We start from the raw sequence: 57,671 nt of genomic DNA, 5'->3' as shown, positions 1-57,671 counted from the left end.
GTACTTTGCCATTGTAGTTTTGTAGTGTTTTTTGGGTTTGCTTTTAGGGTGAGATTTTGAAGTTTTTTCGAATTCTTTAATGAAAAATAGCTTCAAATTTTAGAGAATGTTTTCGTGGAAATAAGGTTTTGTGAAGACTCACTTTGCAAGATTGATTATTTTCATTTCAATCTGTTAAATTAGTCAGTTTGAAGACTTTTGTTCGTTCTAAATAACAACTTCAGTTCCAAAGCTAATTTTCACAATGATATAGGTTTTATGGAACTCTGGGTTTTAGTAATTTGTTTTATTTGTTCTTAGGCATTACCATAAATTATGCTATCACAATCACCATCAAACAGGAATTTTGGGAGTTGAGGTTTTCCCTTTCATCTCGTTCGTGCCCCGTTTTTGGCTGTAAGACGAATTTTGATCTTTGATCTCGATTGAGTTTGTTATCGTAAAAAATCTTTGATTATTTATGAACATAACATAAAATATTAGACTTGAATTTCAGAAAAAAGTTTATCGTAGGTTTGATCTTCATCGCAAAAGCGTTTTTTAAGTTTTGATTGGTGATTTTAATGCAATCTTAAAAATTGTAAATAAAATATCTTGATTTTTGCATTGCAAAAAATAAAAAATATTCAATATTGTGTAATTTTGTTGTAAAAACAAATCCCTATTTTGAAGCCAAATGAAAACCTTTTTGGAGGTTAAAAAACTATGAATAAACCAAGAATATTCACGATAACCTTGATTACCCTGTTGATCGGGGTGGTAGGGTTGACCAATTGCCGGCAGAAGAAAGAAGACAATACAGCTCAGAATTTAGCGTTGTTGGCTTTGTTGACACCAACACCAAATGAACTCTCTGGGGAAATCACCTCAGATCGAACCATCTCTGGTGAAATACCTATGAAAGGAATAGTAGAGGTAAAAGAAGGAGCTACTTTGACTATTGAACCAGGAACGGTAATCAAAGCAGAAACGAAATCCCTTCTCGTAGTGCTACCCGGAGCGAAAATCATTGCCAGAGGAACAAAAGAGAATCCCATTGTATTCACCAGTGCAAAAAAAGAAGGGGAAAGAAGACCCTCTGACTGGGGTGGAGTCATCATCATCGGAAAAGCTCCCATTGAGGCTGTTCCCTCTGCACCAGTTACTGAAGGAGAGAGAAGATATTCTTATGGACCACCAGGGACTAATGAACCTAATGATAACTCGGGAGTGTTGGAATACGTTCGCATTGAGTTTGCAGGAGGTATCTTTGATGCATCAGGAAATGACTACAACAGTTTATCAATGTATGCCGTCGGGAAAGGCACAACGGTTCAATATATCCAAACCCACATGGGACGTGATGATGGTGTAGAGATCTTTGGTGGAAGGGTTGAACCAAAATACCTTTTGATTACGGGAATGGCAGATGACGACCTGGATGTCGACACAGGATACTTTGGAACTATAACAAATGTATTGGGATATAAATATCCATCAAAGTATAATGTCTCTTTTTCTGATGATCCAAGAGGAGTAGAATTAGATGGAGTTGATAGTACCCAAAATGCTCGGGCGACATTTGAATCAAGGGGTGGAGGCGTCTATATAGTAGAAAATTTTACTTTTGTAGGTGCTGTGGAAAGTGTGACAGGTGGTATCCGGGTTCCTGTTTCTTCTAATGAGGTAAGAGAAGGAATCATAAGAAATTGTGCAGTGGTTACTTTAAGGTTTGGTCAGTTTTTCGGATATTTGAGAAGATTTGAAAATCCTTCGAACGCATCTGGTCAGAGTTGCCCTGACATCTCAACAGGCCGAACTGAAATTACTCTTCAAGATGTTCAAGTTACCGCGGGTACTCTAGCTCCTGAAACTACAGCTCGAACACACTTTTTCGGAACTGATAATTTAAATAATACTGCTGAACGTAAGATTAATGGAAGTCAATGTATAAATGGTACCGGTACCCCTGTATGCAATGATCAAAATATAACTCAAATCACAAATCCAGCATCAGGAAACTCAACAGGAACGAGACCAACATCTCCACCAGCTAATTCTATTTTTGAACTTGTTCCAAGAGTTTACAACGAGAGCTTACAAAACTACGAACGAGCTGAGTTTAATCTCCAAAAAATTCGAGCCTTTAAAGTTGGCAATCAACAAGTTGACTGGACCAAAGACTGGACCTATTGGAAGCATGAATAAATCTCCTGCCCCATTCGTGGGGCATTCTTTTTTGTTTATGAAAGTCTGGTTTTTTTTGTCTGCGGTTTTAGTTGTATCTTGCTACCAAGACAAGATAGATAAACGGAAAGAATGGGTTCTTCAGTATCGTGGCAAGGTTCAAGAAAGCTTCCGAGGAGAACCTACGATTGAGGATTTGCTGAGAAAATTTTTTACGGAACTACAGACCACAAAAAATATCGAACCCTATCTTGTGTCAGATGATGAGTACTTAAAAGTTTACTGGTCCAACGAGAGTTGGGATAGGATTTTGGATGCAGGTAGTAATTTTGATACCCTTTTGAGATTAAGACAAGTAGGTTTCCACAAGAACGTTCAAGACGTCAAAAGAAATTTTCCTTATACAAAACATCAATTCGCATCGTATGAGATTGAAGATACACAAATCCAAGAAATCAACGAGATTTATTTTTTGCGAAGGGTGCTACTCAAGCACAGAGACGAAATCGTCAGTGTTGGATTTGTGAAAACCATCCTCAAACACAATGGGCAACATAAAATTTTAGGAATAGGCGAATATGATTAAAAATAAAAGAACTTCATTATTGCTTGCTTATATTGTTTATATCTCAACGATTATTTCAAAACTGATCACAAAGGAGTATTTAATGAAGCGACTGATATTTTTGTTTTTGTTGGTATTGGCTCCTGTTTCTCTTTTATCTCAGACTGCCACTATCACAGGTCGAGTCATCGATGCACAGACAGGGCAGCCAATGTTAGGAGTGGCGGTGGTAATACGGGAAATTGGGGCATTCACGCAGACTGACTTTGACGGACGCTATAGTTTAAGCGTTCCTCCCGGAACTTACAACGTGATCTTTCAAATCATCGGATATGATACCAAAACCCAACGAGTTACCGTGTCTGCCGGTCAGAACTTCTCTTTGAACATCACGATGGGGGTTCAAGTTCAGGTCCTCCAAGCTGTGATTGTCGAAGAACGAGCCCTCAACGATACCGAAGCCAGCCTACTGGCATTACAGAAGAAAGCTCCGGTAGTCTCAGACGGAATCAGCCAAGAAGCCATCAAACGAAGCCCCGATTCAACTGCGAGCGATGTAGTCAAACGAGTCACAGGTGTGACCGTAGTGGGAGGTAAATACGTCTTCGTTCGTGGTTTGGGAGAAAGGTATTCCAACACCATGTTGAACGGAAGCATCCTACCATCTCCTGAGCCCGAAAAAAAAGTCGTGCCTTTGGATTTATTCCCAGCTCCTTTGGTAAAAAACATTCGTATCATAAAAAGTTTTGTGCCAGAAGACCCTGCTGAGTTCTCAGGTGGGTTAGTCAAGATTGAAACTGTCGAATATCCCGATGAATTCATTTTCAATGTGGGGGTCGGTATTGAACGAAATTCCATCACAACGGGAAAAGAATTCCAAAAGATCAAGCGAACAGAACCCTATGACTACTTGGGCTTAGGACCCAGTAGTATATTAGGTTTGAACAAAGGATGGGGATTGCCAGGTATTGCCGGAGCTCTGCCTTTGCCAGTGTCGTTGAACCCAGGGCGATTTTTTGTGACGGATTCAATTGCTGACTTAGCATATTTATCTTTTGATCAACGATGGGCACCAGCCAACATAAAGGCACCCGAAAATTACAGCTTTAATTTATCGATTGGAGATTCCGTTTTTAATCGAAAATTTGGTTATCTGTATAGCACCTACTACAAAAAAGAATACGAACAATACAATGCGATTGAATATCGTTGGTATGGAAGTTATCTTTTAGCTGGAACTTGGTTTCCAGAGTTAGCATATATTGAACCAGATTATAACCAGCTTCGACTTGCTAACTACAATTCCGAAAAAGTGATTTGGGGAAACAACATCAACTTGGCATACCGTATTACAAACCAACAACAGATTTACTTGAAGACTTTTTTTTCTACCAATTCTGATAAAAACTTTCGGGATTCTTTCTCGAGGATTGTGGTTCCTGACAATCAACTATTCATAACAGAGACTTCATACTATGTGGCAAGGGAAATTTTCAGTGTGACTCTTGGAGGACGTCATGGAATCCAATACATCCAAGAAATGAGACCCCATATCCTCACATGGCACTATAACATTGCGGGGGCTTCTCGAGATGAACCCGATCGAAAGAACCGAGTTTGGACCAGAAGCTTTGGCACTGATGAACCTTTGAAAGTAGGACAGAACGACGGGTTTGTCTTTTATAGCTTTGCAGTGGATGATGTCACTAACTGGAATGTGAGTTACGAATTAGAATATCCTCAATGGGATGGGTTAAATTCCAAACTCAAATTTGGAATTGATACTTACGAACGCACAAAAAACTTCAAATCCAAGGACTACAAATTAGAGCGATTAAAAGATTTAAATGAATTTGACTTTTATCCTGTCCCAGGAGATTTTACATTTAATATCTTTCGTTTGCTTGAAAATGAGTATCAATTCTATGAACGTTCAGCTTTACAACCCGATGCTTTTGAGTCCATCTTAGAAGTAAATTCCCGTTATATCCAAACGGACTTGCCTGTAGTAGCGAACTTGCGGGTGATTGCGGGGGTTCGCCAAGAAGAAACCTATCAAAAAACATGGACCCGAGAACTCACCAGCACAAATTTGGTTGATTATATCGATCAACAGTGCACACCAGAAGGCTTTCCTACGGATTTTCGATTCATTTTGGTAGATAACAAAATCTGTCCTATTGACGACTATGGAGTAGGAGATTATCGAGCAACAGACACCCTACCGTCTTTGAACGTAGTTTATGAAGTGGTTAAAGATCAAAACATTCGTTTGGCATATTATGAAAGTATCACTCGACCCGATGCAAGAGAATTATCTGAATTTTTATTCACTCCCTACTTTGCAGGAGAAATCTACGCAGGAAACAGCACCCTTAGACGTACTCGATTGAAAAACTACGATGCTCGATGGGAATGGTATATCACTCCCGAAGAATACGTAGGAGTATCTTACTTCATAAAAAACATCACTGATCCAATCGAACTAGTAGGAACACCACGAACAGGTGGAGGAAATAAGATATATACTTTCATCAACTCCGAAAAAGGAGAGATTAAAGGATGGGAATTTGATTTTCGTAAAGATTTCTTGAAGTTCTTTCGATTAGAGTTGAATTTTTATTTCATCGATTCGAATGTTGAAGTGATATCACCAATAACAAGAGAGCTCATTGCTCGTGGTTTCTTCCCATTGTATGATAAGCGAGTTACTTTAGCACCTACAAACCTAAGACGTCCACTACAAGGACAATCAGATAATGTTTATAACCTAAAGTTTTATTACTTCTTTGATGAAGAAAAGAAATTGGGCTACGTAGGACTGTTGTATAATTATTTTAGTGATCGAGTTCTATTCGTTGGAACAGCGGGTGAACCGGATGTCTACGAAAAAGGAAAAGGTTTCTGGGATTTTGTTGCTGCATATAGTCCTATCGAAAATCTTAATGTGAAATTTAGCATCAAAAACATTTATAATCAAGGCTTCGAAACCTATCAAAAATCCAACCTTGGCGGATACAAAGTGCCATACGAATCCTACAAGCGAGGAACCGACTACTCCCTCAGTGCCAGCTATAAGTTTTAATAAAATTCTGTCATAGCACCCCACCGAACCATAAAGGCAAATCGCCTTTGTGGTTTTTTTATTTGAGATAGTAAAAAAAATTTGTAAAACTAATTTACAAATTTTAGTTATGAATTTTTATTAGCCATAAACAATTTGCTATGATCAAAAATCTATCTGGCTTTTGATGAAGTATTGGCGATCTACTTTTCTTGCACCAATCAAATCCTTGTCTTGAAGGAAATTTGGCAAAGCAAATTGATTAACAATCCACTGCGAGAAGTTGTTTTGTGTGTAGCTTCCGATGTTTCGTGCTTGTAGTGGAGTGATTTTGTAAGGATCTCCATTTTTTGTCGTTGATGTTTTTTCAGAACCTCCAATCGCTACTCGAAGTCGAGCATTCGGACTATATTCCAACGCAATCAGAGTCGTAGAAAAGCGGGATTTCCCAAAATCAATTTTTTCTGAACGAACCCATTGAACTAATTTCTCCAAATTAACGTCTCCTATCACTCCATTTTCTTTGTAGTCCTCTAAGAAAAACTGATTGAGAACGGAAATTCTTTCTTGTGGTTGTAATCGCCCAGTATGGTTCCCGTTATCCGTTGTAAGGTAGTATCGAGCTACTAAACTCCATTCTCCAAGTTTCGTGTGAAAGTAAATATAATTTACCCAACCATAAGCATCCGCTGTGAAGAAATAATTTTGGTTTAAGAAATCCAATGGATTGAAACTCTGAGTTGAAATTTTTTTCAATAAAGAAGAATCAATTTTGTATGAAGCTTTTCTTCGATCTTTTTTATAGATTTGTCCCACACCCAATGTAAAACGCAAATTATTTCCTCGAAGGAGGGTATCCAATTCCCAACCAACGCTTTCGTCTCTTTTGGCTTTTGGACTACCTCGTAAAATCTCCCATTCTCCTTTGATGAAGTCAATCTTGTTGAAATATTCATATTCCGTTCGATGAACACCCATCACATTTTCATAAAAAAAAGGGATGTGAAGTAAAATCATCAATGGTTGATTTTCCTCGTCCCCCAATGGCATCAGAGTTCCCCGTCCATAGATGCTATATCCGTAGGAATCCCCAGCTCCTCTTGCTAAATCGGGTAGGGTTTTGTTTCGAATATCTTGAGCATTTCTTTTTCCTACACCTTCTCCATGAGCAAAAAGCAAATATCCCAAAAAGTATTTGCTTATAAACTCCAAACCAGCTCCAATGTCACTCGTTGTAGTAATCCCTACTTGATCCCACATGGAACGTCCTTCTTCATCTAAATAACGAAACCTCCAAATGCTTTCTAAGTTGTATCTACCTCCCGTTGTGGTAGGAGTATTTTGAAGCCCCACAATCATGTTGAGGTTTGCGACGATAGGGAAGCTAAAAAAAGCAAATTTAAAAAACGTCCTTCGAAAGTCATTACTTCCACGGAGGGCATCTCCTTCTAATGTAATATGATACCTCCAGTCTTTGAATCTTCCTTCTTTGACTCTTCCATCAATCCGAACGAAAATACGGCTCAAAGTAAATCCTTGGGTAGGACCTGTGTCAACAACTCCTTTTTGAGAGTCAATGCTATCAAACCCCACCCAAAAATACCCGTGTAATCGAAAGTTTGTGAGTCCCCATTCTCTGTCAAACCAATCCGTTTCCCATCCAAACAAACTGATGGGAAGACTAAAACAAACGAATATGGCAATCAAAAATGTTATGAACTTCTTCATAGAGGAATAGAATTAAACATTTTTTTTTTTCATTGCAACAAGAAATAATGACATTTCGTAATTACAACTTTATGAACAAAAGGGAAAAAATAATAATTTTTTAGGAATTGTTTGATAACTCAAAGATTGAAAATAGAGCTGATTTTTTTGATATTTTAGTGTATGAATTTATGATTGAGTTCCTAAGCATTTAGTCATTAGATGTGAAACAAAATTGATCTCAAGTTTGTTGTTTAAATCAAAGTCAATTTAATGATAAATGAAGTTTCTCAAACTCACACCGAAACTTAAATTCTAAGCTTCATCAAAACGAAATGGATCGAAAACAATGTCTTAATCTTGATTTACGAATTAACACTAAAAAGCGAACATAGAGTTGTTTTTCTCATGATTGGTGCTCAGCTCGGATGTAAACTGTCATAGAAGACAAAAATCACTCGCCTACTCAAACAATCCACCATAAGCCGATTGTCATAATTATGATAGAAGCTTAATTCTGGGGTTGTACGTTCGGTTTCGGTGTATCGTCGTTTTGTCTCAATTATCATCTCGAAGTCCAGAAAGATTATTTTTTCGTTTTATTGTGAAATTTCTTTTGGCAATTCTGTATTCTTACCCTTCTTTGAGTTTGTTAATCAATTTTTCATATTCATGATATACATCATCGGTGAAGGCAACAAAAAACACCTTCTCTGGTAATGCATGTTGTTTCAATTCTTCCAAAACAGTATGGACGGCAATCGGAACCGCTTTCTCAATGGGATATCCGTAAGCCCCTGTGCTTATGGATGGGAAAGCGACTGTTTTACATTGATACTCTCTTGCTAATAACATACTTTTTCTGTAGGCTGATTGGAGTAGTTCTGGTTCTCTGTTGTTTCCTCCACGCCAGATCGGTCCTACCGCATGGATTACGTATTTAGCAGGTAGTCGATAACCTTTGGTGATTTTTGCATCGCCTGTGTCGCAACCTCCAAGTGTTTTACATTCCTCTAAGAGCTCTGGACCAGCAGCTCTATGGATGGCACCATCAACACCTCCACCTCCCAGTAAAGTATTGTTTGCAGCATTCACAATCGCATCGACATGAAGTTTCGTAATATCACCCTTTACAAGTTCAATCCTATCTAAGACTTTCATGATTCTTTGTAAATCTAAACTTTCTTTTCTATCAAGTAATTTTATGTAAACGTTCTTTTTTTTGATTCTTGTTGTTTTGCTGAGTTATTTTGATAAGTAATTTCAGAAAAAGCCCCAAAGAGAGCCTATCATTAGGCATTGGAAACAAGACGTAAGCAATCCCTAAATCTTTATGGGATTTTGTATTTTAGAGATTGTTCGGTTTCCTTTTCGCCATTTTCGCTTAGATATATCAGGTTGTGATTTCTGATGAGGTCTGTTTTTGTTGGTTTTCAATCGTTTCCAAAATCCTGTCAATTTTGTTAAGAAACGTTTTGATTTTCATTTTTTTGGGCTTGATTGCTACAATGAGATAAGCATTCAAGAACTTGCTCGCATATTCTTGGAAGACTTTTTTATTGCTAATACTTTCGTAAATTACGGGGACATCGTCATAGGCTACGACCATTCTATTTGCACTCTCTGGGACCTGTACTGGTTGTTTTCATATCCGACGTAGATTCTGCTATCATCTTCGGTGAGATTTTGTTTTTTTTGTGAGTTCTTCCTCAATCTTCGTCAAAGATGTTGCTGTTTATGATTGTTGATGATCTCAAGCCGTAGTCCATAAGAAAGACCAAAATTCGAATTCATAAAGTTTTGGCTTCTATATTGTATATCTCCATGCCGAACTGCGTCTTGCAAGATATTACTATTTCTCAGAGCTCTTCGGACAATCTCAAACTTCTCCTCGTTGAATGATAGAAATTATTTTCTAATCTTTCTTCGATTTCCCTTAAAGATTGGATAGAATTTCTGATATGGGATCGAAGGCTATTGCTATGTTCAGAGTGGTTTTGATATTCGGCTCACTCCATCGTCTTCTTTCGATACAAAAAGTATCAATTAGACTTTCACTTCTTTGATTAACAATAAAAGAGTGTCTTATCGGTTCTTCCTTTCTCCAAGAAGAATATCACCATCAAGCACGATGATGTTTTGGCTCATATTGTTAATCGCCATGAGTTGTTCAGCACGACCAGTCTCTTTACCAGTCTCTTTAATGGATAAACCCTCACCAGCTTGATTGTCGCTGATCAGGTTGTTAATTTGACGTTCATTATCTAACCAGTAAATTTTAAGGTTATTTTTTAATTTTATTTCATTTAAATTGTTGTTTTCATATCATTGATTAAAGTTAGAAAGAGTTGTTTCATAAAATGAGAAAAATTTTGTATTTTACAAAAATTTTTTTGAAATATGCCTCAGATAAAACTGTTCGTTTCAATGGAGCTAAAAAAATCTGAGAGGCTACGAAATGTATTTATTGTTACTTACATGTCTTGCGTTTTGTGTGTAATATAGAAAGAAGTTTGAGCTTGTATGTATTATTATGTTTTTTTGACTTTGATTTTTTAAATTTGGCTTTGTGAAGAGGGATTAATTCTTAATAAGTTGAAACAATCACTACATTTTTTTGATTTTGAAATTAGCTGAGTTTAGAAAATATTTTCTATTCATATAAAAACTTTATAAATCAAATTTATAAATCAGTTTTATAATATTTCTTACTTTATGTAAGTTCGTTTTCTTATTTTTGTATCAAGTGGTTTTCGGCGAAACTGTAGTAGTTTGTTTCAGAAAAAATCAGGTGGTCCAAAATGGGGATATTTAAAATTTTACTGGCATCCAATAAAGCTTGAGTAGTTTGTATGTCTTCTTCACCTGGAAGAAGATTTCCTGAAGGATGATTGTGAGCAATAATGATTGCATTGGCACGATCTTCAATTGCTAAAGCAAAAACCTCTCGGGGGTGAATCATAGTTCGATTTAAAAGTCCTTTTGTTACCAGATGAACGTTCAAGATTTCGTTTGCGCCATTGAGGGTTACTACGACAAAGCATTCGTGTTTTCGATTAGCCAAATGAGAAATTGCCATGAATACATCTTGAGCGTTCCTAACTTTCCGAGGTAGGGGTTTCCATTTTCTTCGAAAGAATTCCATTGCCGCTATAATCAATAAAGCCTTTGCTTCTCCAATTCCCGGGATTTTGAGGAATTCGTCCATTTCAGGTATGGTTTTGGTTTTGTCAATAATATCAATCACTTGTTCGGAGATTTGTAGGACGTTAAGTCCTTTGATACCCGAACCTAATATGATTGCCATGAGCTCTAAATCCGTCAATGAGGAAATCCCATTTTGCTTGAGTTTTTCCCTTGGTCTTTCCTCAATAGGAAGTTCTTTAATGGAGAGGTTCTGAAACGGAAATTTTGTGTTCACATTAAATAAAATCTATCTTTTTGATGATTTTACAAAGTTTTTTTATGTTTTTTGTGTTTTTTTTGAAGTTTTTGATTTCAATGGTGCACTTTTAGTGGTTTTCTGAATGAAAAATTGATCACAAAATTGAACTAAGGTTTGTATGTTTTCGAAATGAAGAATTAAATTCAGTCTGCCGGGAATATCCAAGATGATGTCTCGTCCTTGACCGAACTTCAGGAGGGTTTCGGGAAAAATCCACTCATCCTGCCATGCCACAATCGGATAAAATTCCTCATATAAAAGAGCATTCATTTTATAAGTTAGCAAATATTCACTTCTCGGAACAATATCTTTAAAAATGGGAAGAAAAGTTAAATATCTATATATCTGAGAACCCCAAAAGGGAGTATCCAACGTGATGATTCTATGGATCTTTTTTCTTGCTTCGTCTGAAAGTGAAAGAGAAATTAAACCACCATTGCCATGTCCGATGAGGGTGATTTTTTTCAAATCTGATTGTGTCAATTTTTGAGATAATCTTTGAGAATGTTTGTATATACTTACAAAAGGATTATAGCAATAATAAAAAAAAACCTGATAATCACTCTTTTTGAAATAATGCCTCATGATAAAATAAAAAAAAGGCGGAGTCAAAATATCTGTAACAATCAAAATTGTTCCCTTTTTTCCTTTCTTGTAGGGCAAGAGAGGAATATAGAGATAAAATGTAAAAAGCTGTAATACCAAAAGAAGAACTTCTATGATCCAAGAAATGATCACTTTTTTCCTTGACGGATGATTCATACTACCATTTTTCAATAGAAAAAATGATTGTGAAGTATTTTTATGGCACTCTTGCTGAATTATCCCTTTTCTCACCTAAACGAAGAAAATGCGTTAAAAATAGCTCACGATATCTTAGAGTTTTACGAAAGTCAAGGGCTTGCCGTAGCTCCAGTGGGGATTTATTTCGAAAACTTAGAATCTATCCATCAAGAAGTATTTTCTTTTTTGAAGGTGTTTTGTGAAGTTTTTCAAATTCAACTTGTTTTTTTTCATTTGCCTGCGGATTTACGTTTGAACTTTCACTTGGAGGGCTTTCCCATTCGTTTTGGTTGTGGAATGATTGGAGAATAGTGATTTATTCTAATGCCATCCGAAGCTTGATTAGGTTTTCTACCAATTTATCAAAAACTTCATCTCTTTTTGCATCATCAGGGAAGGGAAGAACCCGTTTCCCCGAAACTGGATCCATATAAATTTCAATTGTAGAGTTGGGTCCTTTTCGAATGGATCTCGCATGTGCTAAGTTGATGAGTTCTTTTTTTCCTAATTTAAGCCATAACATATTATCCTTTTCTTCGGTGGAAATCCCTCATAAATTCTGCTAATATTTTGCAACCTTCCTCCGGCATTGCATTGTAAATAGAAGCCCTCAAACCTCCCACACTTCTATGACCTTTTAGCTCATAGAGATTATGCTTTTTGGCTTCATTTAAAAATTCGTCCATCAGGCTTTCGTTCTTTAGTCGAAATGTCACATTCATCAAAGAACGATCTTCTTTAACAGAATGACCATAATAAAATCCCTCAGATTCATCAATGGCGTCGTAAATGTATTTTGCTTTCTTTCGGTTGATTTTATCGAGCTCTTCTAATCCTCCCTTCTTTTCAATCCACTTCAAAACCAAATTGAACATATAAATTTGAAAGGTTGGTGGGGTATTATACAAACTTTGGTTTTTCCCAAAGGTGGAATAACGAAACATCGTAGGAAGGTACTCATACTCCCTTTGATAATATTCTTTGTCGATCACTACTACTGTCATTCCTGAAGGTCCGGCATTTTTTTGCAAACCCGCATATACTAAACCAATATGGGTCCAATCAATCGGTCTGGATAGAAAGTCAGAGCTCATATCGATCACAAGTTTAGTATCTTTGGGTTTGGGAAGTTCATGAAATTGTGTTCCGTAAATTGTGTTGTTGGACGTGATGTGGAGGTAATCTAAACCTTCGGGAATTTCGTAGTTTTTGGGTATGTATGAGAAATTTTTATCTTCGGAGGAGGCAACAACCACAATATTTACGTTTTGGATTTTTGCTTGTTCATAGGCTTTTTTCGCCCATTCTCCCGTGAGGATGTAGCCAGCCTTTCCAGATTTCTGATTGAAGCGGTTTCCGGTGAGATTCAAGGGAATTAACGCAAATTGGGTAGAAGCTCCCCCTGTCATGTAGAGAATATCAAAACGATCAGGGATGTTAGCTATTTTTCTTAATAGGTTCATTGATTCAAAGTGGACTTCTTCGAAAATCTTTCCCCGATGGGACATTTCAATAATGGACATTCCTGTATTTTTGTAATTCGTAAATTCTTTCTGAACTTCTTCTAATACTTCCAATGGCAAAGTCGCAGGTCCAGGAGAAAAATTATAAACTCGATTCATAAAATACTTGATTTTTCTTCTAACTCAGTTGTAAAGATAATAATGATTTATTATGGAAAAATTGAACATCAAGTTAAGCATTATTCGGATTTAGTTTTTATTGGTATCAATAATGGTCTCTGTTCTTATCTTAAAGATCGAAATCATAGTTTGTATTTTTTTTACTCGAAGTTATCAGGAAAAAGATACAAGGAACTTTTGGATGAAGGATTTCGAAGAAGTGGGGTTTACGTTTATAAGCCTTATTGTTTGAATTGTTTGGAATGTCAAATTCTGAGGGTTCCCGTGAAAGATTTTCAAATGAGTAAAACCCAAAAAAGAACATGGAGAAAAGTTTATCCCTTTGTGAATTATAAGATTGAAGCTCCAAGTTTTAGTTTTGAGAAACTTTCTCTCTATCTTCGTTACATAAAGGCAGTGCATGATGAGTATTGGAAAAAAATGTATCCTGATATAAACGAACAAGATGTGATCGTAAAAAAACTCCTGACCAAAGAATATTACTTACTAACATCAGAAGAAAAAAGAGCAGTTATTGATCGCTTCCAAGAAGACTACCAAGGATTTCTTGTTGATAGTTGTTTAGATGAAGGTTTGACGAAAGAACTCCAGATTTATTACAATCAAGAATTGATAGGTTTTGGTATCTTCGATATTGTAGACGATGCGTGGTCTAGTGTTTATTTTTGTTATGATCCTGATTATCGAAAATGGAGCATTGGAACCTTCTCGGTTTTATTAGAAATTGAGATAGCAAAAAGCATGGGCTTGAGTTACTACTACATTGGTTATTACATCAAAGACTCAAAAAAGATGAGCTACAAAAATCAATTTCAGCCGTATGAAATCAAAAAGCTCAACGATAAGGACTACCAAAGATCAGCTCAAACCTAATTATGATTTTTCATCAATAAGAACAAAGGATTTCCCCATGAGCTTCATACTAAGTCATAAGAATCTTTGGATCTGGTGGTTTGTAGGTGTTGTTGGTTTTCTTCCTGCGAAGTCACTTTTTTCAGAGAATTCCTTTTTTCGGATTATGATGGGGTATGGACTTTACGGAACAGGAAACATCATCAACGGAGCTGGAGAGGGCTTGAGGTTGATTGAAAGAGGGATTAATTCTGGATTTTTGTTCTCCCCCATCTGGACCCCACTTATCCAGCAAATAGGACCGATTTATCAAAATCAAGATTTTGACTTAACTCAATTTTCATTTGAGCTCCAATGGGGAAAAACGCACAATCGAAATGAATACGGACTAAGTGTTGGTTATTTTGATCTGGGTTTTGATTTGATTCTACCCCAGACGTATTTGAATGTAAGTCGCATCTACCCAGAAAGTCCTTTCTACTTGCCAGTCACGAAAGACTTAAAAGACCGAACTTTGCTGGCGAGTGTGGTTCAATTCGACATTTTTTATCATTACACATTTTTTCGGGTGGAAAGTTTTGATTTCTTTTTTGGTGGTGGTGTCGGTTTGGGGTTTGGGAAGCTTTCGTATTCGGGTCCCTATGTTCAAGAAGCTCATGGGATTTTATCTTTGGGAACTCGATATGAAGTATTTAGAAACCACCAACTCATTCTCATGATAAAAAACTTGGCTTCAACAGTGAAAACAGGAACTTCGAATTTGATTGATCGACGAAAAGTTTTGGTAAATCCGAGACGTGGAGAAATCATAGTCTCAGCAGCTCAAGTTGGATTGAGTTTTGTTTTGACGGAATAGAAAATCGCAATTTCATGGCAGTAATCTTTATGAGGACGAATATAGTTCATATTGGAGCTACAGAATTAAGCTACGAGATCCGGGGGATTGTTTCCGTTGCCGAAAAAATCAAACAAATCACGGGAAGACCCATTATTTGGGAAAACATCGGTGATCCCGTTCAAAAAGGAGAAAAAATCCCACTTTGGATGAAAGAAATCATACATCAAGCCATCAATAAAGATGAAGTTTATGCATATAGCCCGACGAAAGGTTTAAAACGAACTCGAGAGTTTTTAGCAGAAAAAGTAAACAAAGAAGGATATGTCCAAATTGATCCTGAGGATATCATATTTTTTAACGGTTTAGGGGATGCCGTCAGCAAAATCTACGGATTTTTACGAAAAGAAGCAAGAGTGATTGGACCATCTCCCGCTTATCCAACACATTCTTCTGCGGAAGCAGCTCATGCTGGCTCACCCCCCATCACCTACAAATTAGATCCTAATAACAATTGGATGCCCGATCTGGAGGAACTATATAACAAAGTAAAATACAACGAATCCATTGCGGGCATTATGATTATCAATCCTGATAATCCCACTGGTGCTGTCTTCCCAGAAGAGGTCCTGAAAGAAATTGTAAGGATAGCCAAAGAATTCGATTTATTCATCCTTTCGGATGAAATTTACATCAATATGACTTATAATGGCACAGGAGCTATTCCCATTGCAAAAACCATTGAAGATGTTCCTGCTATTTCCATGAAGGGAATATCCAAGGAGCTCCCATGGCCAGGAGGAAGGTGTGGTTGGATTGAAATTTATAATCATCGCAAAAATCCCATGTTTGAACAATACATCAAAAGTATTTTGAATGCAAAGATGTTGGAAGTATCCTCCACAACACTGCCTCAATACGTCATTCCCGACATTCTATCCCATCCAGAATACCCAAATTGGCTAAACCAACGAAATCAGTTCTACAAAAAAAGAAGCGAAATGCTACAAGAAATTTTCTCAAAGGTTCCAGGTATCAAGTTCAATCCTCCAAAGGCAGCTTTTTATGCCAGTATAGTTTTTGAAGAGCCAATAACAAAAGATATGAAGTTAGAAATTCCTGACAAAAAAGTTCGAGAGTTTGTGGAGACTCTGTGTAGTAATCCGTCTTTGTCTAATGATCAACGATTTGTTTATTATCTTCTCGGAGCAAAGCAGATTTGCGTAGTTCCTTTATCCACGTTTGTTACGCCACTACAGGGTTTTCGCTGCACCTTGCTTGAACAAGATGATGACGTTTTTATCCAAACCTACACAACCATTGCTGATGCTATTGTTGAATACTATAATTCAGCAAAAACGAAGGTTTTTGTCTAATTGATTTTCAATTTTTCTATAGCGGCAATTACCATATCAGGTGTGATTTCTCTCATACATCGAAAATGTTTTTCTGGACATTTTTTCCCTCCATGAGTTCCACAAGGTCTACAGTATAATCCTTCAATTTCTACCACCGCGCTATTATCACAAATGGGGGCATATCCCAGTTCCTTGGTTGTCGGACCAAAAATGGCTACAACGGGAATACCAGCCGCACAACCAAAATGAACGGGAGCTGAGTCATTCGAGACTAAAAGTTTGCAACGCTTGAGAAGAGAATACAACGTCGGAAGATCCGTTTTCCCACAAAGATTATGGATTTTATGATAGTAATGATCAGGATAAAGAAGTTTTACAAAGTTTCGTATATGTTCTGAGACTTCATAATCAGCTTTCGAACCAATAAGGATAACTGGAGCTTTCAGTTTGTCTATCACTTTTACAGCAAGTTCGGCGAAACCCCAACTGGTCCATCGTTTGGTGGGCCAAATGGATGATGTGGCAAAGGCTACTGGCTTTGTTGTGAAAAACTTAAGAAGTTCTTTTGCTTTTCGTATGCCATCTTCAGTTTCTTCTAAGATAGGTGTGTTGGTAAAGTCCTTGAACTCAGGCAAAAGGGAATCTTTTAGAAACTTTAATAATCGATGGATTTCGTGCTGATGAGGATTTCGAGAAACATGGTAGTCATAAACAAAGGACCATGAAGCTGTATCATATCCAACTTTGAATTTCCCTCGTGAAAAATATACAATCAAAGAAGTTCGAAAAGATTGATGAGGAGATAATATAATATCAAAATTTTTTTCTTGAATTTTTCTTATGATTTCTATCATTCCAAAATATTTGTGTTCGTTTTGTTTGTCGATAACTATGACCTCATCTATGAATGATAAGTTTTCTAAAATGCTTTTTGCTTCGGGCTTGACCAACACGGATAGTTTTGAATTAGGAAAGTGTTTTTTGAGGATTTTGAGCATGGGGGTTGTGAGAACTACATCTCCAATAAAAGCAGTTTGTATCACTAAGATTTTGATGTGATCATGAGTTTGGATGAAGTTCAATAGTTCAGATTGCTTCATTGCTTCCATAAAAAATATTTGAAGTAGACATAAAACTAAAAAAATCAAAAAGAAACGATGAACCTCCCACGACTTAAAACAATAGATATCTACATTTTAAAAGAGATTCTTACTACGTTTTTTGTGATGTTGCTGTTTTGGACTTTATTTTTTATTGTTTTGATCTTCAAAGATTTGATTGGAGAATTGATCGGTAAAGGAATAGATACTCTCAAAATTCTTGAATACCTCGTTTATCTTATAGGAGAAAAAATCACATTTACGATTCCTATTGCGAGTTTGCTTGCGGGGATTTTAGCAACAGGGAGGCTTTCATCTGACTCAGAAATCACTGCTATGAGAGCTTCGGGTATAAGCTTCAAAAGAATCCATGCGATTTACTTGCTTTTTGGTGTGGTAGTTATGTTCTTCGTTGGAGTATTTTACTTTTATCTTGGACCTCTGAGTAGCAAAGCTCGATATGACTTCGAAGAATGGCTTAAAACCTACTATAGTCTTAGTTTGGTGAAATCGGGAAGATTCATGAATGTTTCTGATACAGAATCCATGGGGGATTATGGACAAGACATTTATGTTCAATATCGAGATGGTTCCCATTTGAAGAATGTTCACATTCGAAGATGGAAAAATTCCTTCGAAGGAGCCGAACAACTTGGATCTAGCATCAAATCAAGAATTGTGCAAATCATTTTTGCTGAGAAAGGAACCATCATGTCAAGGATTAAAGAAAATGGCGAAGTAGAGAACTTCATCCGATTGGAAAAGGGCTACATGATTGAGTCCCATCCCAATTGGACCAAGTTAGAAATTACAGACTTTCGAAATGGTTTCATGGATTATATCCTCCCCAAGCTTTATAAAAAAGTAATAAAGTTAGATGTGAAACCCGAAAATTATACTTTCTGGGAGCTGTGGGAATTTTTATATAAATTGGATCAAGGAGAACATCGAATTGATCTTTTTCACTCTGATGGCGTTGGTGCTGTTAAGCTCGATGACATTTTCACCGGGCAAAAGCTTCCATCTATTGGAGAGATGAAAGGCTACTTAAACCAACAAAAAATCTGGTTGGTTCAAAATTATGGTTCAGTTGGAAAAGAAAATGGACCATCTTTACAAGAATTTAATCAAGTAGCACAGTTAGTATTTCGATTGGAAATTTTCATAAAGGATGTAGAAAAAACGAAACGAAAGTTTGAGTTCGAAATTCAAAGACGTTTATCTATACCGGTATCAGTTCTTTTGTTTTTTTATCTTTCTTTCCCACTGGGATTGGTAGTGAAAAGAGCTGGCAGAGGCATGAGCTTTTCTTTAGCTTTGATTGTGTTTTTTTTGTATTACTCTTTGGTTTCATTAGGAACGAGTAATGCTTTTGATGGACGTTGGAATCCGATTATGAGTGCTTGGCTTCCCAATGTAGTTCTCTTTTTGGTTGGGAATTATTTACTTTCCGTGAAAACGGATGAAATCCGTCCCTTGGGTTTTTTCGTCACCTTGATGGAAACCTTTTACAGAAAGTATTTATACAATCATCCATGGTTTATTTATGGGGAAAAAATTTTTTATAAAGCCATAGAATTTATAAAAAAAATAGTTGCTAAGATTAAAAATACAAATAAAACAATGTAAGGAATGACAGAAATAAAAATTTGGCATTTTTCGAAAAATTTACGATTCCCTCTTAAAATTAAAGTAGATAATTTATCCGAAAAAAACGTAAGGGTTCAAATTATAGAAGAAGATTTAAGCAAGATAAAATCTATTGATTTTAATGAAGACGAAGTGAATATTTTAGTGTTTCAATCTTATGACGACGATTTAACTGAGGTGTTGGAGATTATCAACAAAAATCCTATTATTATACCATATATCAAGGTTGTAATATTACCAGAATCATTATTAGAAGAATTTCATTCAAAATTAGAGGTAAAAAAAAGAACATATGTATTAGATGATCAAACAAAATCGACAACACTAAAAGTTTTGTTAGAATTTTTAGTCAAATCAGAAAGGTACCGAAAAATCATCCAAGAGTTTTCTACTCAAGTCAGGAAATATAGAGATTTTCTTGAGGGGTATATCCAGCTTATTAGAACAGAATTATTAGATGCAAAAAATGAATCAAGAGCCTATCAACATTTATTGGAATTTGAACAAAAATATAGAGTCTTTGAAGAACAGATAAATAAAGCTTTAGAAGAAGCATTCCAATTGAAAGAAAAAGAAATGATTGAACTACATTCAACAATAAAGGCGTTAGAGCGTTTAGGAGAGTTTCGTGATCGGGAATTAATGGAAACAAGAAAATCCTTAGAAGCAACCGAGATTGCATTAGAAATTAGCAGACAAGAAAACATAGAAAGAGAAAAAATCATCGAAGCTTTACAAAGACTGAATATCATTACTGATGCTGAAATCATAGAATTATACAAAGAAAATCAAGAATTGAGAAAAAAACTGGGACTCCCACCAAGAGAAAGTTATTTTCCAAAAGACATAAGTTAACATTCTTTTTTCTTTGTGAATTTTTATACAAACCGATAAGAAAAAAAATGAGAAAACTTTCATTCTTTTTGTTGTTTTTCTTTTTTTTGTCGCTTGTTTTTGCCATTCCACTTGCATATCATCAAATACCTTTATTCGAGAAGGGGCAGAAACGTTCTTACGAATATTTTTTACAAGGTGTGTCGTTATTTAATCAAAATCAATATGAAACCGCAAAATTCTTTTTTCTAAAATCACTCAACGAAAAGCCTGATTTTTATTTTGCTCGTAGATTTTTGGCAGACTCATATTTTCTATCAGGAGAATTAGAAAATTCTTTGCAGGAATATGAAATTTTAAAAGAACAAATACCTCATGATGAAATTACTCAAAACAAAATCCATTCAATTGAGAAAATTCTATTAGGAGATATTATCAGCAATGATGACTTTCATTATATATTTGATCGGGTAGTTACTGCTTCCGACATTCGAGAAACTGAATGGCTTCCTATCAACATTAGAGCTGATGAAAAGTTTTTCTACGTTTTATCTTACAAACCTGGTGGGATTTATGTTTTTGATTATGAAGGAAATTTAGTTTCGAAAACAATAAATCGCATCAATTTCTCCATCGATAAGCCCAAAAGCCTTGTTGTGAATGGTAGTTTCCTCTATGTATCTGATATGGGGAAAGATGAGGTGTTAATTATCAATAAAGCAAATTTAAATTTAGAAAAACGTGTGAGTGTTTCCTATCCAACCAGTATGTTTTTTTTAGATGGCATTTTATACGTATGGAGTCAGAAAGAAAAACAGTTTTATAAACTTCTACCCGATGGTAATATTTTGCAAAATTTATCAATAAAAAATAATAATGTCTCTATTGAAAATCCTAAATTCGAAACAGATGGAAACTCCATTTACATGTTGGATCGGTTTCAGATTCAAAAGATTGATCTTTCTGGTTATTATTTAGAAACGTTAGAAATACCCTACAAAGTGAAAGATTTTTTTGTTTTTAATACCATTATGTTTCTTTTGGATGAAGAAGGAAATGTTTGGTTTTCGTATGCCCCATTTCGGGAATGGAAAAATTTTTTTAGTATCTTAACATTACCACCTGATGGAGGTGTAGAAATTCAAGATTGGAGATTTTTGTCGAGTATCATCTTTGATGAGACTTATTTTGCCATCTCTGACATCACAGGGAAGATTTATAGTTTCAAAAAACAAAGAAAGTTAACAGAAAATATCATAATGCAGATTCTCAATATCGAAGTTCATGACTTTCCCAATATTGCTGTTCAACTTCTGATACTCAATCCCGATGTAAATCCAATGCCCAATTTAGAAAATCGACATTTCGAAATCTACGAAAACCACAAACGAATCTATGTTGTTAATTCAAAGAATTATGAAATCTACAAAAACAAATTAAATCTGCTAATGATTAAAGACCCTGATTTTCGAGTTCCCAAGAATTTCGAAAAGCTGTTTAAACAAAGAATAATGGAATTCTTTAGTTCTTTTCGTATCAACGATGAAGTCTACTTTAGCATTGCAGGGGATAACTTAAAAATCATCAGTAACTCAAAATACAACTTGGAAATTTATGATAATCTCTTGAATGCGACCATCAAAACCAAAAATCAACCGAATGACGTTCAATCTCTTATAGAAGGAATGCAGTGGTTAATCCCCAAAAAGGGAAACAAAGGGATTGTGTATTTTACGAACAGAAATTTGGTTTACGAAAGTGAAGAAAGTTATAAAAAACTCATCAATCTTTCTCTGATTCATCAGGTTCCAATCTTTGTGATTTCTTTTGAACGGCATTTGGAATGGGAAGAATTCTTTAAAAACATACAAGGCAAATATTATAGCTTTTTGCTTGATCAAAACTACAAAAACATCTTTGAAGCTTTACTAAAAAGTTCGAAGACTCATTACCTTTTGACATACAAAACACCCCTTGAATACAAGGAGAATTTGAAAGATATTTATATAAATGTCCGAGTAAAACTAAATTATATGCAATATGGAGGGGTATCTGAAGGTGGCTATACAATTCCATAAAAAAGTGCTTTTTTTGTTGTTTTTCCCCATTTGGCTATGGACCCAGGATTTTGGTTTTCGAACGGTATCTACGAATAAACCCCTAAATCAGATTCCTTCAAATGAGCTATTCAGATTAGCAGAAAAAAACTATCAAGAAGAAAAATATAATAACGTAATTTTATACTTAACCGAATACCTTGAAAGACAACCAGCCAAAATTGAAGCCGAAGTATTGTTGATAAAAAGCTATTTACATTTAAACGATATTTCAAACGCCAAAAATCGAATCCAAAAAAATCTAAAGATATATCCAGATCAAAATATCTTCAAAATACTTCATGGATTTGTCCTTGTAGAGGAAGGAAAACTCAAGGAAGCCGAAAATCTCATCAATGAATTGGATGCAAAAAACCTTCAAAAACAAGAATTTTTTGAACTAAAAGGAAATTATTACTTCAAGCTCAATCAATATGCATTATCTGATTTTTTTTATAAAAAATACTTAGAGTCAAATCCCTTAGATAAGCGTATCTATAGAAAAATAATACAGAATTTATTAGCCCAAAATCAAATCTCAAAAGCAGAAGAATATGCAAGAGAATTTCAAAAACTTTTTTTCGACTCTATTGAAGTTTATAAAATCAATGGAGAAATTCACTACAAAAAAGCATTCATAGAAACCAACAATAAACAAAAAAACCTAAACGAAGCCTATCAAAATCTAAAAACCTATGTAAACTATACTGGCGGAAATCCTGAGCTCCTCAATAAGCTAATGCTAATTGCTTATTTACTCAATAGTAAAGATAAAATCCAGAGTATAAAAAGTGAGTTCGATTTCGAAACAAACGATCTATTGTTGTTAGCCAACAAAAATGACTTTTTAGAATTAGATAATGCAAGCACTTTAAAGGATCTTTGTTCAAGAACAGAATATTTTTTCTCATGTCCAAGGTATGATTTGTTTCTTTTAGAGAAAAGAATTCCATTTGAGTCCCTCAATCGAAACAAATTTTATTACCTAAAAGCAAAAGAATATAAAAAGAAATTAGACAATGAAAACTTTCTCTTTTCGTTAAAATATGCTGAGCTCTTTTATCCAAAAAACATAGAGATAAAAAAAGAGTATTTAGAGTACTATCAAGACAATCACTATTATGAAGACTTTTTTCTAACATTGCATGAGTTGATACGAAGTGAGCCAGAGGAAGTCCGTTGGCGAATTCTTATGCGAAGGTTTTTAGAAGAAATGAAGGATTATCCTTTTTTGAGGCTTACTGGAGCTCATTGGATTAACTTGAAAGATTTCTATCAGCGAGAAAAAGAAACAATTTTGGTTTTCAATCCATATCCTCTGGAGCAAAATGAACTTCACTTTAAAGAGCCAGAGATTTTGAGAAACTATATAAAAAATTTTATAAATTTTATACACTATTTTCAAACTATTAAAGAAGAGGATTGGAGCCATCTAAAAACCATGTTTTTTCGAGAGTCTCGGTATTATCTTTTTTATCAGCCTGAGCTTTTACCTGTTTTAAAGGAGTGGGAAAATGAAAAAAAAGTTTCTGTTCATTTTTTGTTAGAAAGCTTTTATCGAATATCACCTAATCGATTCCAAATCGATTTTGTTTTAAGGTCACGTGATGGCTACATCATCAAAAAAGACAGCTTTATTTCAAACAATCCTAAACAAGAAGAAAAGCTGGGTGTGTTTTTAAAGCAATTCTTGCTTCGTTCTGTCCCATTAAAGGCAAAATACATAGGAAATCACAATGGGAATATAGCAATCAACGTTGGAAAAATTGACCTAATAAAAAAAGATGATATATTCAAAAACCAAAATCAGTATTATCGAGTAAAGGAAGTCTATCCTTACACGTCATTGTTGGAATTAATAAAAGGTGAATCCAAAAAGCTTACTCCACAGGACATATTTTATCGAGAGAATTTAAATTTATGAGTAATTCATCGATAAAGTTAGAGATGCGGATTGGAGTTTTTCTTTTTTTGATGGTCTTTTTTGTTTTTTCTCTTTTTGGTAGGAGCACACGAAATGTTCATGGTAAATACACAATTGATGACATACAAAAACATTTGGTTTTTCAAATCCAAACCGAAAGGAATTTATATCAAGCAAATGAACTGATACCAGTGAGTTTTCAAATTCAAAATCAAGGTTTTTTGAGTTTTCGTTTCTATGTGAATCAAAAGTTTACAGAAAGTTTTTATATAGAAATCCTTGATGCAAATGGCAAGGAAATTCAAGAGCAAGTCGAAGTTTTGAATCATCCTGATTTTGAAATCACGTCCTTACAGAAAAATTTAGTAGAGAACCTAAATGGCAATCCTGTTAAAGAAATACTCCTTCATCCCAACGAAATATTCACTAAAACATTTTATATAAAAAATTTACCTGTAGGAGAATATCGTATCGTTGGATATTTTATTCCCTATTCTTATGATGAGAATTATAAGAGCCAACTGCGATTTGTTAGTAAAAATCGAATCACCCTCACAATAACAGAAGAACAGAGTGTTTTTCGTTTTGTTGATGATCAAGAAATCCCCAAAGAAGCCATTCCTTCACCTGATGAGGTTGTGTATTTATTTTTGATGGCAGAGTATTATAAAAACTGGGATAATTATTTTAAGTATATTGAGCTACAGGATTTTATTTTATCGTATGAACTTTTTGAGAGGGATTATAGAAGAGCTGATATAAAAACAAAACAAAATTTATTAAATGAATTTAAAAATTTTCTCAAAAATCAACCAATTGATCCTATCATTCGTTTTCAAATCAAGGAAGTTCATTATCTTCAGCCACATGTGGCAAAAGTATTTGTAGAAGTATTAAGAGGAAAGCCAGGCTATAAAGTAGAGTATTTATACGAATATGAGTTAAAACGGAAAGAATATTGGAAAATCCATCACGTTATTGTAGCTGTTCAGAAAATAATGAAATAAAAAAGCGATCGAAAGATCGCTTTAGTTGAGAATTCCTGATTCTTCTACGATTTTTATAAGGTTTTTTACAGACTGAGCAGATTTATTGAGGGCGTTTTTTTCTTCTTCTGTGAGCTGTATTTCTATGATTTTTTCGACACCATTTTTTCCTAAAACTACGGGGACACCCATAAAGATTCCATGATGTCCGTATTCACCTTCGCAAAGCACAGCACAAGGGAAAATCCGTTTTTGATCTTTCAAGATGGACTCAGCCATTGTGATAGCACTCATTGCCGGAGCATAGAATGCTGAGCCAGTTTTTAGTAAGTTGACGATTTCTCCACCGCCATTGCGGGTTCTTTCCACCATAGCATCAATTTTTTCTTTGGTGAGTCCGGGAAATTCAGGCAGAGGAATACCAGCAATTGTAGAATAACGTGGAAGGGGAACCATATCATCACCATGTCCACCTAAAACAAAAGCGGTAATATCTTCTACTGATATACCAGTTTCCATAGAAATGAAGGTTCGAAATCTTGCAGAATCCAAAACTCCTGCCATGCCCATCACTCGATTTTTGGGAAAACCTGTGACTTTATACATCACGTAAACCATTGCATCAAGGGGGTTGGTAATGACTATAACAAAAGAATTAGGTGCATATTTTTTGATGTTTTCTGCAACTTCTTTGACAATTTTTGCATTGGTGTGAACAAGATCATCTCTTGACATTCCGGGCTTTCTTGGAAGTCCTGCGGTTACAATACAGATATCTGCGCCTTCTATGTCTTTATAATCATTTGTTCCAATTACTTTAGCATTGTATCCATCGATGGGAGTGGATTCGTATATGTCTAAGCCTTTTCCTTGGGGGACCCCTTCGACAATATCATACAAAACAATATCTCCTAATTCTTTCTGAGCAGCAAGTAATGCCAAGGTGCCACCGATTTGACCAGCACCAATCAAAGCAATCTTCTTTCTTGACATAACTTCACCTTTTTTGTAAGGACTTCAAGCTTGATTTTTGATAACTTTTTGATTAGTCAATTCTTGTTTTGCATTTTTTTTTGGACATCAGACAAAATGAGTTTTTGGCTTCATACTGATTTGAATATGCAGTAATAAAATGATGTCAAAGATACTTTTTTATTAGCTTCTACAATGATAGAAAAAAGATCGTAAAAAAGATAATTTACAAGTGAAAAAAATAAAATTTCTGTAATTAAAAAAGCTTTCATGGAAGCTAAACGAGAGATACAACTACAGAATAAAATCTATGAAGATGAAGAGCTATTCAAAAAAACTCATATTGCACCCCATAGAGGAAAACCTATTTTTTTGATCCGTTTCGAGTTTTTGAAGGGAACTACGTATCATAAATTTGCGGAGATATTACAAAACGAAATCCACTTTTTGGTTAATACGACAAGTATCGATTTTGGATTTTTTCTTAATCAAAAAGAAGAATTTTTGCTTCTTGCAATCTCTCCATTTAGTGGTTGGAGTGAACATGAATTCCCCAATTTGGACAATGCTGTTGGTAAATTTTTAGACTATTACGAAAAACACAAAAAAATTTCATTTCGTTTTGGCATTGGAAGAACTGCTTGTAATTTTATCTCTGAGAGTGATGAAATTTATCAAGAATTATATACAGCTTCAAAAAAAAATTTAGATGATAACCTAACAAGGTGGAAGTGGACATTTTTAAATCGAGCTAATACTTATCTTTCTTCTTCATCCAAAGAAGCTGTTATTCAACCAACAATCTATTTTCATCCTCAGAAAAAAACGTTTTCGGTTGTGGGCGGAGAAGTATTCATTGGGGGAGGATTATATCATAGCTATAAAGATTTGATTAAAGATATTCCTTCAGATCAAAATATCCATCGATTTGAACTTTTGATTTTAGAAAAGCTCATCTTAGCAAGTGAAGGTTGTAAAGGAACCTTGAAGTTTAATATTTCTCCAGAGTCTTTTATAGAAATCTTTAAAGACCTCATTCGTGTGAAGAGATTTCATGGTTTAGTAAAAAGTAGAAACTTAGAACCAAAAAATATTCGCATAGAGCTCATAGAGAAACCTTTTGAAGAAAAAGACATCAAGCTAAAGGAAGTTTGTAAATTTTTCTGGGATTATGGATTCAGTTTTTCTGCAGATGATTTTGGTGTGAGAAGTCAAAGCCATCAGGTAGTTTTGGAATTAGGATTGATGATTAAAGAAATCAAGCTGGATCCCTTGAGCTTTCAATACAAGAAAGATGAAGATCAAATCAAGTTTTTGGATAATTTAGCTTTCATTGACTACTGTCAACACTTGGCAAACAATCGAGATGCCATTATCACCGCTGAAGCGGTAGAAGATATAGAAACCCTACAATTTCTGATCGAAAGAAAAATTTATTATTTCCAAACGAACTTGCTTTGCGGAAAAATGAGTATTCCTGATTACAAAAAGTATTTCGAGATCATGCAAGATTTACCTTTTGAGGTTTTTCAAGAGATTTACTACGAAACTCCGAAAAAAATTTTGAGGAGCGAAAAAAACAATGTTTTTTTACTTTATCACCAAAGAGAACAAAAAAAAGAAAAAACATTGAAGTAAGCTTTTCGCAATTCGTCCTTGCCTTTTTTCGTAATCCAAAAAAAATAAAAGAACCTATGGAGCTACCTAAGGGTTTTTATGCCAATGGATGGTATGCAGGAATCAAAAAAAATACGAACTCAAAAGATTTTGGTTTTATATTCAGTGAAACGTTAGCAAGTGCTTCAGGAGTTTTCACACAAAACAAATTTGTTGGAAACCCAATCATCGTGGGGAGAGAACACATCAAAAATGGAAAATTGCAGTGCATTGTAGTAAACTCAGGAAATTCCAATGTAGCTACCGGAAGAGAAGGTTTGAAGTTAGCTTACGATACTTGTAAGTGGACAGCAAAATCTTTAAAAATCAAACCAGAGGATGTTTTACCCTCGAGCACAGGAGTGATTGGAAAAAAGTTGGATTCAAAAGTCATAGAAAATGCTTGTTCTAAAATCCCTCATTATCTTGATCGAAAGCCTCTTGATTTTGCTGAAGCCATATTGACCACAGATCGATTTCCAAAAACAGGATATTATAGCAATGAAGCATATACAATAGCAGGTTTTGCCAAAGGTGCAGGGATGATTCATCCCAACATGGCAACTATGTTGGCATATATAATTACAGATGTAAAGATTTCTTCTTCTGATTTAAGAAGACTCATTCATTTTGTAGCAAACAAGACATTTAATCGGATTTCTGTGGACTCAGACACATCAACTAGTGATACTTTCGTTATCATGGCGAATGGCAAATCAAAGCAAGCTATTTCATACCCGATTGAAGAATGGAAAAAATTATTTTCTTTTACGAAAAAGCAATTTTTATTATTAATCAATTATTCGAACGAAGAAAATAAAGATTTACTCAAAGAAGTGAAAAGAGAAGTATTTCGAGGAATTCACTTTACAGAAGAATCAAAAGATTTCTTGCTTAATGTTTTGGGGTTAAGTATGCAGTTAGCAAAAAAGATCGTTTCTGATGGTGAGGGTTCAACAAAAATCTTTCGTGTGAATGTTCTAAATGCTCCCACAGCGAAAATTGCTGAAAAAATCGGAAGATCCATCATCAATAGCCCTTTGATCAAAACTGCCATATTTGGAGGTGATCCTAACTGGGGAAGATTTTTAATGGGGATTGGAAAGGTAGTGGATGCTCATTTTGATATTTCGAAAATCAAGCTTTATTGTAATCAAAAAGAGTTTTATCCCAAAATCATGGATTTAGAAGAAATGTCTGAGTACTTCAAGCAAAAAGAAATCTATATCGATATTGACTTGAACCAAGGGAATGCTAACGAAAGCTTTTGGGGTTGTGATTTAAATTATGATTATGTAAAAATCAATTCAGAATATACAACGTAAATGGGTTTTTTGTATTTTCTCAAGAGAAACAAAGTTTCATTTTTGATTTTGGTTTTGATCCTTATTCTTTATTTGTTTTTTCATTTTGTTTTGACTCATTTCATTCAGAGAGAAATTCTTTTTGTTTTGTTTTCGGGTGTGGTTTTGTTTTTACTTTTTACCATCAAGGATTACGTTTCATCTTATCATTTCGTTGGTTTCAATTGGGATGATTTGATGGGCTCGGAATTCCATCACTTTGAGTTTTTATCAGGAAATTTCTCTTTAAAAGATGTGATTGAGAAAATCACACCTGAGCTCATGATATGGTTAAAAATCCCCGAAGCAAGGCTTTTCATTTTGAATCCCGATCGTAAAAGTTTTACGATGTATCTTTACCATAAAGGAAAAATAGAAAATGTTCATTTAATTCCCAAACGCAGGATTTTTTATATTACGAAATTTGCTCGAAGATATCAAGAAATCATACATCTTAATATTACTTTACTTAGAGAAGAAGAAATAAGATTATTAAAAAAATTCAATGTATATATCGTAGTTCCTTTTTTTCATTTCAATAAGTTCATGGGTTTTATTTCTTTTCATCATCCAACCAGAAATCCCCATGCCAACAAAGCTTTGGAACTTTACGCAACAAAAGTAGCATTATTAATTCATTATGAAATCCTTAAAGCAAGAATGCAAAACATTACCCAATACGAAGAAGAAATCAAGGTTGCTGAGAAAGTTCGAAAAATGCTTCAAACATATCAATTACCTAACATACCTCACTTTGAATTTTACACATCAAACATTTATCCAGCATGCATCATGGAAGGAGTGCAGATAGAATCAGATTATTACTTAATCCTATTATCAACTCCGAAGGTTGATGGAGTTTCTGCTATGATATTGTCAGGAAAATTAGGATATCTTTATGCCTATATCCAACAAAACAGGGAAGCATTGAATCCTAAAAATATCCTTCAATTCTTGAGTGAAAAAAATGAATTGGATAACGATAACTATCCAATTGAAGCTCTTATTTTGAAGTTTAGTTATCAAAAAGATTATATCCTACCCTACTGCAAAGATAATCGAAGCTACTACTTTCGAAAATCCAAAAATAAGCTTTATCGAATAACGAATGAAGAAAAAATCTTTTTAGAAAAAAACGTGATTTATGAGCTGTTTTATAAAACACATTACTTATTGGGGATAGAATTTAAAGGACTTTGAGATGAAGAGTTATTGGAATGTTTTTGTTATCTATTTTGCAAGCTTGATTTTTTTCATTTTTTTATATTATAAGTTTTTTCACCATGAATTCTATCGGGAGCCGTTTTTTTATTTCCATGATAATAAAATCTATTATTCAGAAAAAGAATATTTAAACTTAAATCTCCAAATCATTGAATTTTTGCAAGAAATTGAACCCAATAAACTTCTTTTGATTACCAATCATCAAAGTTTAGTGGTTGATAAAGTTGCTTATAATTTTGAAAAGTTTATAAAAACATTTTATGTTCCCATCATTCTTAGTTTGATTCTTTTGTTCTATGGAATATGGTTTTATGAAAATCTACAGGATTTCTTTTTTTCTTTATTTTTCTTTCTACAGAGTATTTTTCTTTTTCTGTCATTATTGACTCTTTATTATCCTGAGGTTTTCTTTTACTTTCTTTTGTGGAATATCGTAACAATTCTGACAGTCATCTCTTATATCAACATAAATATACGTTTTTTGGGCAAAAGTATTAATACTTTTATCTTATTAATAGAAGCAATCATTTTTTTCTTTTTTTCTCTATTACTTTTGTTACAAGATGTTCCCATTAGACCAAGTGATTTACTGAACCTATATCAAAATAGCTTTTTTATTGCCTTCTTTGTCTTTTTGGTAGTTAATATAATACGGCTTTTCCAGAAAAACTTGGATCGAATTGAAAAACTCAAAATCTTGAGTTTTCTTTTTGGCAATATTTTTGGTGCCCTCCCTCTGGTTTTGTTTTTGAATTTGAAAAGTGTGAATGTGGTTATATATTTGTTTCTTTACTTTCTTTATCCCTCATTGATTACTTATAGTCTTTATCGAATGTATATTCTGCCAACACAAGTTATCATTACAAAGACCTTTGTATTTGGCGTATTTTCTCTTTTTTTCGTATTGTTCTACTTTCTTTTGATTTATCATTATAATGCCTCTTTTCCTGGACATTTGGAAAAATACAGAATCCTCTATGATTTGATTTTTTTAGCATTTTTGGTTTTAGCGATTGAGCCTCTAAGGGAAAGGGTATATCTATTTTTCAGAAAGAAGTTTTTGATTCCTGAAAAAAAATACATCGACTCTTTGATGAGGTTATCCAACATCCTCTCAAGAATATATCGTCCTGTTTTGGCACTGGAACTTTTTTTAAAAGAAGTTCAAAAGACTTTAGAAATTGATAGATGTTTTTTTTTATTTCCTGATTCTTACATTCCTTCTATGAAAATCGAAAGTAAGTATGTATTATCTCTTCCTTCATCAAATGTGATTTGGAGCTACGTTCAACCAGAGAAAATGATGGCAACTACTTATATTGTTTATTCAACTGGCAATCGAAAGCAACTCTTCGATTTTCTGTATCAAAATCAAATTCTCCTCATGGTGGGATTAGGAGAAAGACCTAATCTTACTGAGTTCATTAGACAAAAAGCTCTTCTTATAGTTAGTAAATTTTATAAAATTTTCAAAAGAGAAGAATTGGAAATATATCAAAAACTCCTAAGTCATCAAATCCCCAAAGCAGCCATCCTTTTTGGATTTCCAAAAGATCGAAATAAATTCCTTTTGAAAGAATTGCGTTATGTCCAAGAAGTAAGTAGATTAGCTTCTTTGTTATTAAAGAATATTTATAATTTATTTTTAGAAGTTGAAAAGCGAAAGAAAATCAGATATGTTCTTCATTCTGGGAAATTTCAGCGAAAATTAAGTGTTCATACGAAAAATTACCCAAATGGTGTTTCTATTCATTATGTGAATCAGCCTGCGTTGTCTGTTTCAGGAGATTATATTGATATTCTTTCTTTGGATAGCAATCGTATAGCAGTATTTTTAGGAGATGTGAGTGGTCATGGACTTGGAACAGGTTATTTGGTTAGCGCTATTCGCTCGATCGTTCATTACGTCATGAAAAATCAACAGTCACTAAGAGATACAATAAATTGTATCAATCTGTTCTTATCCGAAAGATACAAGGGATATGAATTTTTTACTTTATCTGCTTTTATCTTAGATGTCCCAAAAGGAAAGATTGAATTCATAAATGCTGCTCACTCTGGGATACTTATCAAACCTCCGAATGGAGATATTGTCAAACTGGAAAAAACTCAACGAATCCTTGGTCTTAATCCTATGGGGTATGAAACATATTTTTACAACATCAAACCAAAAACGAAAATATTTCTTTGTTCTGATGGAGTTTATGAAACCTTAGACGAGAATGGCGAATTTTTTGGCGAAGAACGTTTTCTTGAGTTCATAAAAAATAATCACCACCTACCCCTCATAGAAATAACAAAAAAACTTTTGGATGAGCTAAATGCCTTTCGGAATTCAAAAACCCCTCAAGATGATACATCATTTTTAGTATTAGAATATGATCCCCCACGAACCTTTTTAGAAACAATCTTGGAAAAAGTATTACCCAAGAGCTACGAGAAATGAAAGATTACTTAAGATCAATCGAAATTCGCTATCATGATCCAAAATACATTCAAACTGATCCCATTAAATTTGTGTATCGTTTTCAAAGTCCCTACGAAATAGAGTTGATTGCTTTTTTGGTTTCTCTGTTTGCTTATGGTAATGTTGTTGCGATGATGAATTTTTTAGAGCTGTTCCTTCAATTTTTAGGCTCAAATCCTACTGAGAGAATTTTGTCTTTTAAAGAAAACACTTCTTTCCCCTATCATTATCGTTTCCAGACAAGAAAAGATATCAAAACAACTATTCTTTTTATTAAAGAATTACTTGAGCGAAAAGATAAATTCGCATTTGTAAATTTATGGAAATATTCAAACGTAGATGAAAACATTTATGATCCCATTGATCGTTTTCGAAAAGAAGTTTTGAGTCTAATCCCAAAAAAGTATATTACAGATGGAATTCGTCATCTTTTTTGTTTATCAGAACACATGACTGTGGCAAAGCGATATTGTCTTTTTTTTCGTTGGATGGTGCGTAGGGATTTTCCTGATTTTGGGATTTATGATTTTATCCCACCGAAAAAGCTGATTTTTCCTCTTGACATTCATATTTTGAATTTTAGCTATCAAAACAGGATTATCGAAAATCCTTTTGTTTCTCGTAAAAATGCCATAGCAATTACAAAGTTCTTTGAAAAGTTTTCACCCGAAGATCCCGTAAAATATGATTTTTACATTACAAGAGAAATATTAAGTAAAAAGTTCTTTAAGTAAGGACTCATATGTATCGCATACTTTGTATTGGAGCACACCCTGATGATGTGGAAATGGGAATGGGAGGAACAGTGGCATTACTCACCTCACAAGGATATGAAGTATTAATTTTAGACCTAACAGATGGTGAACCTACACCTCATGGTTCTCCCGAAATCCGCTTAAAAGAAGCCCAAAAGGCAGCGGAAATCTTGAGAGCTCAAAGACTCACACTTGATATGCCAAACCGCTACTTAGAAGATACCATAGAAAATCGAAAAAAAATTGCCAAAGTGATAAGAGAATTTCGACCTAACTATATCTTTGCTCCTTATTTTGACGATGCTCATCCAGATCACGTTGCTGCCTCAAAATTAGCGGATGCTGCAAGGTTTTATGCGAAATTGACAAAGTCAGATATTCCCGGTGAACCGTTTTACCCTCAAAGAGTGATTTATTACTTTCCTTTGCATATTCGACTACGAATTATGCCTTCTTTTTTGGTGGATATATCAGAATATCTGGAAATCAAAAGGCAAGCAGTTTATTGCTATGAGTCGCAATTTTTTTTATCCAAAAGAGAATCAATCCTTGAGCTACTATTTTTGGAAAACAAATACTGGGGTAAACAAGCGAATGTAGTTGCTGCCGAACCCTTCTTCCAAAAAGAAATCCCTTTATACAAAAAATGGCCCTTAGGTTATCAATGAAAAAAATATGGTCTTGACAATTAACTTGAATATCGAAATTTTGAAACATGGTAAAAACACAAGCAAAAGACACAAATCAAGAAATCCCTGTGCAAGCAGTTCCCGTAGATGAAGAAATAGATTTGTTTGAGATCATCCAAACCCTAAATAAGAAAAAAAAGCTGATAGGAATTACCACACTGGCATTTTTTGTTTTGGGTGTATTGATTTTCTTTGTTTATCCAAAAAAGTACAAATATGCTTTCATGGTTCAAGTCAATCCACTAATTATGGTTCAAGTCAATCCACTAATTATTACTTCTCCTGGTTTAAACTTGGGAATCAATACTGATGTGTTGATGAATATTCTGAAAATCAAGTATGATTCTAAAATCAATCCAAGAGTAAATGAATTGCCTTATAAAATTAAGTTAGGTCAATTAACTCAAGGTCAAAATCATATTCAAATTACTATTGAGGTAAGAAAAAAAGAAGAATTGGATCAAGTGATCAATGAGGTAAGAGGATATCTCAACAATTATCCATTGATTATTGAGAAAAAAGAAATATTAAAGAATTTTAAAGAACAATCTTTAATGGAACTTGAAAAAAGCATTAATTTGGGTAGAAAAATCACAGATACACTCTTGGCAGGAAGACAGCAATATCTGTTGGATTTATCAAGTGGTTCAAAGTTGAACTTTTTAGATTTGAAGAGTTTTGAGTTTCAACTAAAGCTAATCAATGAAGAAGAGTTTTTTGTGTTTTATTTACCAGAGAAGCCCGAAGAACCCACAGGATTAAATCCCCTTCTTGTGATTGGGAGTTCCTTGGTCGCAGGGTTGTTTGTGGGAATCTTTTTAGCACTTTTCATGGAATATTACGAAAAACAAAAAGGGACTTCCCCACTCTGAGGTGATGGTTTTTAAAAAAAACATAGTTAATGAAATTTTATGTATCACATAGTATAAAGGAGATAGAGGAAAATTTATCAAGGGTTAGGAAAGATGAGTGGGGGAGTCTTTCCATAAGATTTCGTGAGGAACTTGGTATACCTACCCGAGAGAGGGTGGTAATCACAGGGCATCAGCCGATACTTTACTATCCAGGTATATTTACGAAGTTAATACTGGCGTATTTGATTTCATGTCATATAGGTGGCCGCTGTTATTACATAGTTTTGGATGTGGATCAACAATTTGTTGATTGGAAGTTTTTATGGTTTCAAAATGGTATTTATCGGGAAGATTTTTTACTGAGCAATCCTAAAGAAGTTTTATTAAATCAAATCTTGCAAGGTGATTTTAAAAAAAAGCTTTTCGAAAAAATCCGAGAGTGGAGATTACATTTATATTCCCTTTTTGAACCAAGCGTAGTTCCCAAAATCCAAAAGGCATTAGATTTTACTGAAGAACTCTTCTCAAAAAAGAACCAACTTACCATATCCGAACTCTCAACAGGAATCAACCAATTTATCATGAAGGAATTGGGTTTTCATGTTCAACCTATCTATCTATCGAAAATCATCAAGACCCAAAGCTTTTTTTATTTGGTTGACTTTATAAAAAAAAATTATAAAATTTTTCAATTAATTTATAATCAAACATTAGATGAATTTCGAAAAAAGTATCATGAATATTTTTTTTCATATTTAAAAAATGATGAACTCCCTTTATGGAAGAGTGATGGGTATAAAAGAGAAACCTTAAAAGTCAATGATGATTTGAGTGAAATTCCCTATATTTTTCCAAAGGCATTTATGCTAAGCTTCATTATAAGAATGTTTTTGAGTGATTTGATGATACATGGAACGGGTGGAGGTTTTTACGACCAAGTTACAGAAACGATCATCGAAAGATTTTTAGAGCAAAAACCTTCTCCTTGTGTTGTGACAACATCAACGTTTTATTTACAACCAAAGGCTTCATTTTCTGTGGATTATCCTTCTGTAGAAGAAATTCGGAGAAAACTACGAAAATGGAAATTCAATCCCGAAATCTTTCTTGATAATGATTGTGAATTAAGACTGAAAAAGCTATATTTGATTCATCTAAAAAACTATCTTGACTCTCAATTCCAAAAAATCAAAAGGAATTATGTTTTCGATGATAGTTGGTTGAATCACAATATAAAAAATGAATATGTAGATTTACAAAAAAGAATCCAAGAATCTTCAGAAAGCTATGGGTATCACCTACATCAAGAATTTTTAAAGTTAAATCATAAGATGCATTTATATTCATTGGGGATCAAAAGAAATCTCATGAGCATGCTAAAAAAAGCTCAAGAAGCAGATTATCATCGAAGGATTTTTTTTGATCGAACTTATCCGATTTTTTATTATGATTACGAAAAAATTTATGAGCAAATTCGAAATGATTTCATATCAACTTAAATAGCTAACTTAACGTTGTCTTTGTATTTGACTACTTTAAATTTTATATACTCAAAAGGTTCTTCATTCCCATATTGAAAAACATTTTGTTCTAAATATTCATTTTGTAAGATTTTATTTTGAACTTTTGTGTCTAATTTAGAAAAAAAATCTTTCGACATGGAAATTTCCCCTTTACCAGCAATATCATTTAAACGAAAAGCACGATTTACGTTATTCCCAATCAAGGTATAATCAAATTTTTCTTCAAATCCAACATCACCGACAATAGTTTCTCCCATATCAAAACTGATTCCTGCAGGAAGCAGGCCATCTTTGAAAATTCTATTATGAATTCGTATGGCACAACTAAATGCAAAATTGATATGTTCTTCATTGAAGTATGCCAAGATTCCATCTCCTAAAACCTTGTTCACTCTTCCTCGGTAGGTTTGGATGATATCGGAAACAACAGATATTTCTTTATTTAAAACTTTAAATACAACTTCTGGGGATTGGGTTTGTGACCAATAAGTAAAACTTCGAATATCGAAATTCATTATTACTAAATTTTTTTTGAAAGCGTTGAATTTTTGAATTCTTGACGAAGAAATTTTCTTTGAAGGAATATTAAGTTTTTTATAAACTTTTTTTATAAATTCTTCTGTGTTTAAAGAACGGTTTTTTATCGTTTCATAAGATAACTCTTGGTTTTGATTTAGAATAGTTACTCCATATTTTTTTTCCAAATTTTCAATGAAATCATAAAGGTGTAGTAAAGAAGTAATGCTATGTTTTGCAGTAATATGAAAGATTTCTTGTAAGTTATCAGTATTTATTTCTGTATCCAAAATAGATTTTAAAAAGTCTCGGATTTCTTGAAGTATTTCGTTTCCTATTTTTCTTTCCTTCGAGTTTACAGACTTTACGTATAGAAGTTTTCCTGGATTTAGATTTGATAACATGTCTATGAATTTACTTACTAATTTTTCTTCAATGATGGAACCATGTTGGGGTAGGATTTTCGAAATAGGTAGTTCTTTTAGCTTATTGTAGGTATACATAGCTGCTTCTTTGCTATCAGTATAATATTCTAAGAAAAACTGAGCTCTTTGGATCAATTCTTCGTCTGCATAGAGCTTCCAGTTTTTGTCCAAAACGCCAAATATGTCTGAACTAAATAAAGTTTGGGTTTGTTCATCATAAGACATCATGCTTCCTGCAAAGTGCATGTAAGGAGTAAATATGAACCGAATTCTTCGCTTTGATTGCAAAACCAATACATCACCATCTTGAACACTTGCAATAGGCTTACGAATACCATAATAGGGTAGGAACAAACTTGTTCTTCCATGTGCAATGATAATCAAATCTGGAGATAGGTATTTCTCTAAATATGGTATCATTCCACATAAATCAGGATCCTGATGATGAACAACGATATAACGTATATTTTCTAAAGGACAAATCTGTTGGATTTTTTCGATCAGAATATCACGAAACATGGGATAAGCTGGACCGGGATCAAAAAGAACACTTTCATTTCCATGGCAAAGTAAATAAGAATTGTTTGAAAATCCTGCTTCGAAATCAGGGAAACCGATCCAAAATATATCTTCGACAACTTGTATTGGTCTTAGGTAATTCATGGTAAAAAAAGAGAATATTTTTTTTTCAATCCATTGTCAACACAAAAAAATGAGTTGTTAAAATTTTTGTTATAGAATTTATATTCTATTTCCGAATTTTTTTGTTGAACTGCATTTATTTACAGAAATGTTTGAATGAGAAAATTATAGAAAGAAAATTCTCATAGTAAAAAATGAACTCATGAATCAACAATTAAAGAAATCGTTAGATGAGTTAAAAAATGAATATCCAAGCTTTGAAGAGCAAATTTTTCTCAATGATTTTCCTCCAAACACCAAAGAAGAATGGTTAAACGAAATTTATAAGGTTCTCGAAAAGTCAGGCAAGCCAAAGGATTTATCAGCTATTTCATGGAAAACCTTAGATGGATTTGTAGTTCCTCCCTTTTATCGAAAAGAAGATTTAGAAAACTTGAAATTCATCTTAGATTATCCTGGAGTTTATCCTTTTACGAGAAGCAAAAAGTTTACTCAGAGTTGGGAAGTTGTTCAATACATTCAAGGGGAATTAGAAGAAATTCAAGAAAAGATTGAGCAAACAACAAGGCGAGGTGCTGATGCTTTATTATTACCTATCGGAGATCGTAACTACCCTTTTATTTTTTATGGAAGTTCTATTTCATTGAGTCAGTTTGCTGAATTGCAGAGTTATCTAAAAAACTTTTCGTTCCAAACTCATTTTGTGGGAAGTAGCATTGATTTATATCGACTCATAGATACGTATGGGGTGAAGGGAAATATTCTTTTTGATCCTTTTTTGGATTACCTACTTGATGAAGATGGTTCAATCTATGAAAGCGAACTTTTGGAGATTGTTAAGAAAAATCTTACTTCTCCTTTTGCTTTTATTGCAGTGCGTGGAGATGTCTTTCAGCATAGTGGATTACCACCTGCAATGGAGTTAGGATTTACCATAAGTGCTTTTGCAGAGATTTTAAATATCCTTCATGATGGCGGGATTCCCTTGGTGGAAGTTTTACCAAAGATTACGTTGGTTCAAGCAATCGGTTCACTTTACTTTCTTGAGATTGCCAAACTCAGAGCTACCCGAAGGCTAATAGCTTTTGTTTTGCAAGGATTTTCTGTCACTGATTATAAAGAAGGACCGAAGCAGTTTGCTGTGTCTTCTTTGTTTCATCATTCCATCTATGACATTCATAACAACATTTTGAGAAACACTCTTTCAGCGATGGGAGCTATTTTGGGTGGTGTTGATAGTTTGGTGGTTTTTCCCATCACTGCCGTAAATCAAACAGATGATGAATTTTCTCGAAGGATAGCCATCAACACTCAGTTGATTTTAAAATACGAAAGTCATTTTGATTACGTAGTAGATCCAGCTGGTGGTTCTTATTACATTGAAAACTTAACTGACCTGATAATGGATAAGGCGTGGAAAATTTTTCTCGAGATAGAAGATCAAGGAGGATTTCGTAAAGCCATTGAAAACGGATATATCCAAAAACAAATAAAGGATTTCCAAAAATCACGTATTGAACAAATCAAATCTCGAAGGGAATTTCTATTGGGTGTTAATCAATTTCCCAATCCAAAGGATTTTATTATCAAAGAATTTCCCACTCTACAACTCATGGGGAAATACAACGAAAACCACAATTCTACGAAAACCATCCAATTGTTTCGTGCTGCGACATTTTTCGAAGAATTGAGGCTCAAAACAGAGCTTCTATCGGAAGAAAAAGGTATTCCTTTGGTTCAATTGATTCCCTTTGGGAATTTGGCAATGCAAAGAGCTCGGGCATCTTTTATTTTGAATTTCTTTGGTTGTGGCGGGTTTGAGGTAGATGATCCGGGTGATCTCAAATCCAAGCAAGAAATCCTTGATTTCATCGAAAAATTCAATAACCCAAGAATCAAGACTTTTGTTCTTTGCTCGAGTGATCCTGAATATTTAGAAATGTTCAAGGAAATTCGTGATGTAATACTTTCGAAAGAGGTGCCTGTGATTGTTGCAGGATTACCCGAAACAGCAGATCAACTCAGACAATTAGGGATATATGACTTCATACACATTAGAAGTAATCTCTACGAAAAATTGATTGAATACCAAAAACTTTTTTTTAACTTATAAACAAACTCGAGGAGTTTTTATGAGACCTAATTTTAAAGAAATACACTTTCATAAAGAACCTTTGAAAAAAATCACCGAAGAAGAGTTTGAAGAACTCCTATACAAAAGCATTCCAAAGCCATGGATAACTCCTGAGAAGGTTCCCACAGTGGCAGTATATACCATAGAGGACTGGGAAGGCTTAGAACATTTGGATTACGTTGCAGGGATTCCTCCTTTTTTAAGAGGTCCCTATGCCACCATGTATACTCTACAAACGTGGACCATACGACAATATGCAGGTTTTTCTACGGCAGAAGAATCCAACGCTTTTTATCGAAGGAATTTAGCTGCTGGTCAAAAAGGGCTTTCGGTGGCATTTGACTTAGCAACCCACAGAGGCTATGATTCAGATCATCCCCGTGTTGTGGGGGATGTAGGAATGGCAGGTGTTGCTATCGATACTGTAGAAGACATGAAGATACTCTTTGATCAAATTCCATTAGATGTAGTTTCTGTGTCGATGACCATGAATGGTGCGGTGATCCCAACAATGGCATTTTATATTGTTGCTGCTGAGGAACAGGGGGTTCCGCCTCATAAACTTTCGGGAACCATCCAAAACGATATTTTAAAAGAATTCATGGTAAGGAATACTTACATTTATCCGCCTGAACATTCCATGAGGATTATAGCCGATATTTTTGCTTATACTTCCAAGAACATGCCGAAATTTAACTCAATCAGCATCAGTGGATACCATATGCAAGAGGCAGGTGCTACTGCGGATCTTGAGCTGGCTTATACCTTGGCTGATGGTTTGGAATACATCAGGACGGGATTAAAAGCTGGATTAAACATTGATGATTTTGCACCAAGACTTTCTTTCTTTTGGGCGATTGGAATGAATCACTTTATGGAAATTGCCAAAATGAGGGCGGCAAGAATTCTTTGGGCAAAGATCGTTAAGCAGTTTCAACCCAAGGATTCAAAGTCAATGGCTTTGCGAACCCATTGTCAAACCTCAGGATGGAGCTTGACAGAACAAGACCCATTCAATAACGTCATTCGCACTTGTATAGAAGCCATGTCAGCAGCTCTAGGACATACTCAATCACTACATACAAACTCATTGGATGAGGCAATCGCATTACCAACAGACTTCTCTGCGAGGATAGCACGAAACACCCAAATCTACCTTCAAGAAGAAACGGGAATCACGAAAGCAATCGATCCCTGGGCTGGATCATACTATGTTGAGTCCATCACTCACTTATTAGCTCGAAGAGCATGGAAATTAATACAAGAAGTAGAGGAATTGGGAGGCATGGCAAAAGCGATCGAGCAAGGACTACCGAAAATGCGAATCGAAGAAGCCGCCGCAAGAAAACAAGCCCGAATTGATTCCGGAAAAGACGTGATTGTGGGGGTAAATCGATTTCAAGCAGATAAAGAAGTTCCCATTGAAATCTTATCTGTTGATAACACAGCTGTTCGAAAAAGGCAAATTGAAAAGCTCAATAAGGTCAAAGCAGAACGAAATGAAGAAGAGGTCCAACAAGCATTGAATGCCATCACCGAATGTGCAAGGACAGGACAAGGAAATCTCTTGGAGTTAGCAGTGATCGCCGCAAGGAAACGAGCTACATTAGGAGAAATTTCTTATGCTATGGAAAAAGTTTTTGGAAGATACCAAGCACCCATTCGAATGATCAGTGGAGTATATTCATCTGAAATCCAAGAAAATCAAAGCTTTAAGAAAGCCAAAGAGTTAGTAGAGAAGTTTTACAAACTTGAGGGTCGAAGACCAAGAATCTTAGTTGCGAAAATGGGGCAGGATGGGCATGATCGTGGAGCAAAAGTAGTAGCTACCAGTTTTGCGGATTTAGGATTTGATGTGGATGTGGGACCTCTCTTTCAAACCCCAGAAGAAGTAGCTCGTCAAGCAGTAGAGAATGACGTGCATATCTTAGGAATTTCGAGCTTGGCTGGAGCTCATAAAACCCTAGTTCCAGAAGTGATTGAGGAGCTCAAAAAATATGGACGTGAAGATATCATTGTCGTGGTAGGTGGAGTCATCCCCCATCAGGATTATGATTTTCTTTATCGGGCTGGAGTGGCAGCTGTTTTCGGACCAGGAACAGTAATCTCCCAATCAGCCATTCAAATTATGGAAATCTTGCTTAGCACAAGAATGGAACCAACAAAGATATGAATTTAATCACACAAGTTCCCCCAACCATTAGTCCGTATCTTAAAAAAGAACAATATCGAAAAAAAGAATATACTTTTGAAGAATATATAGATGGGATTCTCAACGGCAATCGAACCATTTTGAGTAAAGCCATTACCTTGATCGAAAGTGAGAATCCCAAAGATATGGAATTGGCTTCGGAAATCATTAAGTTTTGTTTGAAAAATCAAAGAGATTCATTTCGAATAGGAATAACAGGTATTCCCGGTGTGGGTAAAAGCACCTTCATTGAAGCTTTCGGGTTGGAACTCATCCAGCAAGGACATAAAGTAGCTGTTTTAGCAGTAGATCCATCCAGTGAAAAATCCGGAGGAAGTATTTTGGGGGACAAAACCCGGATGGAGGAGCTATCTCGAAATCCCAATGCTTATATTCGACCTTCGCCTTCTCGTGGAACCTTGGGAGGAGTAGCGAAAAAAACACGAGAAACCATCCTTTTGTGCGAAACAGCAGGCTTTGATCGAATTATCGTAGAAACGGTGGGGGTAGGTCAAGGTGAAGTGGTGGTTCATTCTATGGTGGATGTGTTTCTTTTATTGATTTTACCCGGAACTGGCGATGAACTTCAAGGAATCAAACGTGGTATTATGGAAATGGCAGATGGAATCTTAATCACCAAAGTGGATGGAGAAAACATCCAAAAATCTAAAATTGCCAAAGCGGACCTTCAAAGAGCTCTACATTACTTTCCACCTTCCGAAATTGGTTGGACCCCACCAGTGATATTGACCTCCAGCAGGACCAAATTAGGTTTCGAAGAAATCCACAAAATGCTTCATGAATACGAAAGGCTAATAAAAACCACCATCCATCCCGAATCAAAAAGAAGCTATTTTGAACAAAAAAGAAACATCCAATCCCTCTATTGGTTTGATCAGTCTTTTTTTGAAAAGGTAAAACGGAGCGTGATTGAAAAAATCCAAGACGAGTATGAGGCTCTCAAAACACAGATCTTAAAAAACGAAATCACACCATTTGAAGCTGCCGAAAAATTGGTAAAAAAATACTTATCGTTATCTTTCTGAGAACTCTATTTCTTTTTTATTGCTAAAAGTAAATTTGATGTTCCCGGATAAAAATGATATCCAGTGCCGAAAGGAAGAGGTTTGATGTCTTTTGAGGTCTCGTAAATTTTTCTTAGTTCTGGTTGATATCGTTTTTGGAAAAGCTTGATTGGAGAAACATAATTTCCGTAAAACGTAAGTTGCCACTGAGGATTCATAAAAAAGCGAATAGGAATGCCAGAGTCATCTTGTATCACATAATGGCTGTTATCTAGGATGAATTTTCGTATTAATGAAAAATGGTCACTATGCATTAGATAAGAAGCAGATTTAATAAAAGTAATAAAAGGACCTTTCTTTTTTATGTGATCAAAGAAATACGAATGATTTTTCATATTCGAATCAGAAATGTTGATTTGAAAATACATAAGGGTGTGAATGGAACTCAAATCTTTTTTATTATTCTTAGGGACAAAATCAATACGAATACCCGAAATGCCTTTAGAAGAAGGAAAGTTCGAAATCTCATAAATGTTTGTTCGAGACATTTCAATGTATGATACCTTTACAATTTCATTTTCATGATATGCTAAAAACACAAACAATACTGGTATAACGCCATTTAGTTCTTTGAAGAAATCGATTTTCATATCATTTGTTCGAAAGAATGAATAATTCAAAACAGAACGAAGACTATCACGAATATGATAAAAATAACTCTTTCGATGTTCTTCTGAAAGTTGTTCAAGGTTAGGGATTTTTCCTACGGGTTCCAAACCAAAAAGAATGTATTCTTTTCCACATGGGAACATAAAACGTGCATTCAAAAAATCAGGACCACTAAAAGGATAAAAAATGACTTCTTCTTTTTTGCAAAGAAAATGAAGTTCTTTTTTTACCCATTCTTTCATTTTGTAGAAACGTTTGTTTTCTGCATTTTTCCATGCCTTTTTCATTTCTTCAAAATGGATTGCATAGGATTTACTATTGACGACTGTCCGATGAGGATTAAGATCTTCAAGAGGATGAATTTTACCGGCTAAAAGATTGGCTAGAAATGTTTGAGTTTCATCAATCTCGATGGTTTTAGGTTTTTCGGGGACTGGAATACCGACGCTTATTGTCTCGGGTGGGGTAGGAGGTTTTACATAGTTTTTTGAAGATACTTCTTTATGTTTGCAAGATAAATTCAGCAGAACCAAAAAAGCTACAATGAAATAAATGTATCTTCGAAAAAACATAAGAAGCCATAAAATTTAACTTTTTCTTTTGCGTCAATTAGAAATTGCCATAAGGAATTGACGCGTAATTGTGGTTTTTGCTATCCTGTACTTGCAATAGGAATAAAAAATGAGTCCAGTTCAGGTAAAAGAACAACCAAGGATAAAAGAGAAAGAGAAGCTGAAACGCCAAATCGGTTTATGGACGGCAATGTTTGTGGTAATGGCAAGCATGATAGGTTCTGGTATTTTCGGAAATACAGGTATCATTCAATCAGCAGTTCAAAATTCATATATGGTTTTGTTTTTGTGGTTTATAGGGGGCATCATCGCTTTGGCGGGTGCTTTGTCTTACGCAGAACTTTCTACTTTGATGCCTCATGCTGGAGGTGAGTATGTTTACTTAAAAAATATCTTTGGATTGCTTCCCTCATTTTTGACAGGTTGGGTTTCCTTCATAGTTGCGTTTTCTGCACCTGCAGCAGCGTCTGGACTTTTAGCCAGTGAGTATTTACACAAGGCTTTGATCGTTTTCGATCCCCATCACGAAATCACACACTTTTTTGACAAAGAAGAAGGAAGAAAAATCTTTGCAAGTTCTTTGATTGTTTTGTTCACATTAATACATATCATTGAAGTTAAAAAAGGAGGGTATATCCAAAATTTTCTGACTATCTTGAAGGTATCTTTGATTATATTGTTTTTGTTTTTAGGTTTTTCGGTGATCTTCCAAAACTCAAATTATCAGATACAACAAAACTTAAAAAACGATCCTGTTGCTTGGAATGGGATTGGATTAGGACTTCTTTTCGTCATGTTTGCGTATAGTGGTTGGAATGGTGCTACTTACTTAGCAGAAGAAATCCAAAATCCCGAGAAAAATCTACCTCGAGCTCTCATCGGGGGAACCGTGATTGTGATGATTTTATATCTTTTGCTAAATCTTTTGTATTACTGGTCAACACCAGCAACTGAGTTCGAAGGGAAAGAAGCCATTGCCGCTATTACCGCAAAAAACCTTTTTGGGAATCATGTGACCATTTTTTTCAACATTGGATTTTTCGTGATCCTTCTTTCGACAATTTCTGCAACCATCATGGTGGGACCACGAGTTTACTATGCAATGGCGAGGGATAATTTATTTTTCCGAGCGGCAGCTCACCTTCATCCAAAGTTTCATACACCCATCATATCGTTTCTGATACAAGGAATCCTAGCCATCATTTACATATGGAGCGGTACTTACGAACAGATCCAAACCTACATGGGCTTCGCTTTGTCTGTTTTTCCTTTATTATCTGTAATTGGTTTAATGTATTTAAAAAAGAAAAATCGAAACCTCAAAGGTCCTTACCAAACGCCACTTTATCCGTTATTTCCTTTGATTTTTATCATCTTTTCTATCATCACAATGGTTGTGAGCTTCATTGGTCGTCCCTTTGAATGTAGCGTTGCAATTTTGGCAATTTTGATGGGTATCCCCTTTTACTTGGTATGGACAAAATATGTTTTAAAAAACAAAGAAACGTAGTTTTTTTTTCGATGATATCTCTTCCAGAAAATGAACTGAATTGACGAGCAAAACTATTTAATTTATTTCTTGAAGATACCTGCTCATCGCATTATTCCAAAAGTATGCTTTCTTTAAAAGAAAAAATCAAAAAAGAATTATTAGAGAATTTGAATCCAAATCAAAAAATTGCGGTCCAACATCGTCAAGGACCTCTTTTGATTTTTGCGGGTGCTGGTTCTGGAAAAACTCGTGTGATCACCCACCGCATTGCATACCTGATACGAATTTATGAGGTTCCACCTGAATCCATTTTGGCTGTCACTTTCACCAACAAAGCCGCCGAAGAAATGAAAGAAAGGGTCCAGAAGTTGATCGGACCTTATTCAGAAAGAGTCACTATTAAAACCTTCCACGGCTTGGGATTACAAATTTTGAGGGAAAATTATGGCAAGCTAAATTTAAAATCCAATTTTAGTGTTTATGATCAAGCTTCTCAAAAAAGCTTAGCAAAACGAATCTCCAAAACTCTAAAACTCGAAGCTTCAGATTTTACAATAGGTCAGCTTTTAGAGAAAATCCATCGAGCTCGAGATGATTATTTAAACCCAGATGAGTACTACGAACAAAATCTAAACAACCACCAAATCGATGTGGTCTATCAATTCTATAAAGAATATATAAATGAGCTGAGAGCTAACAATGCCGTAGACTTTGGAGATTTGCTTTATGAATCCGTCAAGCTCTTGGAGAATTATCCTGAGTTGTTGGAAGAATACCAAGCTCGATGGAAATACCTGATGATTGATGAATATCAAGATACCAACAAGGTTCAATATCTCTTGGTGATGATGATTTCGAAGAAACACCAGAACATCGCGGTGGTGGGAGATGACGATCAATGTATTTATTCGTGGAGAGGAGCAAAAATTGAAAACATTTGGAACTTTCAAAAAGACTTTCCTCAAGCAAAAATCGTCAAGTTAGAAGAAAACTATCGAAGCACCCAACAGATTTTGGATTTAGCAAATAAATTGATACGCTATAACCAACGTAGAATAGAGAAGAAATTACATACTAAAAGTGAAGGGGTAAAGCCAGTTTTTTTCTCGGGTTTGAATGAGCATGATGAGATCCAAAAGATTGTTTTTGAAATCCAAAAATTAAAAAGCCAATGCCCTTTGGATGAAATGGCGATTTTCTATCGAACCAATGCCCAATCAAGAATCATAGAACAAGTATTAAGGGAAAATCGAATTTCTTATGTAATACATAGTGGGATTAGGTTTTTTGATCGAAAAGAAATCAAAGATATTTTGAGCTATCTGCAATTTCTCTATAACCCATATGATTTTGATAGTTTTGTCAGGATGATAGAAAATCCCCCCAAAGGCATTGGCGAAAAAACCGTAGAAAAAATTCAAGAATACGCAAAAAAACACAATTCTGATTATTTATTAGCTGTCGAAAAAATCCTCGAGGAGAAAGTCATAAAAAACCCTAAAAAGCTCCTTGAGTTTAAAGAAAAGTTATACGCTTGGAAGGAAAAAGTCGATAAGGTAGCTCTCTCAGATTTCGTTAAAACCATCGTAGAAGAAAGCGGGGTCATAGCCTATTACGAAAAGGATTTAAGTCCCGAAGGAAGCTCACGTATCGAAAACATAAGAGAGTTTATACAAAGTGTAGTGGAATACGAACAGAAAAAACGGGAAGCCAATCAAGAAATCACCTTACGTGATTACTTACAAGAAATTGCATTGTTGAGTTCCGAAGAAGTCAATTTCGATGAACACCATCAAAAAGGAATACAGCTCATGACCCTACACAATGCAAAAGGACTGGAATTCGAAATAGTGTTTATTGTAGGTTTGGCCGAGGGGATTTTTCCCCACTATTTATCTACCTCCGAAGAAGAAATCGAGGAGGAACGAAGGCTTTTATACGTAGGAATGACGAGAGCTAAAAAACGCTTGTATCTTTCCTACGCAAAAACACGAGACCGCTATGAACAAGTAGAAACCAATCAACCATCACGATTTCTCATTGAGATGGAACTCCTACCCAAAGAGGAAACAATAACTAAATCAGACTTCGAAGAAGTCGAAGAACCCGAAGGAAAAGAAAACAAAGAATATCGTATTGGTGATTTCTTCTTACACGAAAAATACGGGATTGGAAGATTAGAAAACTTAGAAGAAGTTGCAGGAAAAGTGATACTGACTTTGAAATTTCAAAACGGCTCAAAGAAAAGATTTCTTGCAGATCACTACTCAATAAGAAAAATATAAAGTATGAGGACAATCATATTGAAAATCATCAGCCTTTTATTCGTATCTTTCCCTTTAACAAGCTTGAGTTTTGACTTTTTTGAAAATCGTCCAAAACAAGGGTATGAACTAAAAAACTGGAAGATGCGGATTGGAGCGTATCCAACGAAAAATGCCAACCCGATTTATTTATCAGAAATAACCTCAGATATTCCTGGTTTAAAAGAATACAATTCCAAAGAATGGAAGGAAATAGATTTTCCCATAAAATACGAACGAATTTCAGCTGAAAAACCATTGGTGGCACTTTCGTTTCTGACAACCTTTAAATTATCTGAACTGAATCTTGACTATCAACATAATAAAATTAGTTTGCATATTCCTTACTTCACGATCATTTCAGATGTATATCTGAATGGTCAACTCATTGCCAGTTTTGGAAAAGTCAATTTTGAAAATCAAACCTATGAAAAGATGGGGTTTCGAAGGCATGCTTTAGTGGTATTGCCGACAAATCTTCTTCGCGAAGAAAATGAATTGATTTTCGTTGTTTATACCCTGTATCCTTATAATTTGAATGTAGAAAAAAAATTTAACGATGTTCCTTTTGAAATCAACTACTTCGAAGAACACATAAAAATTCATATTGAAGCATTTACCTTCATGCTATCATTTTTATACTTATTTGTGGGTTTATATCACTTACTTTTATACTCAAAAAGACCTAAAGAAAGATATAATTTGTGGTTTGGGCTTTTTTCTGTGTTCATTAGTTTTTATTATGTTACGAGATCAAACTATATTTATGTCCTTGCAGAAAATCTGGGTATAGATTCCTTAATGATTTTGAGGTTAGACTATTCTTCTATTTTTTTAACCTCTATTTGGGGATTATTGTTTTATGAAGAATTCCATTACCTAAGACTGACTTTATTTGCAAAAATCATTTCTTCTATAATTTTGCTTTATACTATCAGTGTTTGGCTATTTGATTATTATGTAGCTTCTCTTGTTTTGAGTTATTGGCAGAAAACAACTCTTGTGATATTAGTTTATGCATTAGGCATAGTGGTTTATTATTCTGTTAAAAAAAATCAAGACTCGATTAGGCTCTTGATAGGAATGATGATTTTTGTATCAACAGCCGTTTTAGATATTCTTGGAGCCATGGGGATTGGTCTTTTTAACTATCAGTTGGCAAGGTATGGTTTTTTTGCTTTTGTGATTGGGATTGCTTTTGTCTTGGCAAACAAATTTTTACGGGTGTATCAAGAAGTGGAAGAGTTAAACGTTCATTTAGAGGAAAAGGTAAAAGAAAGAACAGCAGAGCTACAATTATCTTTAGATGAAATTAGAAGGCTCAAAGAACAACAAGATGGCGATTATTTCCTCACTTCCTTGTTGGTTCAGCCATTAATCTTTAATGATGTGAACTCAGAGGTAGTAGGAATCCAAACTTACCTTAAACAAAAAAAAGAATTCCAGTTTAAAAAATGGCATCGAGAGATCGGCGGAGATGTAATCATAACTCAAAGTATTAACCTCAAACAGAGACCTTATGTGTTCGTGTTTAATGGTGATGCCATGGGGAAATCCCTTCAAGGTGCTGGCGGTTCCCTTGTTGCAGGTGTGATTATCAAATCCATTCTGACTCGAACAATTTTGTATTCTGAGTATCAAAACCGATATCCTGAAAAATGGCTAAAAGAACTTTTTATAGAACTCCATAATGTTTTTGAATCCTTTGATGGTTCAATGCTTTTGTCAGGATTTTTGGGTTTAATTGATGAGCAAACAGGAACTTTATACTACGTGTATGCAGAACATCCTTATCCTGTTTTGTATCGAAAAAACAGAGCTGAATTTTTGGATCAGCAAACAGAATTCAAGAAATTTGGAACTCCCGGACTTGTGGGAAAAGTATACATTCTTATGAAGGAATTAAAACCAGGAGATATGGTTTTTGTTGGTTCAGATGGAAAGGATGATATTTTGTTTTCTCTTAATGGAAAAGAAGCGGTAAATGAAGATGAAACTTTATTTCTTCGAATAATAGAAGAATCTCAAGGAGATTTACAAAAGATTGTAGAAAACATCGCCTCCCGAGGAAAAATCATTGATGATATAAGCATTGTCAAAATCACCTACAAAGAAGACATACAAGATCAACCCCATCATCAAGATACCATAAGTAGCGAAATAAAATCCAAAATCCGAATGCTTCAACATAATGAAAAATGGAATGAACTTTTGGAATACATAGAAAGTTTAGAACAATCTTATCATAGCTCTCAGTTTTTGTATAAAGAAATGATACTGACAAACTACAAATTAGAAAACTACCAAAAGACTATTCAGCTCGGAGAAGATTATTTAAATGTATATCCCTACGATAATGATGTTTTGATAAGAGTAGCTCGATCCTATTTATTGAGTAAAAATTATAGCAAAGCCTTTGAGCATGCAGAAAGATTGTACATACGGGATCCAAATAATGTTTCCAATTTGATTCTCATGATAAATTGTTGCCATCTTCTGGGCGATAACAGAAGAGCAGTCAAAATTCTCAATCAACTCCTCACCCTCGCACCCGAAAAAGAAGAAACAAAAAAACTCAGAAAGATGTTGTTGGGATCTTGAAACTCTTTTGAAAACAATAATCCTTCAAAGAGACTCTAAGTTTTTCTATAAACTGGGACAGATCACGATCAAAAGAGTTTTGTATTCAAGATTCCTAACAAAACTCAAAACTTTATCTGGGTTCAAATCATAAGAATAAGCAAGTAAAACCGATGCCGAGAAAAAGTTCGTCTAAAGAAAACGTTTCTTTTGAAAGAACTTTGGGTCAAATACCCTCAAAATTGATTGACTTCTCTTCAGTAATTGGGTGGGAAAATCGGATCTTTCTGTAATACGATGGGGTTTCGTGATGGAACCAAGACATGAGCTCCGGAAAAGAAACTTCTTTTGACAACCCCTCTAAAGTAGAAAAAACATTTTTCAAAGTAAAAAGCTCTTCTCTTTTTTGTCGTTAATGCTCGTTGATTCTCGTGATGGTGAGGGGGATGCTACTTGAATACTTAATTAAGTTTAAATAATTAACCTGTCTTTCTGAGTCAATTTATTCTCTTTAATTCCTATTCGTTCAAATAGTTTTCTCTGCCAATCGTTGTCGTTCAAAAATAAAACATGATGTTCTTCATACTCTATTTGTTTTTTGGGATCAGTTTTCCCTTTTACTAAATTTATATATGGGGTTATAGAGAGAATGTAAGAATCTAAAGTTATGTCCTTTCGTCCAAGTTTGTTTTCTATGTCTTTGAGAACATCTTTAAATTTGATTTTCTCATGATCTAAATCTTTTTCATGTTCTAATCCCTTTGGATCGATAAAAACTATTCTTTGAATTTTCGTTCGGTTATCTAAGATCCACATAATAAAATCAGGATAAAAACCCGACCAATCAAGTTGAAACCCTATGCCAGAAAATGGATAATTCTTTAGAAGATATATTTCTTTATCTAAAAGATTATTTTTGTTATTTTCCAAATAATTTCGTAATCCTAAAATGAATTCTTTTTCACTTTCTACAAGTCCCGTTGGCGAAATGTTTCCTATTTTTTTATCTTGAAGAAGAATAGGGAGGTACAAGTGTCTATTAAAATAAATCCGTGGCAGTGACTTATTTTCATTTTTAGTGAGCTCATTTAGATTTTCAGCCAATTCCTTAATTTGTTTAATCAGGTCTCCTTGTTTTTTATTAATTTGTAAGTTGTAATAATACTTGCCTTCTGATTTTTCAAAGACAAAAAGTTCCAATTGTTCTACACCTTTCTTATATTGTATATTCTCTGTTTCAAATCTCTTTGCATGTTTTCTATAATATAGGTCAATGTATTTTTTTATCACTAATAATGCCATCTCTTCTATTCTCATTAGATCATTTTGAGTTTTTATCTCCAGCATTTCTGGTAAAACTTGAATTTTATATTTATCAGATAAAAGTAATTTTTTTAATATTTCTTTTCTTAAGATCAAATTCCAATAGCCTCTTATGCTTTTAAAGTTATAAATTTCTTCCCATATTTTCTCCCAGTTTAATAAATCTACCTTATCTTTTAAAGTTAGTTTCTCTTCTGATTTTGCTTTTATATACTCTTGCTCTATACCTCCTTTTTTTCTTTCTTTTGATGAATATGCTGATATCTTTGGTAAAAGGTCTATTGTGAAATTAATTTTATCATCTAGCTTGAGTTCTATAATTTCCTCATCAACAAAACTTTTATCCTTTCTTTTTGTGAGAATGTAAAGCTCCTCCCATTTTTCTTCATGTTGAAATTCTATGGGTATCTTTATTGTTACAAACTCAACTTCTTCTTTGTTTATTGTATCTAAAAATATTTTTAAGTAATCTGCATTGATACTATAAATATTAAGGGTTTCTAATAATTTAATATTATTTTTTAGATTACTTCTTGTAAGAGACATGTCTTTTCCTTTTAGTCTTACTCCTCTACCAAATAATTGAATGATCTGTGTTCCTTGCTCTTTACCTATATTAAGGAGTCCCATTGAAGATACTCGCCAGGTATCCCAACCCTCAATAAATTTCTTGGAACCAATAAGGATGTTTATGGAAGAATTTTCTTTTTTTATGGAGTCAAAAAGAGAACCTGATATTGCATCTTGAAAAACTTTCATGCCTTTTTCTTCTATTTGCTCTTTAAATTTTGAGGTAGAGCCAATATTTATTACTCCAAAATAGTTGTTTTCTGCTATTTTTAATCCAAATTCTCCCGCAGCATTCTTTATTTCGTATATTCCGAATGCTCCTTTCCCACCGAAGACTTTTTTATATAAATCATCAATATCAAACTCTTTCTTTTTAAGGTAGTTAAATTTATTTTCAAAGATATCTCGATTATCTTCGTTAATCAAACCAGTTTTTCCAGTCAGAATTTTATTCGTCTTTTCTTTGACCCAATTTTCATCCTTAATTACTCTTCTTATAAACTCTAAAAAATGTCAATGCATGAAATCTGCTTTTGATTTTTTTAGATTTTGCACAATAGAATTACTTATTCAAATGTCTAAAAATTCCTTTTCTTCAAGGGAAAATCCCGACTTTTAAAAGTTTGAAAAGGAGTTGATAAAGAGTCTGAAGAGGAGAGGGTTATAAGGAAGGTAGCGGCTTACCATTAAGTTTTTTTCTTTAAGTAAATTTTCAGTAGAAGCTTAAACATCTTTCCATGATTAGGATATCTAAGGTGTAAGAGCTCATGAACTATTATGTAGTCCATCTTTTCTTGACTTTCTTTTAAGATACCGGGATCGAAGGTGAGCCTTCCTTTACTTGAACAACTGGCAATTTTTTTCTTCATGGGTCTTAGGTGAATAGACATAATCTTATTAGCAACACCTATCTTTTGAGCCCACTTGAGGACATAGGATTTAAAGCTTTCCCTCGTTCTTTCCATGTATCTCGAATCTTCGGGATAGCTTTTCTCTAAATACATCACTAAACCCTAAAATTCTCAAAAGAAGATTATATAACTTTTTTGAATTTGCTTCTAAGTAAAAAAATGAGCCAAAAAAACTTAGCTGTTTAAATTTAAAGTATGAGTTTTTTGAATTTTCTTTTAAGATTTAAGATTTTCATTTATTTCTTCTGATGTTAACACATTAGCTTTTTTCATATCTCAGAGCTTCATAAATTTGACTGAACTTTATCATCATGCAATTCCATAAATTCAATTTTCAGGCTTAGTAAATTCTCTATCCTTTCTTAATTTCCTTCTTCCTTCAAGGTATCAATAATTTTTTCAAGAATAGCGCTTGCTCTTTCTGGTTCAACAATTTTATCTAAAAGTGCGAGTATTCTTTTCTTTATTTCTCTTTCTTGAGCTTGATTACTTTTCCAGTAAGGATACTGATCCATTATAATTTGGCATTCCCTTGCATTCTCTTTAGGGGTCTCTACCTGTTCCTGCTTTAGTATCCAATATATGGTGAACTCATCTTTTTTCATACCCTTTGCGATCTGTTCTTGTCGAGAATGATTTATCTCATCTAAAATTTTTTTGAGTTCTGAAAGAGCCTCCTTAGTGGTAATCTGCTTATTTCTAAACTGACTCATTATTTTTTCCGCCCTTTCACCTATGGATAAGAGATAGGGGAAGTTATGACCTTCTTTCTGGATGTGAACAGCTATGCTTTTACTAAGATTAAAGACCTTTTCTTGCTCTGATATATTCTTTTCTTCAAGTATCTTAATGGTATGCTCATTAATTTCATAAACCTCTAAGGCATCTTTTATCTCACTTTGCTTAACATTCTTTCTAAGTAATTCTTCGATCTTGGTTGTAAGTGCTTTTTTAATTTTTACTGATGGATCGTAAGCTTCGAGGACAATCTTATATATCCTTGTAAGAGTTTCCATATCAGAAAGGTAAGGTCTCAAGAACTCATCAGGAGAAAGGATGTTGTAAATATCGTTTAGCTCTTTAAAAAAACTATAAAAATCCTCTCTCTTTTCTTTGTCTGAGAAATAACCAAGAATGAATTCAACTTTCTTATCCTCAGGTACATGCTGTCGTAGGTATTCAAGATATTCTGTCTTTGCCTCTTCAATTAATTCTAAAAACCTTTCTTTCAGAACCTCAATATCTTTTATAATTCCTTCAATATCCGTAGAATCAAAAGCAAGAGCTTTTTCAAGCCTTTCAAATATCCCAATAAAATCAATCACAAGCCCAGCAGGTTTCTTTCTACCTTCTTTGTCTTCGTAGGGTCGATTTATCCTTGCAATTGTTTGTAAAAGCACATGATCACGCATGGGCTTATCAAGATACATTGCATAAAGCACAGGAGCATCAAAGCCCGTAAGCAGTTTATTCGTCACTATCAATATTTTTGGCATCGCTTCAGGGTCTAAGAAGTTTTTTCTAATGCGCTTTTCTTCCTCCTCAGAGAGATGATATCGAGCCATAAATTCTGGATCATTATAATGAGGGCTGTAAATAACCTTTGAGTAATCTTCTGGCAAGTGTTTGTCAAGTTTCTCTTTATAGAGGGCGCAGGCTTCTCTATCCACTGCTACAACAAAGGCTTTATAACCAAGGGGCTCAACATATTCCTTATAATGCTTTGCTATATACTCTGCTACTCTTTCTATTCTGTTTACGCTTTTGATAGCATTTTTAAGGTTTATAGCCTTATCCAGCAAGCTATTAAGTTCTTCAATATCACTTAATCCCTCTGTTTCCTTCAATTCAAAAAACTCTTTTTCTAAAAGTTCCTTATCAATCCTAAGTTCATTAGGTGCAAGTTTATAATGAATGGGGACAGTTGTCCCATCTTCGATGGACTCAGCAATGCTATATTTATCAAGATAGCCTTTGGGGGGATCCTCTCTTCCAAAGATTAAGAAGGTGTTTTTGCCACGAGATGTTTTGTCTATTGGTGTGCCTGTGAATCCAATATAAGTAGCATTAGGAAGGGCACCCATAAGATAGTTTCCTAATTTTCCTGAAGTAGTCCTATGAGCCTCATCAATCAAAACAAAGATATTATCCCTTGTGCTCATCTTTTCAGGCATTCCCTCAAACTTATGTATCGTAGAAACAATCAACCCTTTTCTTTGTTCTTTTAAGATTCTTTGCAGGTGCTTTTTGCTTTCAGCAACTTCTACATGCTCTATACCCACAGCTTGAATATTTCCAAAAAGCTGGGATTCAAGCTCGTTTCTATCAACAAGCATAATCACTGTGGAGTTTTCAAAAACTGGATCTTCAATAAGTTTTTTAGCTATAACGATCATCGTATAGGTCTTTCCAGAGCCCTGGGTATGCCAGATAAGACCACGCCTTTTTTGTTTATCCTTTGCCCTATCAATGACCCTTTCAACTGCCCTCATCTGGTGTGGTCTTAAGATTACTTTTTGCAAAAGTTCATCCTTGCGAACAAAAAGAATGTAATCAGTGATAAGCCTGACAATCCTTTCTCTATCAAAAAAGGCTTTTACGAGTGATTCAAAATCTCCCCGTAATTCTTCTTTCCAGTTATAGAGGTTTTTTGAATTTGCATTCCATGTAGAGCCGTAGAGGAATTTAATAAGATGGGTAAGGACAAGTACCTGCTCAACGGCTAAAAGCTCGGGACATTCTCTATGGTATCTAAGCACCTGCTCAAGAGCAATATCCATTCCCTGAAGCACATAAGGAGCTTTTGCTTCAATAAAAATCACAGGTATGCCGTTGATAAAAAATACTACGTCCTGCCTTATAGACCTGATGCCATTTGTGAATTCAAACTCTTCAGTAACATGAAAATCATTGTTATTGATGTTTTCTGTGTCAATAAGGCGTATGTTTCTCTGTCTCTTTTCACTTTGTATATAAAGGCTTCTAAGCCCTTTCAAGAATTGCCAGACCGTAAGATTTCCTTCAATATCTGGTCTTACTCCTTTAAGCTGTTTTAAAACCTCTTTTGCCTCATCGTCAGAAAGAAAGGGATTTAGTGATTTGATTTTAGAAAGGAATATGTTTTCTAATATGATTTGGTTATTATCAAGTCTTAATTTACTAAGCTCATCTTTGCTTATGTAATGCCATCCCGTGTTCGCAAAATTATATTCTGTCTGTGCCTCACGAACATAACTTAGGATGGGATTCTGAACCGCATATTTTTCAGAACCGAATTTCATAATTATTCCATGCTGCTTTTAACTCTTATCTTACCACTCATCAAATTATGTAGCATGCTTTTAAATAAATTCTCAAGTGCTTTTTTCTTTGCTTCTTCTTTTTGAATTTTATCATCAATGGTTTGAAGAATATGAGCGATTACTTTCTGTTCTGGGAGAGGAGGAATAGGGATTAAAAATTTACTTATTGAATATGTTTGTAAATTTTGAAATATCGCTCCAAATGCTAATTGTTTATATAATGATTTAGAGTAGTCGAAATAATAAAAAATAAATTCATCATTAATTTTTGTCCTATCTAAATCAATCAATGCAGCGAAACCATCGTGTATACAAGCATCAATTCCCAATATACAAGGTGTTCCTGGATTACCACTAACTTGGATTATTACTGTTCCTTTAGGAAGGAATCTACTTTTTTTCGCACCTTCAAGAGTTAAATAATCTAATCTTGGAATAACATATTTGTAATCTCTTGTAACATCTTGAACCATTAACCTTGGGATATTACCACCATAAAATTTTGGATCACCTTTTGGTCTTGGA

The 57,671-nt window shown here is 34.4% G+C and carries 41 protein-coding genes; 26 read left to right on the top strand and 15 right to left on the bottom strand.

Going from position 1 to position 57,671, the window contains the following annotated elements; all coding sequences use genetic code 11:
* The first annotated feature begins 705 nt into the window (after nt 1–705).
* From NZ853_00205 to NZ853_00195, 3 genes are all read left to right on the top strand, one after another.
* Complete coding sequence (locus tag NZ853_00205) at nt 706–2,187, top strand: hypothetical protein (GenBank protein ID MCS7204099.1); 1,482 nt, start codon at nt 706–708, stop codon at nt 2,185–2,187.
* Nucleotides 2,188–2,224: 37 nt separating this feature from the next.
* Nucleotides 2,225–2,752 (top strand): hypothetical protein, encoded by a 528-nt coding sequence (locus NZ853_00200; GenBank protein MCS7204098.1) that lies wholly within the window; start codon nt 2,225–2,227, stop codon nt 2,750–2,752.
* A gap of 82 nt (nt 2,753–2,834) precedes the next feature.
* Nucleotides 2,835–5,816: a TonB-dependent receptor gene (locus NZ853_00195; protein ID MCS7204097.1), complete on the top strand. Its 2,982-nt coding sequence runs from the start codon at nt 2,835–2,837 to the stop codon at nt 5,814–5,816.
* A 144-nt stretch (nt 5,817–5,960) separates the two neighbouring features.
* On the opposite strand, the gene NZ853_00190 is transcribed toward NZ853_00195, so the two are convergent.
* The 5 genes from NZ853_00190 to NZ853_00170 form a co-directional block, all read right to left on the bottom strand.
* Complete coding sequence (locus tag NZ853_00190) at nt 5,961–7,523, bottom strand: hypothetical protein (protein MCS7204096.1); 1,563 nt, start codon at nt 7,521–7,523, stop codon at nt 5,961–5,963.
* 612 nt (nt 7,524–8,135) lie between these two features.
* Nucleotides 8,136–8,663 (bottom strand): O-acetyl-ADP-ribose deacetylase, encoded by a 528-nt coding sequence (locus tag NZ853_00185; GenBank protein MCS7204095.1) that lies wholly within the window; start codon nt 8,661–8,663, stop codon nt 8,136–8,138.
* A 232-nt stretch (nt 8,664–8,895) separates the two neighbouring features.
* Nucleotides 8,896–9,111, bottom strand: a complete 216-nt coding sequence (locus NZ853_00180) for a hypothetical protein (protein ID MCS7204094.1) — start codon at nt 9,109–9,111, stop codon at nt 8,896–8,898.
* A 1,122-nt stretch (nt 9,112–10,233) separates the two neighbouring features.
* Nucleotides 10,234–10,923 (bottom strand): DNA repair protein RadC, encoded by a 690-nt coding sequence (gene radC, locus NZ853_00175; GenBank protein ID MCS7204093.1) that lies wholly within the window; start codon nt 10,921–10,923, stop codon nt 10,234–10,236.
* Nucleotides 10,924–10,965: 42 nt separating this feature from the next.
* Nucleotides 10,966–11,685: a hypothetical protein gene (locus tag NZ853_00170; protein MCS7204092.1), complete on the bottom strand. Its 720-nt coding sequence runs from the start codon at nt 11,683–11,685 to the stop codon at nt 10,966–10,968.
* Nucleotides 11,686–11,751: 66 nt separating this feature from the next.
* Here NZ853_00170 and NZ853_00165 point away from each other — a divergent pair, with 66 nt between their 5' ends.
* Complete coding sequence (locus tag NZ853_00165; GenBank protein ID MCS7204091.1) at nt 11,752–12,042, top strand: hypothetical protein; 291 nt, start codon at nt 11,752–11,754, stop codon at nt 12,040–12,042.
* Nucleotides 12,043–12,046: 4 nt separating this feature from the next.
* Here NZ853_00165 and NZ853_00160 read toward each other — a convergent pair whose 3' ends face one another.
* Together NZ853_00160 and serC are read right to left on the bottom strand one after the other, a co-directional pair.
* Nucleotides 12,047–12,253 (bottom strand): hypothetical protein, encoded by a 207-nt coding sequence (locus NZ853_00160; protein ID MCS7204090.1) that lies wholly within the window; start codon nt 12,251–12,253, stop codon nt 12,047–12,049.
* 1 nt (nt 12,254) lies between these two features.
* A complete protein-coding gene (serC, locus tag NZ853_00155; GenBank protein MCS7204089.1) occupies nt 12,255–13,352 on the bottom strand; it encodes a 3-phosphoserine/phosphohydroxythreonine transaminase in 1,098 nt (365 codons plus the stop codon).
* Between the two features lie 42 nt (nt 13,353–13,394).
* On the opposite strand from serC, the gene NZ853_00150 reads away from it, so the two are divergent.
* Genes NZ853_00150 through NZ853_00140 form a run of 3 tightly spaced genes read left to right on the top strand, consistent with a single transcriptional unit; the run spans nt 13,395 to nt 16,436 of the window.
* Nucleotides 13,395–14,246, top strand: a complete 852-nt coding sequence (locus tag NZ853_00150) for an arginyltransferase (GenBank protein ID MCS7204088.1) — start codon at nt 13,395–13,397, stop codon at nt 14,244–14,246.
* Nucleotides 14,194–15,081: a hypothetical protein gene (locus NZ853_00145; protein MCS7204087.1), complete on the top strand. Its 888-nt coding sequence runs from the start codon at nt 14,194–14,196 to the stop codon at nt 15,079–15,081. The genes NZ853_00150 and NZ853_00145 overlap by 53 nt, the downstream gene beginning before the upstream one ends.
* A 29-nt stretch (nt 15,082–15,110) precedes the next feature.
* Complete coding sequence (locus NZ853_00140) at nt 15,111–16,436, top strand: pyridoxal phosphate-dependent aminotransferase (protein ID MCS7204086.1); 1,326 nt, start codon at nt 15,111–15,113, stop codon at nt 16,434–16,436.
* Here the strand turns inward: NZ853_00140 and waaF are convergent.
* Complete coding sequence (gene waaF / locus NZ853_00135; protein ID MCS7204085.1) at nt 16,433–17,518, bottom strand: lipopolysaccharide heptosyltransferase II; 1,086 nt, start codon at nt 17,516–17,518, stop codon at nt 16,433–16,435. The two genes, NZ853_00140 and waaF, sit on opposite strands and share 4 nt — an antisense overlap.
* A gap of 57 nt (nt 17,519–17,575) precedes the next feature.
* Here waaF and NZ853_00130 point away from each other — a divergent pair, with 57 nt between their 5' ends.
* Genes NZ853_00130 through NZ853_00110 form a run of 5 tightly spaced genes read left to right on the top strand, consistent with a single transcriptional unit; the run spans nt 17,576 to nt 25,029 of the window.
* Nucleotides 17,576–19,147 carry an LptF/LptG family permease gene (locus NZ853_00130; protein MCS7204084.1) on the top strand — a complete coding sequence of 524 codons (1,572 nt, stop codon included), beginning with the start codon at nt 17,576–17,578 and terminating at the stop codon, nt 19,145–19,147.
* A 3-nt stretch (nt 19,148–19,150) separates the two neighbouring features.
* Nucleotides 19,151–20,023 carry a hypothetical protein gene (locus NZ853_00125; protein ID MCS7204083.1) on the top strand — a complete coding sequence of 291 codons (873 nt, stop codon included), beginning with the start codon at nt 19,151–19,153 and terminating at the stop codon, nt 20,021–20,023.
* Between the two features lie 47 nt (nt 20,024–20,070).
* On the top strand, nt 20,071–22,080 hold the full coding sequence (locus NZ853_00120; GenBank protein ID MCS7204082.1) for a hypothetical protein: 2,010 nt from the start codon (nt 20,071–20,073) through the stop codon (nt 22,078–22,080).
* Nucleotides 22,061–24,022, top strand: a complete 1,962-nt coding sequence (locus tag NZ853_00115; GenBank protein MCS7204081.1) for a hypothetical protein — start codon at nt 22,061–22,063, stop codon at nt 24,020–24,022. Before NZ853_00120 ends, NZ853_00115 begins: the two co-directional genes overlap by 20 nt.
* Complete coding sequence (locus NZ853_00110) at nt 24,019–25,029, top strand: hypothetical protein (protein MCS7204080.1); 1,011 nt, start codon at nt 24,019–24,021, stop codon at nt 25,027–25,029. Before NZ853_00115 ends, NZ853_00110 begins: the two co-directional genes overlap by 4 nt.
* Before the next feature lie 21 nt (nt 25,030–25,050).
* Here the strand turns inward: NZ853_00110 and mdh are convergent, their stop codons facing one another.
* Complete coding sequence (gene mdh, locus NZ853_00105) at nt 25,051–26,001, bottom strand: malate dehydrogenase (protein MCS7204079.1); 951 nt, start codon at nt 25,999–26,001, stop codon at nt 25,051–25,053.
* Nucleotides 26,002–26,250: 249 nt separating this feature from the next.
* Here mdh and NZ853_00100 point away from each other — a divergent pair, with 249 nt between their 5' ends.
* Genes NZ853_00100 through NZ853_00065 form a run of 8 tightly spaced genes read left to right on the top strand, consistent with a single transcriptional unit; the run spans nt 26,251 to nt 36,467 of the window.
* Nucleotides 26,251–27,618, top strand: coding sequence for an EAL domain-containing protein (locus NZ853_00100; GenBank protein MCS7204078.1), 1,368 nt, complete (start codon nt 26,251–26,253; stop codon nt 27,616–27,618).
* 56 nt (nt 27,619–27,674) lie between these two features.
* Nucleotides 27,675–28,961, top strand: a complete 1,287-nt coding sequence (locus NZ853_00095) for a bifunctional ornithine acetyltransferase/N-acetylglutamate synthase (GenBank protein MCS7204077.1) — start codon at nt 27,675–27,677, stop codon at nt 28,959–28,961.
* Nucleotides 28,962–30,179: a hypothetical protein gene (locus NZ853_00090; protein ID MCS7204076.1), complete on the top strand. Its 1,218-nt coding sequence runs from the start codon at nt 28,962–28,964 to the stop codon at nt 30,177–30,179.
* A gap of 1 nt (nt 30,180) precedes the next feature.
* On the top strand, nt 30,181–32,649 hold the full coding sequence (locus NZ853_00085) for a serine/threonine-protein phosphatase (GenBank protein MCS7204075.1): 2,469 nt from the start codon (nt 30,181–30,183) through the stop codon (nt 32,647–32,649).
* Entirely contained in the window at nt 32,646–33,404 is a 759-nt protein-coding gene (locus NZ853_00080; GenBank protein MCS7204074.1) for a TIGR02757 family protein, read from the top strand. The genes NZ853_00085 and NZ853_00080 overlap by 4 nt, the downstream gene beginning before the upstream one ends.
* Before the next feature lie 8 nt (nt 33,405–33,412).
* On the top strand, nt 33,413–34,093 hold the full coding sequence (gene bshB1, locus NZ853_00075) for a bacillithiol biosynthesis deacetylase BshB1 (protein MCS7204073.1): 681 nt from the start codon (nt 33,413–33,415) through the stop codon (nt 34,091–34,093).
* 47 nt (nt 34,094–34,140) lie between these two features.
* Nucleotides 34,141–34,986, top strand: a complete 846-nt coding sequence (locus tag NZ853_00070) for a Wzz/FepE/Etk N-terminal domain-containing protein (GenBank protein ID MCS7204072.1) — start codon at nt 34,141–34,143, stop codon at nt 34,984–34,986.
* 29 nt (nt 34,987–35,015) lie between these two features.
* The gene (locus NZ853_00065; protein MCS7204071.1) at nt 35,016–36,467 is read left to right on the top strand and encodes a hypothetical protein; all 1,452 of its coding nucleotides are present in this window, start codon (nt 35,016–35,018) and stop codon (nt 36,465–36,467) included.
* On the opposite strand, the gene NZ853_00060 is transcribed toward NZ853_00065, so the two are convergent.
* Nucleotides 36,464–38,095, bottom strand: a complete 1,632-nt coding sequence (locus NZ853_00060) for an MBL fold metallo-hydrolase (GenBank protein MCS7204070.1) — start codon at nt 38,093–38,095, stop codon at nt 36,464–36,466. The two genes, NZ853_00065 and NZ853_00060, sit on opposite strands and share 4 nt — an antisense overlap.
* A 181-nt stretch (nt 38,096–38,276) precedes the next feature.
* Here NZ853_00060 and NZ853_00055 point away from each other — a divergent pair, with 181 nt between their 5' ends.
* From NZ853_00055 to meaB, 3 genes are read left to right on the top strand one after another with little or no spacing between them, the layout of a single operon-like run.
* On the top strand, nt 38,277–40,187 hold the full coding sequence (locus tag NZ853_00055; GenBank protein MCS7204069.1) for a methylmalonyl-CoA mutase family protein: 1,911 nt from the start codon (nt 38,277–38,279) through the stop codon (nt 40,185–40,187).
* Nucleotides 40,188–40,206: 19 nt separating this feature from the next.
* Nucleotides 40,207–42,381 carry a methylmalonyl-CoA mutase gene (gene scpA, locus NZ853_00050; GenBank protein ID MCS7204068.1) on the top strand — a complete coding sequence of 725 codons (2,175 nt, stop codon included), beginning with the start codon at nt 40,207–40,209 and terminating at the stop codon, nt 42,379–42,381.
* Nucleotides 42,378–43,445: a methylmalonyl Co-A mutase-associated GTPase MeaB gene (gene meaB / locus NZ853_00045; GenBank protein MCS7204067.1), complete on the top strand. Its 1,068-nt coding sequence runs from the start codon at nt 42,378–42,380 to the stop codon at nt 43,443–43,445. The genes scpA and meaB overlap by 4 nt, the downstream gene beginning before the upstream one ends.
* A 5-nt stretch (nt 43,446–43,450) precedes the next feature.
* On the opposite strand, the gene NZ853_00040 is transcribed toward meaB, so the two are convergent.
* Nucleotides 43,451–44,665: a hypothetical protein gene (locus NZ853_00040; protein MCS7204066.1), complete on the bottom strand. Its 1,215-nt coding sequence runs from the start codon at nt 44,663–44,665 to the stop codon at nt 43,451–43,453.
* A gap of 109 nt (nt 44,666–44,774) precedes the next feature.
* Here NZ853_00040 and NZ853_00035 point away from each other — a divergent pair, with 109 nt between their 5' ends.
* The 3 genes from NZ853_00035 (at nt 44,775) to NZ853_00025 (ending at nt 51,061) form a co-directional block, all read left to right on the top strand.
* Nucleotides 44,775–46,175: an amino acid permease gene (locus NZ853_00035; GenBank protein MCS7204065.1), complete on the top strand. Its 1,401-nt coding sequence runs from the start codon at nt 44,775–44,777 to the stop codon at nt 46,173–46,175.
* Between the two features lie 104 nt (nt 46,176–46,279).
* A complete protein-coding gene (locus NZ853_00030; protein MCS7204064.1) occupies nt 46,280–48,442 on the top strand; it encodes a UvrD-helicase domain-containing protein in 2,163 nt (720 codons plus the stop codon).
* Between the two features lie 3 nt (nt 48,443–48,445).
* Complete coding sequence (locus NZ853_00025; protein MCS7204063.1) at nt 48,446–51,061, top strand: SpoIIE family protein phosphatase; 2,616 nt, start codon at nt 48,446–48,448, stop codon at nt 51,059–51,061.
* A gap of 450 nt (nt 51,062–51,511) precedes the next feature.
* On the opposite strand, the gene NZ853_00020 is transcribed toward NZ853_00025, so the two are convergent.
* From NZ853_00020 to NZ853_00005, 4 genes are all read right to left on the bottom strand, one after another.
* The gene (locus NZ853_00020) at nt 51,512–53,359 is read right to left on the bottom strand and encodes a hypothetical protein (protein ID MCS7204062.1); all 1,848 of its coding nucleotides are present in this window, start codon (nt 53,357–53,359) and stop codon (nt 51,512–51,514) included.
* 260 nt (nt 53,360–53,619) lie between these two features.
* Nucleotides 53,620–53,937, bottom strand: coding sequence for a M48 family metallopeptidase (locus NZ853_00015; GenBank protein ID MCS7204061.1), 318 nt, complete (start codon nt 53,935–53,937; stop codon nt 53,620–53,622).
* Between the two features lie 269 nt (nt 53,938–54,206).
* Nucleotides 54,207–57,125 carry a type I restriction endonuclease subunit R gene (locus NZ853_00010; GenBank protein ID MCS7204060.1) on the bottom strand — a complete coding sequence of 973 codons (2,919 nt, stop codon included), beginning with the start codon at nt 57,123–57,125 and terminating at the stop codon, nt 54,207–54,209.
* Nucleotides 57,126–57,127: 2 nt separating this feature from the next.
* Nucleotides 57,128–57,671, bottom strand: a 544-nt coding sequence (locus NZ853_00005) for a restriction endonuclease subunit S (protein ID MCS7204059.1), incomplete at its 5' end; no start/stop codon positions are given.

The organism is Leptospiraceae bacterium, assembly GCA_025059995.1.
Taxonomy (GTDB): domain Bacteria; phylum Spirochaetota; class Leptospiria; order Leptospirales; family Leptonemataceae; genus SKYB61.
The sequence above is the reverse complement of the archived record's forward strand: the minus strand, read 5'-3'. Positions and strand labels throughout refer to the sequence as shown.

Coding starts and splice junctions, on each gene's coding strand:
- NZ853_00130 (MCS7204084.1), top strand. CDS start 17,576: ATGAACCTCCCACGACTTAAAACAATAGATATCTACATTTTAAAAGAG.
- NZ853_00080 (MCS7204074.1), top strand. CDS start 32,646: ATGAAAGATTACTTAAGATCAATCGAAATTCGCTATCATGATCCAAAA.
- scpA (MCS7204068.1), top strand. CDS start 40,207: ATGAGACCTAATTTTAAAGAAATACACTTTCATAAAGAACCTTTGAAA.
- NZ853_00070 (MCS7204072.1), top strand. CDS start 34,141: ATGGTAAAAACACAAGCAAAAGACACAAATCAAGAAATCCCTGTGCAA.
- NZ853_00125 (MCS7204083.1), top strand. CDS start 19,151: ATGACAGAAATAAAAATTTGGCATTTTTCGAAAAATTTACGATTCCCT.
- mdh (MCS7204079.1), bottom strand. CDS start 26,001: ATGTCAAGAAAGAAGATTGCTTTGATTGGTGCTGGTCAAATCGGTGGC.
- NZ853_00025 (MCS7204063.1), top strand. CDS start 48,446: ATGAGGACAATCATATTGAAAATCATCAGCCTTTTATTCGTATCTTTC.
- bshB1 (MCS7204073.1), top strand. CDS start 33,413: ATGTATCGCATACTTTGTATTGGAGCACACCCTGATGATGTGGAAATG.
- NZ853_00100 (MCS7204078.1), top strand. CDS start 26,251: ATGGAAGCTAAACGAGAGATACAACTACAGAATAAAATCTATGAAGAT.
- meaB (MCS7204067.1), top strand. CDS start 42,378: ATGAATTTAATCACACAAGTTCCCCCAACCATTAGTCCGTATCTTAAA.
- NZ853_00095 (MCS7204077.1), top strand. CDS start 27,675: ATGGAGCTACCTAAGGGTTTTTATGCCAATGGATGGTATGCAGGAATC.
- NZ853_00140 (MCS7204086.1), top strand. CDS start 15,111: ATGAGGACGAATATAGTTCATATTGGAGCTACAGAATTAAGCTACGAG.
- NZ853_00090 (MCS7204076.1), top strand. CDS start 28,962: ATGGGTTTTTTGTATTTTCTCAAGAGAAACAAAGTTTCATTTTTGATT.
- NZ853_00040 (MCS7204066.1), bottom strand. CDS start 44,665: ATGTTTTTTCGAAGATACATTTATTTCATTGTAGCTTTTTTGGTTCTG.
- NZ853_00190 (MCS7204096.1), bottom strand. CDS start 7,523: ATGAAGAAGTTCATAACATTTTTGATTGCCATATTCGTTTGTTTTAGT.
- waaF (MCS7204085.1), bottom strand. CDS start 17,518: ATGAAGCAATCTGAACTATTGAACTTCATCCAAACTCATGATCACATC.
- NZ853_00085 (MCS7204075.1), top strand. CDS start 30,181: ATGAAGAGTTATTGGAATGTTTTTGTTATCTATTTTGCAAGCTTGATT.
- NZ853_00200 (MCS7204098.1), top strand. CDS start 2,225: ATGAAAGTCTGGTTTTTTTTGTCTGCGGTTTTAGTTGTATCTTGCTAC.
- NZ853_00065 (MCS7204071.1), top strand. CDS start 35,016: ATGAAATTTTATGTATCACATAGTATAAAGGAGATAGAGGAAAATTTA.
- NZ853_00010 (MCS7204060.1), bottom strand. CDS start 57,125: ATGAAATTCGGTTCTGAAAAATATGCGGTTCAGAATCCCATCCTAAGT.
- NZ853_00030 (MCS7204064.1), top strand. CDS start 46,280: ATGCTTTCTTTAAAAGAAAAAATCAAAAAAGAATTATTAGAGAATTTG.
- NZ853_00055 (MCS7204069.1), top strand. CDS start 38,277: ATGAATCAACAATTAAAGAAATCGTTAGATGAGTTAAAAAATGAATAT.
- NZ853_00180 (MCS7204094.1), bottom strand. CDS start 9,111: ATGGTCGTAGCCTATGACGATGTCCCCGTAATTTACGAAAGTATTAGC.
- NZ853_00165 (MCS7204091.1), top strand. CDS start 11,752: ATGGCACTCTTGCTGAATTATCCCTTTTCTCACCTAAACGAAGAAAAT.
- NZ853_00160 (MCS7204090.1), bottom strand. CDS start 12,253: ATGTTATGGCTTAAATTAGGAAAAAAAGAACTCATCAACTTAGCACAT.
- NZ853_00035 (MCS7204065.1), top strand. CDS start 44,775: ATGAGTCCAGTTCAGGTAAAAGAACAACCAAGGATAAAAGAGAAAGAG.
- NZ853_00150 (MCS7204088.1), top strand. CDS start 13,395: ATGATTTATTATGGAAAAATTGAACATCAAGTTAAGCATTATTCGGAT.
- NZ853_00205 (MCS7204099.1), top strand. CDS start 706: ATGAATAAACCAAGAATATTCACGATAACCTTGATTACCCTGTTGATC.
- NZ853_00195 (MCS7204097.1), top strand. CDS start 2,835: ATGAAGCGACTGATATTTTTGTTTTTGTTGGTATTGGCTCCTGTTTCT.
- NZ853_00110 (MCS7204080.1), top strand. CDS start 24,019: ATGAGTAATTCATCGATAAAGTTAGAGATGCGGATTGGAGTTTTTCTT.
- NZ853_00120 (MCS7204082.1), top strand. CDS start 20,071: ATGAGAAAACTTTCATTCTTTTTGTTGTTTTTCTTTTTTTTGTCGCTT.
- NZ853_00185 (MCS7204095.1), bottom strand. CDS start 8,663: ATGAAAGTCTTAGATAGGATTGAACTTGTAAAGGGTGATATTACGAAA.
- NZ853_00145 (MCS7204087.1), top strand. CDS start 14,194: ATGAAATCAAAAAGCTCAACGATAAGGACTACCAAAGATCAGCTCAAA.
- NZ853_00015 (MCS7204061.1), bottom strand. CDS start 53,937: ATGTATTTAGAGAAAAGCTATCCCGAAGATTCGAGATACATGGAAAGA.
- NZ853_00060 (MCS7204070.1), bottom strand. CDS start 38,095: ATGAATTACCTAAGACCAATACAAGTTGTCGAAGATATATTTTGGATC.
- serC (MCS7204089.1), bottom strand. CDS start 13,352: ATGAATCGAGTTTATAATTTTTCTCCTGGACCTGCGACTTTGCCATTG.